Annotated in this window: 46 protein-coding genes and 1 pseudogene; 13 read left to right on the top strand and 34 right to left on the bottom strand. The window is 45.0% G+C overall.

Annotated elements, in window-relative coordinates; translation table 11 throughout:
* Positions 1–667, top strand: a 667-nt coding sequence (locus IQO02_RS22020; RefSeq protein WP_228005995.1) for a uroporphyrinogen decarboxylase, incomplete at its 5' end; no start/stop codon positions are given.
* A gap of 91 nt (positions 668–758) precedes the next feature.
* Here IQO02_RS22020 and IQO02_RS02995 read toward each other — a convergent pair.
* Both IQO02_RS02995 and IQO02_RS02990 read right to left on the bottom strand, forming a co-directional pair.
* On the bottom strand, positions 759–1,352 hold the full coding sequence (locus IQO02_RS02995) for a uracil-DNA glycosylase family protein (protein ID WP_016769206.1): 594 nt from the start codon (positions 1,350–1,352) through the stop codon (positions 759–761).
* Positions 1,352–2,278, bottom strand: a complete 927-nt coding sequence (locus IQO02_RS02990; protein ID WP_016769207.1) for a D-2-hydroxyacid dehydrogenase — start codon at positions 2,276–2,278, stop codon at positions 1,352–1,354. The genes IQO02_RS02995 and IQO02_RS02990 overlap by 1 nt, the downstream gene beginning before the upstream one ends.
* Before the next feature lie 71 nt (positions 2,279–2,349).
* Here IQO02_RS02990 and IQO02_RS02985 point away from each other — a divergent pair, with 71 nt between their 5' ends.
* Positions 2,350–2,937: a YjaG family protein gene (locus IQO02_RS02985; protein ID WP_016769208.1), complete on the top strand. Its 588-nt coding sequence runs from the start codon at positions 2,350–2,352 to the stop codon at positions 2,935–2,937.
* A gap of 79 nt (positions 2,938–3,016) precedes the next feature.
* Here IQO02_RS02985 and IQO02_RS02980 read toward each other — a convergent pair whose 3' ends face one another.
* The gene (locus IQO02_RS02980; protein ID WP_016769209.1) at positions 3,017–4,174 is read right to left on the bottom strand and encodes a CNNM domain-containing protein; all 1,158 of its coding nucleotides are present in this window, start codon (positions 4,172–4,174) and stop codon (positions 3,017–3,019) included.
* A 270-nt stretch (positions 4,175–4,444) separates the two neighbouring features.
* On the opposite strand from IQO02_RS02980, the gene hupA reads away from it, so the two are divergent.
* Together hupA and IQO02_RS02970 are read left to right on the top strand one after the other, a co-directional pair.
* Complete coding sequence (hupA, locus tag IQO02_RS02975) at positions 4,445–4,717, top strand: nucleoid-associated protein HU-alpha (RefSeq protein ID WP_004729753.1); 273 nt, start codon at positions 4,445–4,447, stop codon at positions 4,715–4,717.
* 46 nt (positions 4,718–4,763) lie between these two features.
* A complete protein-coding gene (locus IQO02_RS02970) occupies positions 4,764–5,462 on the top strand; it encodes a DUF1481 domain-containing protein (protein ID WP_010435517.1) in 699 nt (232 codons plus the stop codon).
* Between the two features lie 170 nt (positions 5,463–5,632).
* On the opposite strand, the gene purD is transcribed toward IQO02_RS02970, so the two are convergent.
* Both purD and purH read right to left on the bottom strand, forming a co-directional pair.
* The gene (gene purD, locus IQO02_RS02965) at positions 5,633–6,922 is read right to left on the bottom strand and encodes a phosphoribosylamine--glycine ligase (RefSeq protein WP_016769210.1); all 1,290 of its coding nucleotides are present in this window, start codon (positions 6,920–6,922) and stop codon (positions 5,633–5,635) included.
* 85 nt (positions 6,923–7,007) lie between these two features.
* A complete protein-coding gene (gene purH, locus IQO02_RS02960; protein ID WP_016783685.1) occupies positions 7,008–8,600 on the bottom strand; it encodes a bifunctional phosphoribosylaminoimidazolecarboxamide formyltransferase/IMP cyclohydrolase in 1,593 nt (530 codons plus the stop codon).
* A gap of 324 nt (positions 8,601–8,924) precedes the next feature.
* On the opposite strand from purH, the gene zntR reads away from it, so the two are divergent.
* On the top strand, positions 8,925–9,365 hold the full coding sequence (gene zntR / locus IQO02_RS02955; RefSeq protein ID WP_010435509.1) for a Zn(2+)-responsive transcriptional regulator: 441 nt from the start codon (positions 8,925–8,927) through the stop codon (positions 9,363–9,365).
* Between the two features lie 89 nt (positions 9,366–9,454).
* Here the strand turns inward: zntR and fis are convergent, their stop codons facing one another.
* The 9 genes from fis to IQO02_RS02910 all read right to left on the bottom strand — a co-directional run bounded on the left by fis (position 9,455) and on the right by IQO02_RS02910 (position 19,267).
* Complete coding sequence (gene fis, locus IQO02_RS02950; RefSeq protein ID WP_004729744.1) at positions 9,455–9,751, bottom strand: DNA-binding transcriptional regulator Fis; 297 nt, start codon at positions 9,749–9,751, stop codon at positions 9,455–9,457.
* 23 nt (positions 9,752–9,774) lie between these two features.
* A complete protein-coding gene (gene dusB / locus IQO02_RS02945; RefSeq protein ID WP_010435502.1) occupies positions 9,775–10,743 on the bottom strand; it encodes a tRNA dihydrouridine synthase DusB in 969 nt (322 codons plus the stop codon).
* 140 nt (positions 10,744–10,883) lie between these two features.
* A complete protein-coding gene (gene prmA / locus IQO02_RS02940; RefSeq protein WP_010435498.1) occupies positions 10,884–11,771 on the bottom strand; it encodes a 50S ribosomal protein L11 methyltransferase in 888 nt (295 codons plus the stop codon).
* Between the two features lie 188 nt (positions 11,772–11,959).
* The gene (accC, locus tag IQO02_RS02935; RefSeq protein ID WP_010435495.1) at positions 11,960–13,303 is read right to left on the bottom strand and encodes an acetyl-CoA carboxylase biotin carboxylase subunit; all 1,344 of its coding nucleotides are present in this window, start codon (positions 13,301–13,303) and stop codon (positions 11,960–11,962) included.
* 15 nt (positions 13,304–13,318) lie between these two features.
* Positions 13,319–13,774: an acetyl-CoA carboxylase biotin carboxyl carrier protein gene (gene accB / locus IQO02_RS02930; RefSeq protein ID WP_016769213.1), complete on the bottom strand. Its 456-nt coding sequence runs from the start codon at positions 13,772–13,774 to the stop codon at positions 13,319–13,321.
* 74 nt (positions 13,775–13,848) lie between these two features.
* Positions 13,849–14,298 (bottom strand): type II 3-dehydroquinate dehydratase, encoded by a 450-nt coding sequence (gene aroQ / locus IQO02_RS02925; protein ID WP_010435475.1) that lies wholly within the window; start codon positions 14,296–14,298, stop codon positions 13,849–13,851.
* Positions 14,299–14,621: 323 nt separating this feature from the next.
* Positions 14,622–16,571 carry an acetate--CoA ligase gene (acs, locus tag IQO02_RS02920; protein WP_010435471.1) on the bottom strand — a complete coding sequence of 650 codons (1,950 nt, stop codon included), beginning with the start codon at positions 16,569–16,571 and terminating at the stop codon, positions 14,622–14,624.
* A gap of 218 nt (positions 16,572–16,789) precedes the next feature.
* Positions 16,790–17,422, bottom strand: coding sequence for a 3'-5' exonuclease (locus IQO02_RS02915; protein ID WP_010435468.1), 633 nt, complete (start codon positions 17,420–17,422; stop codon positions 16,790–16,792).
* 12 nt (positions 17,423–17,434) lie between these two features.
* Positions 17,435–19,267 carry a DUF294 nucleotidyltransferase-like domain-containing protein gene (locus IQO02_RS02910; RefSeq protein WP_016792185.1) on the bottom strand — a complete coding sequence of 611 codons (1,833 nt, stop codon included), beginning with the start codon at positions 19,265–19,267 and terminating at the stop codon, positions 17,435–17,437.
* 230 nt (positions 19,268–19,497) lie between these two features.
* Between IQO02_RS02910 and IQO02_RS02905 the strand changes: the two genes are divergently transcribed.
* Together IQO02_RS02905 and IQO02_RS02900 are read left to right on the top strand one after the other, a co-directional pair.
* A complete protein-coding gene (locus tag IQO02_RS02905) occupies positions 19,498–20,694 on the top strand; it encodes a 3-phenylpropionate MFS transporter (RefSeq protein WP_010435462.1) in 1,197 nt (398 codons plus the stop codon).
* 117 nt (positions 20,695–20,811) lie between these two features.
* A complete protein-coding gene (locus IQO02_RS02900; RefSeq protein WP_228005994.1) occupies positions 20,812–24,243 on the top strand; it encodes a PAS domain-containing hybrid sensor histidine kinase/response regulator in 3,432 nt (1,143 codons plus the stop codon).
* Positions 24,244–24,370: 127 nt separating this feature from the next.
* Here IQO02_RS02900 and IQO02_RS02895 read toward each other — a convergent pair whose 3' ends face one another.
* From IQO02_RS02895 to IQO02_RS02880, 4 genes are all read right to left on the bottom strand, one after another.
* Entirely contained in the window at positions 24,371–25,756 is a 1,386-nt protein-coding gene (locus IQO02_RS02895) for a class II fumarate hydratase (RefSeq protein ID WP_016769217.1), read from the bottom strand.
* A 12-nt stretch (positions 25,757–25,768) separates the two neighbouring features.
* Positions 25,769–26,152, bottom strand: coding sequence for a hypothetical protein (locus IQO02_RS02890; RefSeq protein ID WP_010435452.1), 384 nt, complete (start codon positions 26,150–26,152; stop codon positions 25,769–25,771).
* A gap of 208 nt (positions 26,153–26,360) precedes the next feature.
* Positions 26,361–28,064: a sodium:solute symporter family protein gene (locus tag IQO02_RS02885; RefSeq protein WP_016783690.1), complete on the bottom strand. Its 1,704-nt coding sequence runs from the start codon at positions 28,062–28,064 to the stop codon at positions 26,361–26,363.
* Positions 28,065–28,074: 10 nt separating this feature from the next.
* Complete coding sequence (locus tag IQO02_RS02880; protein WP_010435433.1) at positions 28,075–28,341, bottom strand: DUF4212 domain-containing protein; 267 nt, start codon at positions 28,339–28,341, stop codon at positions 28,075–28,077.
* A gap of 413 nt (positions 28,342–28,754) precedes the next feature.
* Here IQO02_RS02880 and IQO02_RS02875 point away from each other — a divergent pair, with 413 nt between their 5' ends.
* Positions 28,755–30,506 carry a potassium/proton antiporter gene (locus tag IQO02_RS02875; RefSeq protein WP_102282645.1) on the top strand — a complete coding sequence of 584 codons (1,752 nt, stop codon included), beginning with the start codon at positions 28,755–28,757 and terminating at the stop codon, positions 30,504–30,506.
* On the opposite strand, the gene IQO02_RS02870 is transcribed toward IQO02_RS02875, so the two are convergent.
* The 11 genes from IQO02_RS02870 to aspA all read right to left on the bottom strand — a co-directional run bounded on the left by IQO02_RS02870 (position 30,503) and on the right by aspA (position 45,270).
* Positions 30,503–31,132 carry a response regulator gene (locus IQO02_RS02870; RefSeq protein WP_102282644.1) on the bottom strand — a complete coding sequence of 210 codons (630 nt, stop codon included), beginning with the start codon at positions 31,130–31,132 and terminating at the stop codon, positions 30,503–30,505. The genes IQO02_RS02875 and IQO02_RS02870 overlap by 4 nt on opposite strands.
* A gap of 252 nt (positions 31,133–31,384) precedes the next feature.
* Complete coding sequence (locus tag IQO02_RS02865) at positions 31,385–33,235, bottom strand: protein-disulfide reductase DsbD (RefSeq protein WP_102282643.1); 1,851 nt, start codon at positions 33,233–33,235, stop codon at positions 31,385–31,387.
* A 174-nt stretch (positions 33,236–33,409) separates the two neighbouring features.
* Positions 33,410–33,898 (bottom strand): arginine repressor, encoded by a 489-nt coding sequence (locus IQO02_RS02860; RefSeq protein WP_010435410.1) that lies wholly within the window; start codon positions 33,896–33,898, stop codon positions 33,410–33,412.
* Between the two features lie 327 nt (positions 33,899–34,225).
* Entirely contained in the window at positions 34,226–34,690 is a 465-nt protein-coding gene (pyrI, locus tag IQO02_RS02855; RefSeq protein ID WP_004729721.1) for an aspartate carbamoyltransferase regulatory subunit, read from the bottom strand.
* 15 nt (positions 34,691–34,705) lie between these two features.
* Complete coding sequence (gene pyrB / locus IQO02_RS02850; RefSeq protein WP_016786410.1) at positions 34,706–35,635, bottom strand: aspartate carbamoyltransferase; 930 nt, start codon at positions 35,633–35,635, stop codon at positions 34,706–34,708.
* 497 nt (positions 35,636–36,132) lie between these two features.
* Positions 36,133–37,143, bottom strand: coding sequence for an ornithine carbamoyltransferase (locus IQO02_RS02845; RefSeq protein ID WP_004729719.1), 1,011 nt, complete (start codon positions 37,141–37,143; stop codon positions 36,133–36,135).
* Positions 37,144–37,321: 178 nt separating this feature from the next.
* Complete coding sequence (gene arcC / locus IQO02_RS02840; protein WP_010435403.1) at positions 37,322–38,233, bottom strand: carbamate kinase; 912 nt, start codon at positions 38,231–38,233, stop codon at positions 37,322–37,324.
* Positions 38,234–38,306: 73 nt separating this feature from the next.
* Positions 38,307–39,530, bottom strand: a complete 1,224-nt coding sequence (gene arcA / locus IQO02_RS02835) for an arginine deiminase (RefSeq protein WP_010435401.1) — start codon at positions 39,528–39,530, stop codon at positions 38,307–38,309.
* A gap of 807 nt (positions 39,531–40,337) precedes the next feature.
* A complete protein-coding gene (locus IQO02_RS02830; RefSeq protein ID WP_016767971.1) occupies positions 40,338–41,786 on the bottom strand; it encodes a YfcC family protein in 1,449 nt (482 codons plus the stop codon).
* Between the two features lie 544 nt (positions 41,787–42,330).
* Positions 42,331–43,638: an anaerobic C4-dicarboxylate transporter gene (locus tag IQO02_RS02825; protein ID WP_016767972.1), complete on the bottom strand. Its 1,308-nt coding sequence runs from the start codon at positions 43,636–43,638 to the stop codon at positions 42,331–42,333.
* Positions 43,639–43,818: 180 nt separating this feature from the next.
* The gene (aspA, locus tag IQO02_RS02820) at positions 43,819–45,270 is read right to left on the bottom strand and encodes an aspartate ammonia-lyase (RefSeq protein ID WP_010435392.1); all 1,452 of its coding nucleotides are present in this window, start codon (positions 45,268–45,270) and stop codon (positions 43,819–43,821) included.
* Between the two features lie 284 nt (positions 45,271–45,554).
* On the opposite strand from aspA, the gene IQO02_RS02815 reads away from it, so the two are divergent.
* On the top strand, positions 45,555–46,079 hold the full coding sequence (locus IQO02_RS02815) for an FxsA family protein (RefSeq protein WP_010435390.1): 525 nt from the start codon (positions 45,555–45,557) through the stop codon (positions 46,077–46,079).
* A 198-nt stretch (positions 46,080–46,277) separates the two neighbouring features.
* On the opposite strand, the gene IQO02_RS02810 is transcribed toward IQO02_RS02815, so the two are convergent.
* The 4 genes from IQO02_RS02810 to IQO02_RS02795 all read right to left on the bottom strand — a co-directional run bounded on the left by IQO02_RS02810 (position 46,278) and on the right by IQO02_RS02795 (position 49,606).
* Positions 46,278–46,757, bottom strand: a complete 480-nt coding sequence (locus IQO02_RS02810) for a tRNA (cytidine(34)-2'-O)-methyltransferase (protein WP_010435387.1) — start codon at positions 46,755–46,757, stop codon at positions 46,278–46,280.
* 83 nt (positions 46,758–46,840) lie between these two features.
* On the bottom strand, positions 46,841–47,458 hold the full coding sequence (locus IQO02_RS02805) for a superoxide dismutase (RefSeq protein ID WP_016767973.1): 618 nt from the start codon (positions 47,456–47,458) through the stop codon (positions 46,841–46,843).
* A 76-nt stretch (positions 47,459–47,534) separates the two neighbouring features.
* Positions 47,535–48,917: an envelope stress sensor histidine kinase CpxA gene (cpxA, locus tag IQO02_RS02800; protein WP_010435382.1), complete on the bottom strand. Its 1,383-nt coding sequence runs from the start codon at positions 48,915–48,917 to the stop codon at positions 47,535–47,537.
* Complete coding sequence (locus tag IQO02_RS02795; protein WP_010435380.1) at positions 48,917–49,606, bottom strand: response regulator; 690 nt, start codon at positions 49,604–49,606, stop codon at positions 48,917–48,919. Before IQO02_RS02795 ends, cpxA begins: the two co-directional genes overlap by 1 nt.
* A 178-nt stretch (positions 49,607–49,784) precedes the next feature.
* Between IQO02_RS02795 and IQO02_RS02790 the strand changes: the two genes are divergently transcribed.
* The 3 genes from IQO02_RS02790 to pfkA all read left to right on the top strand — a co-directional run bounded on the left by IQO02_RS02790 (position 49,785) and on the right by pfkA (position 52,644).
* Positions 49,785–50,294, top strand: coding sequence for a CpxP family protein (locus IQO02_RS02790; RefSeq protein WP_010435378.1), 510 nt, complete (start codon positions 49,785–49,787; stop codon positions 50,292–50,294).
* Positions 50,295–50,457: 163 nt separating this feature from the next.
* Complete coding sequence (gene fieF, locus IQO02_RS02785; protein WP_016767974.1) at positions 50,458–51,366, top strand: CDF family cation-efflux transporter FieF; 909 nt, start codon at positions 50,458–50,460, stop codon at positions 51,364–51,366.
* Positions 51,367–51,681: 315 nt separating this feature from the next.
* Positions 51,682–52,644, top strand: a complete 963-nt coding sequence (gene pfkA, locus IQO02_RS02780) for a 6-phosphofructokinase (protein ID WP_004729705.1) — start codon at positions 51,682–51,684, stop codon at positions 52,642–52,644.
* A gap of 150 nt (positions 52,645–52,794) precedes the next feature.
* Here pfkA and tpiA read toward each other — a convergent pair whose 3' ends face one another.
* Positions 52,795–53,577 carry a triose-phosphate isomerase gene (tpiA, locus tag IQO02_RS02775; RefSeq protein WP_102282642.1) on the bottom strand — a complete coding sequence of 261 codons (783 nt, stop codon included), beginning with the start codon at positions 53,575–53,577 and terminating at the stop codon, positions 52,795–52,797.
* Between the two features lie 250 nt (positions 53,578–53,827).
* Here tpiA and IQO02_RS22015 point away from each other — a divergent pair.
* Positions 53,828–53,898: pseudogene (locus IQO02_RS22015) on the top strand (5-carboxymethyl-2-hydroxymuconate isomerase); the annotation flags it as partial.

Genomic DNA, 53,898 nt, shown 5'->3' with positions numbered 1-53,898 from the left:
TCTGAAAGGCGAAGTGCCATTGATTGGTTTCTCTGGTAGCCCATGGACTCTAGCGACCTACATGGTTGAAGGTGGAAGTTCTAAGGCATTCACTAAGATCAAGAAGATGATGTACGCAGAACCACAAACGCTGCACCTGCTTCTAGACAAGCTGGCTGACAGTGTTATCGAATACCTGAACGCGCAAATTAAAGCGGGTGCTCAATCGGTAATGGTATTTGATACATGGGGTGGTGTGCTGACTCCTCGTGACTACAACCTATTCTCACTGCAATACATGCACAAGATCGTTGATGGCCTAATCCGTGAAAACGAAGGTCGTCGAGTACCGGTTACTCTGTTCACTAAGAACGGGGGCATGTGGCTTGAGTCTATCGCAGCAACAGGTTGTGATGCGGTAGGTCTAGATTGGACAATCAACATCGCAGATGCAAAAGCTCGCATCGGCGACAAAGTGGCACTGCAAGGTAACATGGACCCTTCTATGCTTTACGCTCAACCAGAACGTATTCGTGAAGAAGTGGGCAGCATTCTTGAAGGCTTTGGCGACGCAGGTACAGGCCATGTATTTAACCTAGGTCACGGTATCCATTTAGATGTGCCGCCAGAAAACGCTGGTGTATTCGTTGACGCTGTTCACGAACTGTCTAAGCCTTACCACAAGTAATCCTGTGTAAGACGATTGAAAGCGCTGCTGGGCAACCTACAGCGCTTTTTTATTGCCTGAAGATTTGTTGAAATTCGTTGTGTGCAGTTAATTAGGCGTTTGAAACATGGTAGGCCAAATGCTCTGAAATGTGTTTCCTGATATAAGGAATGACTTCACTTTCGAACCAAGGGTTCTTCTTAAGCCAGATATTATTGCGTGGTGAAGGGTGGGGAAGTGGTAAAAACTCTGGTGCCCAAGCCTGCCAGTTCTTGACTGTCTCTGTCAGTGTTTTAGTTGTCTTTTCCTTTAAATAATAGTTTTGCGCATACTGACCAATCAGCAGTGTCATTTGAATGTTGGGTAGGGATTGCAGCACTTTCTGATGCCACAACTCAGCACATTCTGGTCTTGGAGGGAGGTCGCCACTTTTTCCTTTCCCCGGGTAACAAAACCCCATAGGCACAATCGCCACTTTTTGCTCGTCATAAAAGGTATCGCTGTCTATCCCTAACCATTCTCTCAATCGTTCACCACTGGCATCGTTCCAAGGGATGGATGACTCATGCACCTTGATGCCCGGCGCTTGACCTATGATCAGCAAGCGCGCGTTTGGGTGTGCTTGAATCACAGGATTAGCCCCATGTGATAGATGAGGCTCACAAGCGGTGCATTGTCGTATCTCGGTGAGCAGTGATGAGAACATCAGTAACCTTTGTCGAAGTCGATAGTGTGGTTCAGTTTAAAGCCATCTCGCCACTGTTGGTAATTCTCGGCGAAGATTTCTACTACTTGCCTTGGCTCACTCAGTGCTGCAATGTGTGGAGTGATGGTCACTTGCGGCAGTTTCCAGAAAGGGTGATCTTTGGGTAGAGGCTCATTTTCAAACACATCTAGAAATGCGTGCTCCACCCACTTATTTTTAATCGCTAACAGTAATGCTTTGTTATCTAGGCTTTCCCCCCTGCCAACATTAAACAGCAATACATTAGAGCAATAGCCTAGGGTAGTTTCATCCAACAGTTGATAGGTTTCAGCAGTTGATGGCAAGGTGTTGACCACAATATCCGCTTGTTTAAGGGCGGCTTCTATCTCATTGATGTGGAAAGTTTGTTTAAAGGTCTCTTGCTTTGATGGGATACCCGTACGGTTGACTCCAATGGTATAAATACCAAACGCAGCGGCAGTTTTCGCTAAATGACTTCCAATTGAACCTGTCCCTAAAATCACCATAGTTTTGCCAGCTAGGCTAGTATAAAGCTGTGGATGCCAATTCTTCTCGGCCTGTTGTTGGTGGTAATGAGGGAAGTGTCTGAAGTGACTGATCGTGTAACCCAACACGTATTCAGCGATCGCCGGGCCGAAAATACCTTTCACATTGGTGAGTGTATAGTCTTGGCGAAGATCTGGTTGGGTGAGCTTGTTAATTCCAGCATAGGTGCTTTGAACCCAGTCGAGTTGTTTAAACTCATCAAGGCGTTCAGCTATGAGTGGAGGCGATGCCAAGACAACCTCGGCTAACTTGGGGTTTTGAGTGATTTCTAGGTCGGGTAAATCCTGGTTTAGAATTAGTTGCGTATAGGTATCGTCATGCTCAGTAAGAATATAGAGCTTATTCGTAAAATTGTTCATCGGCTTACCTTTTCCCCCTAGGGTTTATCAAGTACACTTTCGCTGTCTTTTTCTGCAATTATTGAGTGACTATGCTTCAGAATCCACTGCAGGTTCGTCTTGAAAAGTTAGAACCTTGGCAACAAATTACTTTTATGGCGTGTCTATGTGAGCGTATGTATCCTAACTATGCCATGTTTTGTGAGAATACAGAATTTGCGGAAGCTCGAATCTATCGTGACGTGTTGGATAGCATCTGGGAAATCTTAACGGTTAAAACTGCAAAGGTGAATTTTGAGCGTCAACTTGAGAAAGTTGAAGAGCTATTCCCTAGCGGTGATGATTTTGATTTTTATGGTGTTTACCCAGCCATGGATGCATGCCAAGGCTTAGCAACATTAATTCATGGTCTACTTGATCGTGAGCATATGTTGGAAGCTGTAATTAAAGTGAGTCAACAATCGGTGAAGACGGTTGCTGAGCTTGAGTTTGCTCAAGGCGCTGACGAAGTGACGAACGAAAACCAGAAAGAAAATGAAGCGGTGTGTGAAGAGTGGGATGTTCAGTGGGCGATTTTCCGACCATTACGTGAAACGGCAGAGCGTGACCTAGAATTGATTAAAGACTTACGCCACGAACTGCGTGAAGACCCTGTGAGTAACATTGGTGTTGCGTTGTAATTCGCTTTTGCGTCAAAGTATGAATAAAACAAAGGCTCCCTAGGGAGCCTTTGTTTTATCTGATGGTATGAGGCGTGGATTAAGAATCTTTTTTACCTTCGTTCTGCGCTTTGTCCTTTGATGAGCCGTTATCTGATTTTGAATCTGATGAGTTGTCGTCTACTAGAGTTTCCTCTGGCTCGTCCTCTTCATCGCGGTTTTCGATAACACCGTGTGTCTCTTTCCACGTTTCCCAGCGTTGGAACGCCAGTTCTTGCATATCGGTGGTTTTGTCCGCTTCATCGACGATCTCTTCACCAACTAAGTGTTCAAAGATATCTTCTAGGGTAATGATGCCTTGAATCGTACCGTATTCATCAACCACTAAAGATAGTTGAAGGCGGTTTGCCATCATCTGGTCAAAGGCTTTAGCCAAACCCATATTGTTCAGCAACACGTGGATAGGGCGCATAACTTCACCCAGAGCTTTTTCGCCACAACCTGCTTGCTGCAATCTAAATAGCTCTAAGCGGTGTACAAAACCAATGATGTTGTCACTCTGCTCGCTGTAAATCAACGGACGTGAGAATGGCGTGTCTTTATGTTGTTCTAGGAACGTATTCACACTCATTTCCGCATCAACACGGAATACCACTGGACGTGGTGTCATTACTTGAGTCACGGGTACATCTTGAATACCCAGTAGGTTGCTCAGAATTTTTGACTCACCTTCTGCAAACTCGCCGCTCTCTTTTGCCAAAATCGCCATTGCAGATAACTCATCACGCATTTTTGGTGCTTGGTGGCCACGAGCAAGACGTTTGGTGATCTGTTCTGAGAACCATACAAACGGTGTTAGGAAGAATACCATCCAGCGCAGCACGCTTGCCGAAGCAGGAGCAAGTTGACGCCAGTAGGTTGCACCAATGGTTTTTGGAACAATCTCAGACAACACCAAAATACCTAGCGTTAGCACGGCTGAGAAGACACCTAACCATTGGCTACCAAAAACAACAGCCGCTTGTGCACCTGCTGTCGCAGCACCGATAGTATGCGCGATGGTGTTGAGCGTTAAAATTGACGCAAGCGGGCGGTCAATATCTGTTTTCAGTTTGTCTAATGACTCTGCTGCAGGGTGCCCATTTTGTTTTAGTTGAGCAATATAGCTCGGACTAATACTCAAAAGTACAGCTTCCAAAACAGAACAAATAAAAGAAACTCCAATGGCAATGGAGACGTAAATAGTTAGCAGCAGCATGTTTGCCCTTAAATTAAATTGTACGCTTTAGCAGCGATTCAGCGTGGATTATAGAGATAAAGTAGTGGTTAGGTCATCATTAATTTTGCTCTCAGCCCCTTTTAAACAAGGGCTTGCCATCGAAATTCAGTAACAAATTGTGAGTTATTACTCATATTATGGCTAAAACTCCGGCATTAGAGCTAAAGATCGACGACAAACCTTTGCCAGATGGGGCATTTATGTTTTAGAGTGAATTGAATTCAAAAATACAAAGAAGGGAAACCTAAAATGAACAAGACTCAATTAATCGACTTTATTGCTGAAAAAGCGGACCTTTCTAAAGCACAAGCTAAAGCTGCTCTAGAAGCGACTCTTGGTGGTGTTACAGATGCTCTTAAAGACGGCGATCAAGTTCAGCTAATTGGTTTTGGTACTTTTAAAGTAAACCACCGTGCAGCTCGCACTGGTCGTAACCCAAAAACTGGTGATGAGATCCAAATCGCTGCGGCAAATGTTCCAGCATTTGTTGCAGGTAAAGCGCTGAAAGATTCAGTGAAATAATCTAAACTGTACCGAGGTAGTCGTATTCCACCTCGGTACAGGTTTTATGAAAAAAGCATTTCTTCTCGTTTCACTGTTATCTACATTTCTCATTGGCTGTTCTTCAACCAGTCCTCGCACCAACCTAGAGCAATTTGAAACCCACACCGGCGGCCAAGTTATGGGCGATGCGACGAGTTTCTACTGGGTCACTAACAAGCTAACGCAACCTCATACCTCTGCTGACTATGTCACTATGGGCGATTACGGCTGGTACAAAACTGACTATGCTTGGTCAGAAGATGTGCTTCGTGAATTTGTCCGTGAAGGCGAGCTACGCGATGACTCACTCTCATTAGTTCCGTATCGTGTGCATGTGCGTTTCAATCAATCTGGTGAAGCGGTATACCAGCAATATCGCCTTGATGGAAAAGTCCTACCGCTACAGTCGGTTCAACTGGACAGATTTAAACAGGAAGCGACATCTGCTCTCGACGTTACTGAGAAGCAAAATGATGCAGGGTTAGAGCTTTTACAGGGTTACTGGAATGGTAAAGTGTTTCAGACTTGTTCTGGTCAGCAATTTACTGACATTGAGTTCAACCAAACATTGCCTAATTTTGTGATTAACCGTTTGTCGTCTGTAGAAAGCTATGGTGCTTTTGTCGGCAAGGGATCTCTTAGAAAATTATCAGTCGCTGAATTCTTGATGTTGGCAGATGATAACCATCAGTGCATCGCAAGACCATCTTTGCTGAAAGAGTAAAGAATATTGAAAAGATATAAGAGTATTTGGCCTACTATAGGCCAAGTGCTGATTAGTCAGTACAAGTACCACTAATCGGTAAAAAAGGCGCCTGTTGAGGCGCCTTTTCTTTTATTCAATTGCAGTTATTCATTTGCTGATATTCGAATCTAGCCGAATGATGATGTTGATTACTGCTCTTGTTCGCGCGCAATCGCACGATAACCGATGTCATTGCGGTGAAACATACCATTCCAGCTAACTTGCTTAGTCAACGCGTAAGCGCGTTCCTGAGCCTCAGAAACCGTGTTACCGAGTGCAGTCGCACAAAGTACACGACCACCGTTTGTCACCACATCGCCAGCTTCGTTATTTGTCGTACCTGCATGGAAAACCTTTTGGCCTTCAACTTCGCTTGTTGGTAGTGAAATAACGTCACCTTTTGCGTAGTCAGCAGGGTAACCGCCAGCTGCAAGAACGACACCAATAGACGCGCGTGGATCCCACTTAGACTCTGCTTCGTCGAGTTTCTCGTCGATAGCCATTAGGCAAAGCTCAACAAGATCCGATTCCATACGCATCATGATAGGTTGCGTCTCTGGGTCGCCGAAGCGGCAGTTGTATTCGATAACCTTAGGTGTGCCGTCAGCATCGATCATTAGTCCAGCGTAAAGGAAACCAGTGTAAGGTGCACCTTCTGCGTCCATACCACGTACCGTAGGGTAGATAACTTCCTCAAGGATACGGTTGTGGATTTCAGGCGTTACCACTGGGGCTGGAGAGTAAGCACCCATGCCACCTGTGTTAGGGCCTGTGTCTTTGTCGCCAACACGTTTGTGATCTTGGCTGGTGGCCATAGGAAGGACGCTAGAACCGTCAACCATTACGATGAAGCTTGCTTCTTCGCCTTCAAGAAACTCTTCGATAACCACGCGGCTGCCCGCTTCGCCAAATGCGTTGCCTGCTAGCATGTCTTTGATTGCGTCTTCTGCTTCTTCAAGGGTCATCGCAACGATAACGCCTTTACCTGCTGCAAGGCCGTCCGCTTTTACTACGATTGGAGCGCCTTGCTCACGTACGTAAGCGAGAGCTGGCTCAATCTCAGTGAAGTTTGCGTAGTAACCTGTTGGGATGTCATGACGAGCTAGGAAATCTTTAGTGAATGCTTTAGATCCTTCAAGCTGTGCTGCCGCTTGAGTTGGACCAAAGATAGGAAGACCTACTTCGCGGAATGCGTCAACGACCCCAATAACTAATGGCGCTTCAGGGCCAACGATGGTCAGTTCGATTTTTTTCTCTTGAGCAAACGAGACTAAACCAGCGATGTCTTCAACGCCGATGTTTACGTTCTCAAGTTTCGGCTCAAGTGCAGTACCTGCGTTACCAGGAGCGATGAATACCGTTTCGACATTTGGGTTTTGTGCCGCTTTCCAACCCAAAGCATGTTCTCTACCGCCAGCACCGATGATTAATACGTTCATGTTTCAATCCTTAAGTCTTTAATTCTTAAAAGCCCCTCAAAATTGAGAGGCTCGATAGCTACTAATCGTTTAGATAAACTAAATATTAGTGGCGGAAGTGACGCATGCCCGTAAAGATCATCGCCATGCCGTGTTCGTCTGCTGCTGCGATAACTTCGTCATCACGCATAGAGCCGCCTGGTTGGATAACACACTTGATGCCAGCTTCTGCTGCCGCGTCGATACCGTCACGGAATGGGAAGAACGCGTCCGATGCCATTACACAACCTTCAACCTGTAGACCTTCGTCTGCCGCTTTGATGCCTGCGATTTTCGCAGAGTAAACGCGGCTCATTTGGCCAGCGCCGACACCAATTGTCATGTCGCCTTTCGAGTAAACGATAGCGTTAGATTTAACGTATTTCGCTACTTTCCAGCAGAATAGGGCATCTTTTAGCTCTTCAGCTGTAGGTTGGCGCTTAGAAACCACTTTAAGGTCATCTTCAGACACCATGCCTTGGTCGCGGTCTTGAACTAGCAAACCACCGTTAACGCGTTTAACGTCAAAGCCGGTTGTCTTCGTTGTCCACTCACCACACTCAAGTAGGCGAAGGTTTTTCTTAGCCGCTACGATTTCTACTGCTTCAGCAGAAACTGATGGTGCAATGATAACTTCAACGAATTGACGCTCTGTGATAGCCGTTGCTGTTGCAGCATCTAGTTCACGGTTGAAAGCGATGATGCCGCCAAATGCAGACGTTGGGTCTGTTTTGAATGCACGGTCGTAAGCTTCTAGGATGTCTTCACCTAGTGCTACACCACATGGGTTAGCGTGCTTAACAATCACACATGCTGGCTGGTCGAACTCTTTCACACACTCAAGTGCTGCGTCAGTATCAGCGATGTTGTTGTAAGAAAGGGCTTTGCCTTGAATTTGGCGAGCAGTAGACACTGACGCTTCTTCAGGGTTTGCTTCAACGTAGAATGCGGCTGCTTGGTGGCTGTTCTCACCGTAGCGCATGTCTTGTTTTTTCTCGAACTGTTGGTTGAACGTGCGAGGGAATTTAGACTCTTCGTCGCCTTCTTTGTTCTCGCCGTAGCTAGGAACCATAGTGCCGAAGTAGTTTGCGATCATACCGTCGTAAGAAGCCGTGTGTTCGAATGCTGCGATAGCTAGGTCGAAGCGAGTCTCTAGCGTTAGAGATTTCTCGTTCGCGTCCATTTCAGCGACAACGCGCTCGTAGTCGTGTGTGTTTACAACGATAGTCACGTCTTTGTGGTTTTTCGCTGCGGAGCGAACCATTGTTGGACCACCGATGTCGATGTTCTCAACTGCATCAGCAAGGGTACAACCTTCTTTAGCAACGGTTTCTGCGAATGGGTATAGGTTTACAACAACCATATCGATAGGGTTGATACCGTGAGTTTCCATCACGTCATCATCTTGGCCACGACGGCCTAGAACACCACCATGAACTTTTGGGTGCAGAGTCTTAACACGGCCATCCATCATTTCTGGGAAACCAGTGTAGTCAGATACTTCTGTAACAGAGATGCCTTTTTCAGCAAGCAGGCGAGCAGTGCCACCGGTAGATAGGATATCTACACCACGGTTAGCAAGAGCTTGTGCAAATTCAACGATACCAGTTTTGTCTGATACGCTGATTAGAGCGCGGCGAATTGGACGAGCGTTATTCATGCTTCCATCTTCCTCAAATTCATGGGGTTAAAATAAAGATATTTGCCAAAAAAGAACTTGTTTCTACCTTCTTAACATGGGTTATCTTAGATACCGGTAAGAGATAAAATATTGGCCAGTTTTGGTAAAGACCTTTTGGGGTCGTCTTATGATTAAGCTATAAGATAACCAACTCCAAATTTGATGGCGCAGATTCTAACTAATTTATTACAAAAAAGCTCGCGCAATCGTTTGGCATCTCAAAATTAATTATGAAAAGTGTCATTTCAACCTGAAAAGTAACGATAAGGTTAATTATGGAATGGACGAAGGAATAGGAAAAACATGTTTCAGATCGGTGAATTAGCGAAACGATGCGGTGTGACAGCCGATACCTTACGGTTTTATGAAAAAAATAACCTGATCGCACCTGCCAGTCGCAGTGAATCAGGTTATCGACTATATGATGAAAATAATCAGAAACAGGTGACCTTTATTCTAAAATCTAAAGAGTTAGGGTTGAGTTTGGATGAGATCAAAGAATTACTCGAGATTCGCTTGGAAGCGACGCAGCACAGTTGTGCCGAAGTTAAATCGATTACAACAGCCAAGTTGGAGATGATTGATGAGAAAATTACAGAGCTCACTAAGATTCGCACTGCTCTGAGGAAGATTAACGATGCGTGCTGTGGCCACATAGACGACAACGCAAGCCATTGTTCTATTTTAGCCGCCTTGGACTCTGCAAACATTGATAAAGGACGCTGTTGTCGCTCTGGAGACTAACCTGCGGCTAATTGAAGAACCATAAGCCAAAAAAAAGCCAAACTCAAAAAATGAGCTTGGCTTTCATTCAAAAAATTACGAAAGAACGATTAGTTCATGCCGTATTTTTTAAGTTTCTTGCGAAGAGTACCGCGGTTAATACCCATCATGGTTGCTGCGCGAGTTTGATTACCGCGAGTGTATTGCATGATAGTGTCTAGTAGTGGCTGTTCAACTTCAGCTAATACTAATTCGTATAACTCGCTGACTTCTTGACCGTTTAATTGAGCAAGGTAATTTTTCAATGATGCTTTAACTGAGTCACGTAGTGGCTTCTGCGTGATTTGGTCTTGTGATGTAACTGTAGTTACTGTCAATGCTTCTGAAGTCAGATTTTGTTCGAACATATTCGGTCTAGCTCTTCTCGTAATTATGGTGCAACGTTATCAAAAAAACCTTCTAGCGCCTCAAGCTGCAGATCACCTGCTTCGAATGCGTTGAAGGTACGGCGAAACTCACTCGCTTGTTCATGTTCTTTTAGGTACCAACCCACATGCTTACGAGCGATGCGAGGGCCTAAAAACTCTCCATAAAATTCATGTAGAGCATGCACATGACCAAGCATGATGTCTTTCACTTCCGAAATCGGGAGTGGGTCCATCGTGGTACCGTTTTCCAAATAGTGTAGGATTTCGTTAAAAATCCAAGGACGTCCTTGGGCAGGTCGACCTATCATTAAAGCATCAGCGCCAGTGTACTCCAGCACAAACTTCGCTTTTTCCGGACTATCGATATCACCGTTAGCGATGACCGGAATAGATACTGCTTGTTTCGCTGCTTTAATGTGTTTGTATTCTGCCTCACCTTTGTACATACAAGCGCGTGTTCTTCCATGGAGGGCAAGAGCTTGTATGCCGCAGTCTTCGGCTATTTTAGCAATTTGGACACAGTTTCTATTGTCTGTATCCCAGCCTGTTCGCGTTTTCAACGTTACTGGAACGTCGACAGCATTTACCACAGCTTTCAGAATTTCTTCAATGAGTTCTGGATGCTGAAGTAGGGCTGAGCCCGCAAGCTTCTTATTCACTTTTTTGGCTGGACATCCCATGTTGATATCGATGATTTGCGCACCGTTATCCACATTAAATTGAGCAGCCTCGGCCATAAGCTGTGGATCTGCACCAGCGATTTGTACTGAACGAATGCCCGATTCGCCTTCATGTACCATACGCTGCTGAGACTTTGACGTTTTCCAAACTTTCGGATTGGAGGACATCATTTCACTGACTGCCATCCCCGCACCGTAGCGAAGACACAACTCACGGAATGGTCTATCCGTTACGCCAGCCATAGGAGCGACGATTAGATTGTTCTTAAGTTGATAATTTCCGATTTTCAAAAATGTCATCACAGTTCTGTACCAGCAAGGGCGCGCATTTTACGCATTTTTTCGCTGCGTGAAAAGACTAATATTTGAGCATTTACAATTTGTTTTTGTAATTCGCTTAAATTTCAGTCAATTAGCGCCCAAAGTCTTGTCTAGCCTTGCTTGCGACCTGAGATGCGACACCATTCTTGTTGTTCAATGATCGGATCAATGTGAAGTTCATCACGATAATAAGTCGCTACATCTTCCGCTTGTGTATCTAAAACACCCGACATCGCTAGTACACCATTTGGCTTAACTAGGCCTTTGATGATGCTTGAAAGGTCACGTAATGGACCTGCAAGAATGTTGGCAACCACAACGTCAGCTAGCAAACCTTCAGGTTGATCTTGTGGTAAGAATACGTCTAATTGGTCTGCCACGCCGTTGCGCTGTGCGTTGTCTTTTGAAGCCAGCAGAGCTTGAGGATCAATGTCGATCCCGATAACTCTTGCTGCGCCAAGTTTGATTGCAGCGATCGCAAGGATGCCAGAGCCACAACCGAAGTCGATTACGGTTTTTCCCGTTAGATCTAGGCCTTCAAGCCACTCAAGACACAATGCGGTGGTTGGGTGAGTACCCGTACCAAACGCTAGACCAGGGTCCAGCATGACGTTTACTGCGTCTGGTTCTGGGATATCACGCCAGCTAGGGCAAATCCAAAGACGCTCACCAAACTTCATTGGGTGGAAGTTATCCATCCATTCACGTTCCCAGTCTTTGTCTTCGATTTGCTCTACTTTATGAGCAAAGTCAGTAGGGAACATGTTGCTAGCTTTAATCTGTGCTAGGACGACACCTGTATCAGTCTCAGCGTCATAAAGCGCGAGAATGTCAGTATCACCCCAAAGGCGAGTTTCACCCGGCAGAGGCTCAAATACAGGGGTATCTTGTGCATCAAGGAAAGTTACGGAAAGAGCACCAGTCTCTTCCATTAACATGTCGCCGATCTGTTCGGCATTTTCATTGGTAGCATTAAGCTTGATTTGAATCCAAGGCATGGCTGCATCTTCTATATGAGAAAAATTGGATGGCGAGTCTAGCAGAAAATATGAGCAAATTCACCAAAACCCCATGGAATATAAAAGGGATTATCGATTGATTTTTTCGAGTGCTCTAAAAACAAAAAATGCCCACCGAAGTGAGCATTTTACCTGTTCTTAAAAGAACGAATGATAGAGGCTAGCTTCTATTGGAGACCAAGCTTCTTCTCAAGGTAGTGGATATTTGCACCACCGTGTTGGAAGTTTTCGTCGTTCATAATAGCCAATTGAAGCTCAGTATTAACGTTAATGCCTTCAATAATCATCTCACCCAATGCGTTCTTCATACGAGCGATAGCAACATCACGGTTCTCACCGTAAGTGATCAGCTTACCAATCATTGAATCGTAGTGTGGTGGTACTGTGTAACCCGTATAGATATGAGATTCCCAACGTACACCCATGCCGCCTGGAGCGTGGAAGCGTTGAATCTTACCTGGTGAAGGTAGGAAACGAACAGGATCTTCCGCGTTGATGCGACATTCGATTGAGTGACCACGCAGCTTAATATCATCCTGTGTAAATGATAGAGGCTGACCTGCAGCAATACGCAGTTGCTCTTTCACTAGGTCTATACCTGTTACCATTTCAGTAATCGTGTGCTCAACCTGGATACGAGTGTTCATTTCGATGAAGTAGAACTCACCGTTCTCGTATAGGAATTCAAATGTACCTGCGCCGCGGTAACCAATCTCAAGACATGCACGAGTACAGCGTTCGCCGATGTATTTACGCATCTCTTCAGTGATACCTGGGGCTGGTGCTTCTTCCACAACTTTCTGGTGACGACGCTGCATAGAACAGTCACGTTCACCTAGGTGGATAGCATTGCCTTGGCCATCTGCAAGTACTTGTACTTCAATGTGACGTGGGTTTTCTAGGAATTTCTCCATGTAAACCATATCGTTGTTGAAACAAGCTTTTGCTTCTGCACGAGTCATTGCGATAGCTTCTGTTAGTTCTGCTTCAGAACGAACAACACGCATACCACGACCGCCGCCACCGCCAGATGCTTTGATGATAACTGGGAAACCAATGCGCTTAGCGTGCGCTTTGTTTTTTGCATCGTCATCATCAAGAGGGCCATCAGAACCGGGTACACAAGGTACGCCAGCTTTCTTCATTGACGTGATAGCTGACACTTTGTCACCCATCATGCGAATGGTTTCAGCTTTAGGGCCAACGAAGATAAAACCACTGCGTTCTACCTGTTCTGCAAAGTCTGCATTTTCAGATAGGAAGCCGTAGCCTGGGTGGACAGCGACTGCACCCGTTACTTCAGCTGCGCTGATGATACGAGGAATGTTCAGGTAGCTATCGATACCACGAGCTGGACCGATACAAATGGTTTCGTCTGCAAGTAGTACATGCTTAAGATCACGGTCAGCAGTTGAGTGAACCGCTACCGTTTTAATACCAAGTTCTTTACATGCACGCAGAATACGTAGTGCAATTTCACCACGGTTCGCGATTACTAATTTATCTAACATAATGAGTGCTCTCTATTATTCGATAATTACTAGAGCTTGGTCGAATTCTACTGGCTGACCGTCTTCAACAAGGATTGCGGTTACCACACCAGATTTATCAGCTTCGATTTGGTTCATCATTTTCATTGCTTCAACGATACATAGCGTTTCGCCAGCAGTTACAGATTGACCAACCTTAACGAATGGTTTTGCATCTGGGCTTGGAGCGCCGTAGAAAGTACCAACCATTGGAGAAAGAACTTGGTGACCAGTTGGAACTGCAGGAGCCGCTGCTTCTGCTGCTACAGGAGCCGCCGCAGGAGCTGCTGCCGCTGCTACAGGAGCTGGAGCTGCTGCATATTGAATCGGTGCAACAGGTGCAGTACTGTTACGACTGATTCGTACTGACTCTTCACCTTCAGAGATTTCTAGCTCAGAAATACCAGACTCTTCAACCAATTCGATTAGCTTTTTGATTTTGCGAATATCCATTGTTTCTTTCTCTTTATCTGTTAATTGAACTTACTCTATGACTGAGTAGGTTAGTAATAGTTCGTTGTTTATGTTTACTTTGAGTTGAGCTTGCTGAGCGCAGCGGTCAAAGCAAATTGATAACCTTGAGCACCTAAGCCACAAATCACACCTTCTGCTTTATCAGATAGGTATGAGTGGTGACGGAATGGTTCACGTGCGTGAACATTCGATAGATGAACCTCAATAAATGGGATAGCTACACCAAGTAGTGCATCACGCAGTGCCACACTGGTATGTGTAAAGGCTGCTGGGTTGATAATAATGAAATCAACATTTTGATAAGCACTATGGATAGCCTCAATCAGCTCATACTCACGATTTGACTGTAAGTGAGATAGCTCAACATCGTGTGCTTTCGCTTGCTCTGTCAATGAGCTAATAATCTGGTCAAGTGTTTGAGAACCGTAGTGTGCAGGCTCTCTAAGGCCTAACAGGTTAAGGTTTGGGCCATTTAAAACTAGAATGCGAAACTTTGTAGACATCGTGGGGCTATCTTCCTTTATCGTGTTTACGAACGTGAATGTTGCCATTTTATTGAAAATTTGGGGTTAATTTCCAGTGAGAAAAACCCAAAATTAAAAATTAGAACCAGATTATAGCTAATTCAGCGCAAATCGCAGCAATTTACTGGTCTAATCTCCTATTGATACAACATGGAATTGTTACCAACTTAACAAAAAACCGTTGTATCCTTAATTTTGTGGGAGATATTTGAGATCAAGATCAGCCATAAAAAAACCGCCACATAGGTGACGGTTTAGGATGAGCCTGTTTTAAACGGTAATTAGCTCGTGTTGCTGGTTGATTATGCCAGTTCGGCTTTCTCTGCGATGAGCTTATCGACCACACTTGGATCTGCTAGTGTCGAAGTATCACCTAAGTTCCCCGTGTCGCCAGTGGCAATCTTACGCAAGATACGGCGCATAATTTTGCCTGAACGCGTTTTCGGTAACGAGTCGGTCCAGTGCAGGACATCGGGTGTTGCGATTGGGCCAATTTCTTTTCGTACCCAGTCTTTCACTTCTTTATGAAGCTCTGCGGTTGGGAACTCGCCATCATTCAGTGTGATGTAAGCATAAATTGCTTGGCCTTTAATATCATGAGGGATACCCACAATCGCAGCCTCAGCGATCTTATCGAACGCCACTAGAGCCGATTCAATCTCAGCGGTACCCATACGGTGACCTGATACGTTAAGTACATCATCGACACGACCAGTAATCCAGTAGTAGCCGTCTTCATCACGACGAGCACCGTCACTGGTGAAGTACATCCCTTTAAAAGTAGAGAAGTAAGTCTGTTCAAAACGGTCATGATCGCCATGAACGGTACGCATTTGACCTGGCCAAGAGTCCAGAATAACTAGGTTGCCGTCGGTTGCACCCTCAATGATATTACCCATGTTGTCAACCAACGCCGGTTGCACACCGAAGAATGGACGAGTTGCAGAGCCTGGTTTTAAGTCTGTTGCGCCCGGCAGTGGTGCAATCAAGATACCGCCCGTTTCTGTTTGCCACCATGTATCAACAATTGGCGATTGCTCATTACCGATTGTTTTGTAGTACCACTCCCACGCTTCAGGGTTAATAGGTTCACCCACTGACCCCATGATTCGTAAACTGTCACGAGAGGTGCCTTCAACGGCTTCATTACCTTTAGCCATTAATGCACGAATCGCGGTTGGCGCAGTATAAAGAATATTGACTTGGTGCTTATCAACCACTTCGCTCATACGACTGGTATTAGGGTAATTAGGCACACCTTCGAATAGGATTGTTTTTGCACCATTGGCTAGTGGTCCGTAAACAAGGTATGTGTGACCGGTAATCCAACCCACATCGGCAGTACACCAGAAAGTCTCGCCTTCTTGATAGTCGAATACGTATTTGAAGGTCATTGCTGCATAAACAAGGTAGCCACCTGTAGTGTGCATAACGCCTTTAGGTTTACCTGTTGAGCCTGACGTATAAAGAATGAATAGTGGATCTTCTGCGTTCATCTCTTCTGGTGGGCAATCTGTAGATACATTAGCAATAGCATCGTGCCACCACACATCGCGGTGTTCGTGCCATGCAACATCACCGCCAGTGCGTTTGAATACAACAACCTTCTCGATGTTTTTCACTTCAGGGTTAGTCAGTGCTTCGTCGACATTCTTCTTCAGTGGAACCGCACGGCCGCCACGCACGCCTTCATCGGCAGTGATAACGACTTTAGAGTTGGAATCGATAATACGACCGGACAGTGCTTCTGGTGAGAAACCGCCAAATACCACTGTGTGAACCGCACCGATACGGGTACATGCCAGCATGGCAACTGCAGCTTCTGGAACCATTGGCATGTATAAACAAACCACATCCCCTTTGCGTACGCCTTGCTCTTTTAAAGCATTAGAAAACAGGCACACTTCTTTGTGCAGTTCGTTGAAGGTTAGGGTTTTATCATCAGTAGGGTCATCGCCTTCCCAGATGATAGCAACCTCATCACCTCGTTCAGCAAGGTGACGGTCGATACAGTTAGCCGAAACGTTAAGCGTGCCATCTTCAAACCATCGAATATCAATGTGGCCAGGGTCGAAAGAGGTATTTTTTACCTGTGTGAAAGGCTTGATCCAATCAACGATTTTTCCGTGTTCACCCCAAAAGCCTTCAGGGTCAGAAACAGATTGCTGGTACATGGCTAGGTAAGTGTCATTATCCGCGTGTGTGGTTGATTTAATATTTTCTTTTACCGGATAAACGTGGGCTTCACTCATTGCATCTCTCCTTGTGCCTACATTCTAAATGAACTGGCAACTTCCTTTGTGTTCAGTTTTTAAGTCTATTACAGGACTGTCGTTGTGTTATCACTCTCGGCTAGGACGACGATTTCCACAATTAGACTTTAGGATGAGACGCCGCTTTTCACTTACAAAATAGCAAGTTAAGTTCATTTTTGAGATGTTGCTCTCTATGTGGAAAGCTTGCAGTTGAATTACGAATAAGAAGAGTTGAAGCGGGGCAAGTCGCCGTGCTTAAGGCGGACAAAGATCAGTGCTGCGGAGATAGCGTCTTGTAATGCATCATGTTTATTGACCGGGATAGGTAAATCGAGCTGGCGACAAATCGCATCCATGCTGAGGTCGAAATAAGCGTTGGGTAGCTGTCTTTCGAGTTTGTCTTGATAGAGTTGGCTCACTTCGACTAATCGGTTAGGCAGTGGAAATCCAAGCTGTTTTAAACAGGCACGATCGAGGATTTTCTTATCATAACGAATGTGATAGCCGACTAAAGGACGATTTCCGATGAAGTTTAGTAGCTCAATCAGGGCTTGTTTTTCTTCTAGACCGTGCTTTAAATCTTGGTGACGAATACGGTGAATCTTGATGGAATTGCAATCGAGCGATTGTGGCGCTCGAAGCCTAACTTCAAAAGGCTCACTGGTAATAATTCGATTGCCAATGATTTTTGTGGCGGCAATGGTGACTAATTCGGCCTGATTGGGGTCGAGGCTGGTGGTTTCACAATCTAAAGATACGTATTCATTATGGGCAGGCGCAACAAACAGAGGCTGATAAGGGGACCCTTTGAGTTTGTGGTGCCAGAAATAACGAACCAATCTATTCATCGCTCAATTGCCTCAATCTCTTATCTGATAATGATAGCCGAGCCATTGCTTGAACTTTTTGACCACATGCAGGCTATGGCGAAGCAGATCTCTATCTGCTCGCTCCATCAATTTAACGTTAATTTTATTGCTGCTGTGCTGTTGGGATAGTCGCTGAGATAACCGCCACTTAAAGAACTGCTTGAGTGCCTCGTTAAGGTTGTCAGCGGTGCTTTGTTCTAATACATTTTTATTGACGAGCTGTTCAATACGCTCAAAGGTGTTGTTTACGGTGACTCCATGCTCAAGGCTGAGTGCCCGAATACCATGGACTAGAGGAAAAATACCGCCTCGTTTGATATCGAGCCCTGACTTGGACTGTTTAACATTGCCAAACAAAGTGAGGGGAACCGAAAAGCTAAGGGCAGGGCGACAAAACTCAGTGAGGATTAACTCCTGTCCCAACATCAAATTACTCAGGTGCTGCTTGACCGGTTTTAAAAGTTCTCTGTTACCCGCAACGGCGTGTGCATCCGCCATGATAGCAATATCCATGACGGTTTCTGGCGTGGCTTTTCTTACCCAACTCGTGAGGGTTTGTTTCCATTCTTGCTGAGAGTGCACCCATTTAGGGTTGTTGACCATTACGTTGCCTGGGCACAGTGGGTAACCTAATTGTTGCAGAGTGTGGGTGAGCTCGTTCATGGCACTTTGGCATTGATGCCACTCCAAGCCATCTTGAATGATGAGCGCATTATCTTGATCGGTTTTGAGAATCTGCTCTCCACGGCCTTCTGACCCCAGAACAATTAGACAGCAGTGATTATGCAGCGCGGGTGGAATCGTGAGTTCAAAGGCTTTCTCAATTATCTGCTCGTTGACCGCTGAAATGAGCTCCATGATAAAGCGCGTGCGAATGCCATTACCGAGCAGGCTTTCGACCAATTGACGTTGTTTGTTGGAGGCCATTGCCAATTCTTCAACGCTGGTAGCTCGCGCAATACGTAAAGTGAGAACGTGTGAATGAGTGGAAAACGCACTAAGAATCTGAGTCATGTCCACCATACCAACTGCATTTAAACCATCACAAACCATCAACCTTTTTACGCGATTTCTGGTCATGGTAATCATGGCATTAAACAGGAAGTCACCTTGATTGACATTCATCACTGGAAAGGTCGCTATGTCACCAACAGGCGTATCCAGAGGGCGGTTATCTAACATTACAGCATGTAATAAATTGGTTCTTGTGACAATTCCATACGGTAAGGTACATGATGATCTAAAAGCTTTTTGATCATAATGTTCTAAATGAACCAAGGCCGAGTCCAGCCCTTGTTCTTTAAGGGTTTGAGTGACTTGGTTGATAGGTTGGTTTGGTTCAAGTATCAGTGGAGGGTGATAGATCGACTCGTCTACTTTGGTCAGTATGAACTCGGCAAGATTCTGTTGCTGTTGAGCGGCTTCAATTAGCGCTTTTCTTGTCGAAAGGTTGTTATCAAAGTATGCGGCAAACTGGCCATTGGCGTGGTACAGCTCAAGAAAGACATCGGTTGGTAGTAGGTAGCTTAAAGTATCTTCTAGCGCGATATATTGGTGTTTGGTATGCGCGTCGAATTGGCTGCGGACATCAAAAATATCGTCATTGGCATAGTGAGCATAGATCTCGCCATCACTGCTTGCCCGCTCTTCGACTGCGCCTTTAATCAGAATATGCAGGTGACGACTTGGTCGGTCAGCTTCCAAAATCACCTCGTGCGCTCGGTAGTAAACCACATCCAATGACGAACGCAGTGTTAACTGCTCCGTATCGGACAGGCTATCGAAAGGTGGGTGCTGCATATTAAATTTATCAGGCATAAGCATCGAAACAATTGGGAGTCTTTACTTAGTCTGGCAAATTACCAGCGAAGCTCCAGACGACTTTAGTCTAAATGCGAGAATGGGTATCGATGAGAGTGAGATATCTCATTGAAATGCGATATTCAAACTAATTGAATATGGGAATACTATCCCAGTAATAATTCCCTTTTTCATCGTATGCGAGATAGGCATAATTAGTGCTGCCTTTTTCCGCACATTTTTATAGGTTATTTATGTTTAGCCCTTCCCCTTATGGCTGGATCTCTCAGTATTTTCTTGGTTTCTTTTTTGCGTATGGCGTGTACTTGCCATTTTGGGCATTGTGGTTTGAAGACCAGGGCGTGTCTGCTGGTGATATTGGCGTATTAATTGGTATCGGTTTTGCGACGCGTTGTGTTGCCAACCTAGTGATTACTCCACGAATCCATAAAGTGGAACATCTAATGCCAGCTCTGCGTTGTTTGAGCTTTGCAGCCTTATTGTTTGTCGGTTTCCATTTCTTTACTGGTGGTAGCTTCTTATTGATGTTGCTAGCCACAGTATTGTTCAATCTATGTTGTGGGCCGATCATTCCTCTTTCTGATGCGATGGCGAACCATTACAGCCGCTTGAAAATGCTCGACTACGGCCGTACTCGTTTGTGGGGGTCGATTGCTTTTATTGCAGGTTCAACCGTGGTTGGTTTCCTAGTGGCCAAATTTGGCACTGATATGATTCTGTATACGGCTCTTGCGGGTGTGCTGCTGTCATTAGTTTTAGCGATGAGAAATCCTAACGTGATGCCAGTGACGTTATCGGAACAACAAGCGGAACGACCTAAATTAGCTGAACTGTTGCGTGAATCATCTGTGGTTAAGTTTTTGGCTTTGATGGCACTGCTACAAGGTAGCCACGCCGCTTATTACAGCTTTAGTGCTATTTATTGGAAAGAAGCAGGGCATTCGGAAGCGGTTATTGGTTATTTGTGGAGTTTAGGTGTTGTCGCAGAAGTTGCGGTGTTTGCTTTAAGTAAGCGACTTTTCTCTGGTCTTACTCTTCGCACTCTGTTTGTGATTGCTGCATTCGGTGTGATGGCTCGTTGGGGTATTACAGCATCAACGACAGCGATTTTTGCACTGGTTATGGTGCAACTGCTGCACGGTGTGACGTTTGCGATGGCACACATCGCAGCGATTCAATACATCCAGTCTGAAGAACCGAATAAGATGGTCGCACTACAGGCTCTGTATAACGCGATTCCATTAGGTGCTTTTATCGCACTAATGACCACCTTTAGTGGTTGGGGCTACGAGCTTTGGGGCGCCAATATTTTCTGGGGTATGGCTGCTATGGGTGCACTTGCTCTATTCATTAAGTTGGATGAGAGAAGTTCAGTGGTTGAGATTAATCAATTAGATTCGGAACAGTCAGAATCTCAAAGCAAATGCTGATAATTAGAGTCTGAAGCACAGAATTTAAGCGATGCGATTGAGTTAATGACCCATCCTTAGTTAAATAAAACCTCTCCCTTATGGAGAGGTTTTTTTATGGATGAAAAAGGGTTTTTAATGCAAGGATGGATAGTAATTCCAGTCTCTTTAGCCTACTTGGGTGTGTTATTTCTGATCGCTTGGTATGGAGACAGGCAGGTTCGTTGGCTATCGCGTTGGCGCCCGTGGATCTATAGCCTCTCAATTGCGGTGTATTGTACTTCGTGGACATTCTATGGAACGGTCGGGCAGGCCAGCAATAACCCTTGGTCCTTTTTACCCATTTATCTCGCGCCTATTTTGGTATTTACACTTGGGTGGCGGATCTTAGCGCGGCTGATACTCATTGCGAAACGTGAACATATCACCTCAATTGCTGACTTTATTGCGGCTCGTTATGGCAAATCTCAAGGGCTAGCGGTTGCCGTGACCATCATTGCTGTGGTCGGTATTCTTCCTTATATCGCATTACAACTTCGCGGTATTACCATGGGGTTAGATATTGTTGCCCCAAATCTGGCGGCTGATTTCGGCTATCAAGATTATCACGTGTCTTGGTTTGTGGTTGGTGCTTTGGCTATTTTTACGATGCTGTTTGGTACTCGGCACATCGATAACACAGAGCATCACCGTGGCATGATGATGGCGGTGGCATTTGAATCCATTGTTAAGCTCGCGGCTTTTTTAATTGTCGGTCTGTTTATTATTTATCTGGCGATGAGTAGCGATAAAATCGACCTACTTGATGTTGCAGCCTCCACCTATAAATCACCTAACATTCCGACCTTAATCATTCATACCGTTTTAACCATGCTGGCGATTGTTTGCTTACCTCGTCAGTTCCATACCATGGTTGTTGAGAACGAGCGCCCACAGGATTTACATACCGCTCGTTGGTTATTCCCGGTTTACCTAATCTTGATGGGGCTGTTTGTTCTGCCCATTGCTTGGGCGGGTCAGGGGTTACTCACCAACATGCCTGCCGATACTTATGTCATCAGTGTACCAATGGCTGAAGGAGCGAATCACATTGCCTTGTTAGCCTTTCTTGGCGGTACTTCAGCGGCCAGTGGTATGGTGATTGTTTCGACTATTGCACTAGCGATTATGGTGTCGAACGACTTAGTGATGCCATTGCTGCTGCGCCGGATGCGTTTGACTCAAAGAACCCATAAGCATTTTTCTGGCCTGTTATTGGTGATTCGTCGTGGGTTAATTCTACTGCTTTTACTTGGCGCTTGGGTGTTCTATCAGGCGCTAGATACGATCCATTCTTTGTCGGCGATCGGTTTTCTCTCCTTTGCTGCTATCGCGCAATTTGCACCGGCATTATTAGGTGGTTTGTATTGGCGTCCAGGTAATCGCAAAGGTGTCTATGTCGGTTTGTTAGTCGGGTCAGTCGTTTGGCTTATTACCTTGATGAGCCAAACCAGCATGTTGGCAGGTGATAGCGAAAGCAACCTATTGTTATGGATAATCACGCCACCCGAATTGCTCAGTAGCTGGGATATCAGTAGCTCAAACTGGGGTATTGTATTGAGTATTACGCTCAATACTTTGTGTTATACCGTGGTGTCAATGACGACCAGACCAAGCCTAAGTGAGCGCTTACAATCAGCGGCATTTGTTGGCACTCCGCTGCCTGAAAATGAAAATATAAGCCTCTATCAGAGTCGTGTCACGGTAGCTGAATTGGAGATGTTGGCGTCTCGTTTTGTCGGTCGTAAACGGGCAAAAAGTGCCTTACACAGTTACTGGCAACAACATGGTCAACCGCTACTTCCGAATCAACAAGCGCCTGCAAGTTTGATTCGACATGCAGAACGCGTGCTTGCGGGTGTGTTTGGAGCATCTTCAGCTAAGTTAGTACTTACTTCTGCTTTACAAGGCAGAAATATGCAGCTTGAAGAAGTGGCGACCATCGTTGATGAAGCCTCTGAGCTATATGATTTTAGTCGTGGCTTACTGCAAGGTGCAATCGAGCATATTGGCCAAGGTATTGCGGTGGTAGATAAACAGATGAGGCTGGTGGCATGGAATCAGCGCTATTTAGAATTGTTTGAATTTCCTGCGGGGTTGATTCAAGTCGGTCGACCAATCGCTGATGTCATTCGTCATAATGCTGAACAAGGTTTGTGTGGTCCAGGCGACCCAGAGGATCACGTTCGACGTCGTGTTTATCACCTTGAGCAAGGCACTCGACATACATCTTCTCGTATTCGTCCTGATGGTCGAGTCATTGAAGTTCAAGGTAACCCGATGCCAAGTGGTGGCTTCGTCATGAGTTTTACTGACATCACGGTATTTAGACAAGCCGAGCAAGCGCTGAAAGATGCCAATGAAAGTTTAGAATCAAGAGTCCATGAACGAACCCAAGAGCTCGAAAAACTTAACCATCGCTTAGTAAAAGCAACGCAAATATCTGATCAAGAATCACAATCTAAGAGTCGTTTTTTAGCAGCGGTTAGCCATGATTTAATGCAACCACTGAATGCTGCTCGTTTGTTTGCTTCTTCACTCTCTGAAGTGGCAAAGGAACAAGAGGTGAAGCAGCTTTCATCCCATATCGAAAGTGCACTTGGTGCTGCTGAGGACTTGATTGGTGATTTATTAGATATCTCTCGATTGGAGTCGGGAAAGTTAGAAACCAATGTTCATGCGATTGCCGTGCATGATGTTCTTATCCATTTGAATGCTGAATTTAGTGCTTTGGCGACACAACAAAAAATCCAGTTCAAGATGATCCCTTCATCTCTGTTTATTCATTCTGACCCCAAATTGTTAAGGCGTGTTATTCAGAACTTTTTGACCAATGCTTTTCGTTACAACCCGGAAGGGAAAGTAGTACTGGGTGCGAGACGAGTTAACGGCCAGGTGCGAATTGATGTGTGGGATAACGGAACGGGTATCGACGAAGATAAGCAGCAAGAGATCTTTGAAGAGTTTACTCGTGGTAGCCAAGTTCGTGCCGATCAAGGCTTGGGGTTAGGGCTCGCGATTTCTAAAGGCATCGCTCATGTTTTAGGTCACCAAATATCAATGCGATCATGGCCAGGGCAAGGCAGTGTTTTTTCTATCACCTTGGCTAGAGCCGAACAGGTTGCTCCAATTGTACAAGTTTCAGCGCCAATGGCGACCAGCGACATCGAACACCTGAAAATATTGTGTGTCGATAATGAGCGCGAGATTTTGGTCGGGATGAAGAACTTGATTGGTCGCTGGGGCTGTGAGGTTAAGACGGCCGTCGACTTAGTCGAAAGCTTGAAGTGTCTCGATGATGATTGGCATCCGGATGTAATTTTCTCTGATTATCGCCTCGATAATGGCCGAACGGGGCTGGAAGTTTTGCAACAGTGTCGTTTACGTCTTGGCGACTCTTTTGAAGGTGTCATCATCAGTGCTGATAGAACCGATGACATGTTGGCTGCGATAAAGGCTAACAGCTTCAGCTTTATTGCTAAGCCAGTGAAACCGCTAAAACTCAGAGCAGTCTTAAATCGGGTGAGTTAATTAGGAATAATAAGCTCTAATTCCTAATTAATGAACGAATGTAAAAAGGCCTCGGATGAGGCCTTTTTTGTTTCAGTAAGGATCGTTAATACCTATTTATTCGCTAATTTAATAATTTGCTAACGAGCTAGCCCGCAATGCCGCCCTGCGTCAGTGTGCTTGGATCAAGCAGCTTGCTGAGTTCTTCTCGGCTTAGGTCTGTTTCTCGCTCTGCAACATCGAGGATCGGTAAACCTTCTTTATAGGCCTTCTTGGCAATATCTGCCGCTTTTAGGTAACCAATCACAGGGTTTAGCGCTGTGACTAAAATCGGATTCTTTGACAGTGCCAAATCGAGATTGTCTTGGCGTACAGCGAAGGAAACGATGGCTTTGTCTGCCAAGGCGACAGAACTATTTGCCAACAATTCAATACTTTCTAACACGTTATGAGCAATCACCGGCAACATCACATTCAGTTGGAAGCTACCAGATTGCCCAGCCAGCGTAATGGTGGTGTCATTTCCTATCACTTGCGCTGCAGCCATTGCTGCGGCTTCTGGAATCACTGGGTTTACTTTTCCAGGCATGATAGACGACCCTGGCTGTAGCGCCTGTAATTCAATCTCACCTAAGCCCGCCAACGGCCCGGAGTTCATCCAGCGAAGATCGTTTGAGATCTTCATGATCGCAACTGCTGCAGTTTTAAGCTGGCCAGACAATGCGACGATCGCATCTTGGCTGCTGAGGTTAAAAAAGAAGTTTTCACTCGAGGTAAAACTGATCTTTGTCGATTGAGAAAGGTTACTCGCAAATTTATCGGCAAAGCGCGGGTCAGCATTGATCCCTGTTCCTACCGCTGTGCCACCTTGAGCAAGTGCCTTGGTTGCTGGCAAACTGCTTTCAATGGCTTGCTTGGCATGCTCAATCTGAAACTTCCAACCACCTAGCTCTTGAGCAAAGGTAATTGGCATCGCATCCATTAGGTGAGTGCGGCCTGTCTTCACTACCTCAGCAAGCTCCTGTTGCTTGATAGTGAGAGCTTCAGCAAGGTGAGTTAGTGCTGGCAACAACTTGTTTTCTGCCATCAAAGCAACGCTCACTTGAATGGCGGTTGGTACCACATCGTTGCTGCTTTGGCCCATGTTGACGTGGTCATTCGGGTTCACGTCACCTTGTAAACTTCTTGAAGCGAGCGTTGCAATCACTTCATTGGCATTCATATTGGAGCTAGTGCCAGAGCCGGTTTGGTAGACATCGATTGGGAATTGATCGAGGTATTTACCATCAATGATCTCTTGGCTTGCTTCGGAAATCGCGTTGGCAATATCACCTTCCAATAAACCTAACTGAGCGTTGGTGTCAGCGGCGGCCTGCTTAATGAATGCTAGTGCTTGAATGAAGCTAGTTGGCATTTTGTGTGAACTAAAAGCAAAGTTATCTGCTGCACGCTGAGTTTGTGCTTGGTATAGCGCATCGGCAGGGACTTTCACTTCTCCCATGCTGTCTTTCTCAATTCGATATTGTAGGGTCATCTTCTATCCTTGTTAGCCAAGTGGGGCTTGGACTTGTTGTAGTGTTTGGCTGAGATTCAAAAAACGCGCTTGGCCTTGAGGTAGCTGGCAGTAGTGGCGTTTCAGATAAAATAGCGGTGAGTGAATAGAGTCTAGGCAGATATGACGAAAGGCGAAACTGCGCTCAGGAGACTCAATCGCTTCAATTAAATGGAAGAAAACTTGGCGCAGGTAAAGCTCGCACAACAAGATGTTTTCTTGGGCGGCGTGTTTTTCATAGTAAGCAGAAAGCGTGAGTGCACACTCTATATACTCTCTAATCACAAAAGGCTCATGGCCTTGTACTTGTTCTAATGAAGCAAAGCGATCCTGTGCTTTGTAAAATCTCGAATAGAGACTTTGCTGTTCTTTCATCATAATCTGCATCTCTCTATTGGATGTTAATGATAATTATTATCAAATGAGATTTTAAAAACAACCCTTTGTTTATCTTTCTATAAAATGAAAAGAAAAAGCCGATACATGAATGCATCGGCTTTCTTGGAGTCAGTACCTAATCCCTACAATGTAAGCACTGATTCATTTTCTAAGTACTTCTTATCCTAGTCACTAAGTCGCGAGCTTCTTAGTGGTCGTGAGCTTCACCAGCACCTTTAGGATAACGGATAGACTCAACCATCTCTTGTACATCTTCAGGAACTTCAGCGGTCACTTTGTTCACTGCAATTGATACTACAAAGTTTAGACACATACCTAGCGTACCGATGCCTTCTGGGCTGATACCAAACCACCAGTTTTCCGGTGTGCTTGCTGCTGGGTTAATGAACTTGAAGTAGATGATGTAGCTTGCTGTGAAGGCAATACCTGACAACATACCTGCAATAGCGCCTTCCTTGTTCATCTTCTTGTAGAAGATACCTAGGATGATGGCAGGGAAGAAGGATGCTGCGGCTAGGCCGAAGGCAAACGCGACTACCTGTGCTACGAAGCCTGGTGGATTAATACCTAAGTAACCCGCGCCGACAATGGCGACCATAGCGGCTAAACGAGCGGCTAATAGCTCCTGCTTGTCGGTCATGTTTGGTCTGAAGCCTTTCTTCAATAAGTCATGTGAAATCGACGTTGAGATGACCAATAGTAGACCCGCGGCTGTTGATAGTGCGGCTGCTAGGCCACCAGCTGCAAGTAGTGCGACAACCCAGTTTGGTAGTTTTGCTAGCTCTGGAGAAGCCAGTACGATGATGTCACGGTTAATCTTCATTTCGTTACGTTCATCGCCCGAGTAGAACATTTTGCCATCGCCGTTCTTATCTTCCCAACCTACAAGGCCAGTGCTTTCCCAGTTTTTGTACCAGCTTGGTGCGTCTGCTGCTGCGACACCTTGCATGTCTGGGCCGTTAATGGTTTCGATCATGTTTACACGAGCGAATGCTGCAACGCCAGGTGCTGTTGTGTATAGCAATGAGATGAACAGTAGTGCCCAACCCGCTGAAATACGAGCATCACGTACTCTTGGCACAGTGAAGAAACGAATGATTACGTGTGGAAGACCTGCTGTACCTACCATTAGAGCCGCACAGATGAAGAATACATCTACCATGCTCTTGTTACCTTCGGTATAGGCGGTAAACCCGAGCTCTTCGGTTAGACCATCCAGTTTATCAAGTAGGTAAACGTCGGTGCCAGAGAGAGTTGAACCCATACCAACCTGTGGAAGCGGGTTACCTGTCATCATGATCGAAGTAAAAATAGCTGGAACAAGGAAGGCGAAAATGAGGACACAGAATTGAGCTACCTGCGTATAAGTGATGCCTTTCATGCCACCAAGTACTGCGTAGAAGAACACAATACCCATACCGATGATGATGCCGAGGTTAATGTCGACTTCTAGGAAACGTGAGAATACAACACCAACCCCACGCATTTGACCAGCAACGTATGTGAATGATACGAAGATTGCACAGAATACCGCTACCATACGTGCCGTTTTCGAGTAGTAACGTTCGCCGATGAAATCAGGAACCGTAAACTGACCGAATTTACGTAGATAAGGTGCTAAACATAGTGCAAGCAGTACGTAACCACCTGTCCAACCCATTAGGTAAACTGCACCGTCGTAACCAACAAATGAGATGATACCTGCCATTGAGATGAATGATGCTGCCGACATCCAGTCAGCCGCTGTCGCCATACCATTGGCTACTGGGTGTACACCGCCGCCGGCTACGTAGAACTCACTGGTTGACCCTGCACGAGCCCAGATTGCGATGCCGATATATACTGCAAAAGTAATACCGACGAGAATAAACGTCCAAGTTTGAATATCCATGTTCTAGCCTCTAGTCTTCCTGTACGTTGTATTTTTTGTCGAGCGCATTCATGCGAACAACGTAAATAAATATCAGCGCCACGAAGGTGTATATCGAACCTTGCTGAGCGAACCAAAAGCCTAGCTTGAACCCGCCAAACTGAACGGTATTGAGGGCATCCACAAATAAGATGCCAGCGCCGTAAGACACTGCAAACCAAACCGCGAGCAGTGTTCCCATAATTCCCAAGTTTTCCTTCCAGTAGGCTTGAGCATGTTCCGTAGATTCGAACGCCATTGCCTTCTCCTTTATTCCGTTTTCGTAGAAACCGTTTTTGTAAAATAGCCGTGTTAACGTAATGTTACGATTTAGAATGTAGCAAGGATAAGTCAAGGGATCTGTGCAACTTTAGTCTGGACGGTATTGAGACTAAAGTGCTGAAATATGGGGGCTAGAGGGCATAACCATAGAAAAGTGTGATGTTGCAATGTTGTTAAATTAGCCAAAGGTCTAACAAAATAGAGCGAATTAGAGTGCGAGTCATAAAATTTAACAACTAAATCACCGATAAATGGTATTTAGTCCTGCATATGACACGAAGCGAAACATAAGTTTGTTATAGTATCTAAGGCACTTTCACCGACCGTGCTCTGCTAAACGGCAGAAGATCAACAGGCTTAAAGCTCGGGTTTATTATTTGGGGGAACGAATTGGACGCAATAACTATCAACCACTTATTCTTAACTGGTGCTGTACTCATCGCCATCAGTGTACTCTTCTCGCAAGTGTCCTCTCGATTGGGCGTACCTATTCTTTTGATCTTCCTTTTCGTTGGCATGTTAGCCGGTGAAGATGGTCCCGGTGGCATCAATTTTGATGATTACTCTCTGACATACTTAGTGAGTAACTTGGCTCTTGCCGTGATCTTGCTAGATGGCGGTATGCGAACTAAGGTGGCGAGTTTCAAGGTTGCTTTTTGGCCATCGCTCTCCCTAGCAACGATAGGCGTGGCATGTACTGCAACCTTAACGGGCTTAATGGCCGCATGGCTGTTTGAGCTGTCACTGATGCAGGGGATTTTGGTTGGGGCCATTGTAGGCTCAACCGATGCTGCGGCGGTATTCTCTTTGCTTAAAGGGCAAAGTCTCAATGAGCGTGTAGGCTCAACCCTAGAGATTGAATCGGGTACCAACGATCCAATGGCCGTCTTCCTTACGGTAACCCTAATCGCGCTGTTAGGTAACCCCGAAGCTGAAATGGGAATGAATTTCCTACTGAAAAGTTTCGCAATGCAGTTTGGTATCGGCACCCTTGTAGGTATCGGTGGCGGCTGGGTTTTATGGAGCCTAATCAATCGAGTTAAGTTGGCTGATGGTCTCTACTCTATTTTGGTGCTGAGTGGTGGCGTAGCGCTGTTTGCGTTCTCCAACATGCTTGGCGGCAGCGGTATTTTATCTATTTACTTAGTGGGCTTGTTCATCGGAAATCGTCCGACTCGCTCTCGACACTCTATTCTCAATGTTCTTGATGGCATGACGTGGCTTAGCCAAATCGTGATGTTCTTAGTGTTAGGTTTGTTGGTGACACCATCGACACTAATGGACATTGCTATACCGGCGCTTGCGCTTGCTTTCGGTATGATTTTGTTTGCTCGTCCAATCTCTGTTTGGCTCGGTTTATTGCCGTTTCGACGTTTTACCACCAAAGAGCGCTGGTTTGTTTCTTGGGTGGGTTTACGCGGTGCAGTGCCGATCATCTTGGCGGTTTTCCCGATGATGGCAGGCCTGCAAAATGCTCAGTTGTATTTCAATATTGCCTTCTTCGTGGTTATGGTTTCGCTGATTGTTCAGGGCGGCAGCTTAATGAAAGTCGCTAGACTCGCGAAAGTGACCTTACCGCCAACGCCGACACCGATTTCTCGTACCGGCATTGAGATCTACCCTACCAGTGAGTGGGAGATGTTTGTCTATAAGTTGAAAGAGGACAAGTGGTGTATTGGCGAACCGCTTAAACGCTTGTCTATGCCTGAAGGGACGCGAATTACCGCGTTATTTAGAAAAGATGCTTTGCTCCACCCATCGGGCAGTACCGTGTTAGAGGCGAATGATACCTTATGTGTACTTGGGCAAGATAAAGACCTAGATAGCTTAAGCGAACTGTTCAGTGAGGCTCCTTTGGCTGAAGATACCGCTCGATTCTTTGGCGACTTCTTCTTAGATATTGGGCTATCGGTCGCTGCCGTCAGTGATTGTTATGGTATAGAGTTGGGTTCCGAGCAGGAGCGAGAAATGACGCTAAAACAATTGGTTGCTCAAGAGCTTGGTGCACACCCTGTATTGGGCGATAACTTCAAGTGGAATGGCATTAATTGGGTGGTGGCAGAGATAAATGATTATAAAGTCGTCAAGTTGGGTTTATGTTTGCCCAAGACGACTTTAGGAAAGGATATTGACGAAGTTTAATTGTGGACTTCTTGTAGCAAGATAACTGCTTGAGTTCGGTTTTTCACATCCAATTTACGGAAGATGGCTGTCATATGTGCTTTGATGGTCGCTTCCGAAACATTTAGTTCATACGCGATTTGCTTGTTAAGTAAGCCGTCAGAAAGCATCCCCAATACTTTGTATTGCTGAGGTGTCAGTGTGGAAATCTTTTCTGCAAGGTCGGTGCAGGCAGCATTATTGGTGATCAGTCCTTCAGGGAAGAACGGGTCGCCATTGAGCACTTGATTGAGTGCACTCACTAATTCGCGCATATCACTCGATTTTGGAATAAAGCCAAAAGCACCATGACTCTTCACTTGGCTGACGACGCTCGCTTCTTCACTGGCTGAAATCACGACTATAGGTAAGTCGGGGGATTCTGCGCGCAGTTGAATCAAGCCTGACATCCCATTCGCACCGGGCATTTTAAGGTCGAGAAGCAACAGATCGGGTTCATCTTCTTTTTTTAGTAGAGTCAGTAAGGCATCGAGAGAATCAGCCTCAAGCAGGTTCGCACCACTGATCGCCATATGAACTGACTGAAATAGGGCGTTGCGAAAAAGAGGGTGGTCATCAGCAATGATGATGGTATAGGTCGAGTCCATGACGTTCATACTTTTAACAATTTAGTTAATATTTATTATCATCCTGATTGAGTATGTGGACAATATTTATGCATTAAAAGTCTGAACCATATCGACTTTTATTGCCAGAACAGGAATCCGTTGCTTTCATTAACAAAAAAGCCGAGCAACCATCCCACTTAGGGAGAAGTTTACTCGGCTTTCAGGTTTACTTTATATAACTGAATAGCTTAGAAGTGGTCAGTTATTGCTTTCGTTACTGCTTTAGCAAGGTTATAGCTGGTGGTCTTGCATGTGTTTTAAGAATACATCTGCAGGCATAAAGCCAGTGACACGAGCATTTGGAACATGGTTACCCTCGCCATCCCAGAACTCTATAGTTGGCAAACCGAGCACTTGTAATTGTTTAAGCAGTTCAATGTCTTGAGGCATGTTTCTCGTCACGTCAGCCTGAAGCAGGACGAAATCAGAAAGCTTGTTCTCAACATCAGCTTGGTGGAAGGTGTACTTCTCAAACTCTTTACATGCCACACACCAATCGGCGTAGAAATCGAGCATCACTGGCTTTCCGAGTTTCTTGGCTTCGATGAGCTGGATTTCTAACTCTTCAGCCGTGTTGATGCGTGCAAATTGGATTTGTTGTTCAACCACAACGCTCTTTTCTGCGAACCAGTAATTCAATGCTGGTTGCGCTGAAGCGAACAGGCCGAGCATCGCGATGATGCCCACTGCGCTCTGTTTCCAGTCGCCGAATGGCAGTGCATTCTTGCTGTGGTAAAGCCAACCAAAGGCGATGAAGCCAAGGCCAGACCAAAGCACGGTTGCCCACAACTCAGGGATAATACGCTCTAGTAGGAAGATAGGTGCAGCCAGCAAGATAAAGCCAAATACTACCTTCACCTTGTCCATCCAGCTACCCGCTTTCGGCAGCAGCTTATTACCAAACACCGCAACCAAGATCAGTGGGATACCCATACCCATCGCTAAGGCATACAGAGCAATCGCACCCGTTAATAGGTCACCACTTTGAGCGACATACAGCAGCGCACCTGACAATGGAGCCGTGGTACAAGGTGAACACACCAAGCCAGAGATAGCACCCATCGCGAACACGCCCAAGGTATTACCACCTTGTTGCTTGTTACTTTGGTTGTTGAGCCAGGTTTGGATGCTGCTTGGCAGTTGCAGGTTATAAACGCCAAACATCGACATCGCTAAAGCCACGAACAGAACGCTTAGCGCGATTAGCACATAGGGGTGTTGCATGGCAGCTTGGAACTGCATACCCGCAGAGGCAACCACTAGACCTAATAAGGTGTAGGTTAACGCCATACCTTGCACATAGATGAAGGACAGCATCAGCGCACGGCCTTGGCTGAGCTTGCCACCACCTAATACGATACTCGTTAGAATTGGGTACATCGGCAGAACACACGGTGTAAAGGCTAAGCCAACACCAAGTGCTAAGAATAATAATGGCGTCCACCAACTGTCACCGAGCTTATCGGCTAGGCTCGCTTCTTTTGAAACGGGTGCGCTTGATTGTGGAGTGGTGTTATTGGCAACGTCTGCTTTTGGAGAAGCCTGTTGCATTGAAGCATCGGCCTCATTGTTAACAGCCGATGACTCTTGCGACACGGCATTGGCTTGAGAGTCGCTTGAACCTGAAGCCGTAAATGGCTCAATGTCGATGATTCGAGTTTCGGGTGGATAGCAGAAACCCGCATCCGCACAGCCTTGATACTTAACGACCAGCTTTGAGCCATCTTGGTAACTCTGTAGAGGAACTTGCACGAATAACGGCTGAGTATAAATGCTCACCTCACCGAAGAATTCATCTTGGTGTGGTTGGCCATCTTCCATTTCAACATTGCCGATAGCGAGATTCTGGCCAGTGAACGATAGGCTGTGTTGATAGAGGTAGTAGCCCTCTTTTACTTGCCAGTCTAGAAGGACCTTACCGTCTTGCTGGTAGTAATTGAAAGGGAAAGCCTGGTCTACAGGGACAAAACCGTTGTTATTGCCTCCGAAGCTTGGCTCGGCGTTGTTGTTTCCAAAAAGCGCCCACGCAGGCTGGGTGTACAGGGAAACACAAACAAAAAGTAATGTGGCAAGTCGTCGCATACTATTTAGTCATCAAAATGGAGTTGAAGGTATCTTAACTCAATCAGACCGTAATAGTTTGTGATTAGTTTCATCGACCAGCAAATATCCGCTAGGGCGGGTGAGCCACTTTTTTAGGCTGTCGAGAGAGGGTTAGCTGCGCAACTGCAGTAACAGCCCTTGCCAATAAGACATTTAGGCAACACCTAAGCGTGCTCTTACTACTTGTTCACAAGCATCAATGTTCATCGTGTCTTTCGGGATAATTAGCACGGTGTCATTGCCGCCAACCGTACCGATAATCTCGGTATGTGGGTCGATATCGACTAATCTTGCGACCAACTGTGCGCAGCCAGGGTTTGTTTTTACGATCACCATCGCTTGGTTGTGAGTAATTAATTCGATTTGTGATGAGATTGAGGCATCGACACGCACAGGCGCGCTTTCAACCGTGATGCAGTAAACCTTTTTACCACAGGCATTCTGAATTTTGACAACGCCAAGCTGTGACAAAATGCGAGAGACGGTCGATTGGCTGATACCTGTATAGCCAATGTCGACCAGTTTCTCGCGCAGTTGGTTCTGGGTCGAGAAGCTTTGTTGTTGTAGTAAGCGTTTGCACGCGGCAGTCAGTGTTTTATCTTCAGCTGAATACAAGCAACCGTGCTCAGTGATTTCGTTCATGAACAACTCCTTAAGGTCAAACTGTGGATATCGCTTGTCCATAGCGCTGAGCGCACTCCCAAAGCCGTAGAGTACGATGATTAATTAGGCTTACCGATGAATCCCGAAGTAGAGAAGGAAGGGTATGCGAGATGTATGATCATCTATACATTGAGTCTACCACTAAAGAATAGTTATCTTTTTGAAGGTGATCACCAAACAAAATTCTGGTTAATTGCTTTTTTTGTGGGGTTTTATTCTTTGACTAAATGGATATTTATTCCGTGTTGGGAATAAATATCCATAAACTTTAAATGGTTTTTGTTGCGGAGGTAGTAGCGCTAAGGGTTAGCGAATTTCACTCATGATCTCGCGAGAGAATACTTTTTCACAATAGTGACATTTTAGCTGTACGTTTTCGTGTTTTAGCTGCACTTTAAAGCTACTTTCGACAGGTTCACCGTGTGAAATACAGTTGCTATTTGGGCAGGCGAACACACTGTTGATTTGTTCTGGCAGAACAAGTGTGAGCTTGTTGACCACTTTGTACTCTTCAATCTGATTCACAGTCGCTTGTGGAGCGTACAGAGCCAATTGATTGGCTTGTTCCTTGGTCAGAAAGATGTTCTCAATCTTGATTAGGTCTTTGTTGCCGAGCGCTGATGATGGCAGGTTTAACCCCATGGTGATGCGTTGCTCTGTTTTATGCAGCTTGAACAGTTTGAGAATTTTAATCCCAAGATGAGCAGGGATGTGGTCAATCACGCTGCCGTTACGGATCGCTTCTACTTGTAGCTGAGTTTGTTTAACCATGACTGTATCTCCTGCTTATAAAGTGTCGTTTAGAACTAGGGCTAATAAAGCTTCACGTGCATACACACCGTTTTCAGCTTGTTCGAAGTAGTAAGCGTGTGGCGTTTTATCAACGTCAGTGGTGATTTCGTCGACGCGTGGCAGTGGGTGAAGTACCTTCATGTTTTGACGAGCGTCTTTCAATGTATCGGCGGTTAGGATGTAAGCTGACTTCATGTGTGCGTATTCCGATGCATCAAAGCGCTCTTTCTGTACGCGAGTCATGTACAGGACATCCAGTTCAGGCACCACCTCTTCAATGCTGCTGTGGGTGCTGTATTGGATACCCATCTCTTCTAATTCTTCACAGATATAATCTGGCATCGCTAACACTTCTGGCGCGATAAAGAAGAAACGCACGTTATTGAATTTTGATAGTGCTTGCGTCAATGAGTGCACAGTTCGGCCATATTTTAGGTCGCCGACGAACGCCACATTGAGGTTATCAAGCGTACTTTGTGTTTCGTAAATCGAGAACAGATCCAACAAGGTTTGAGTTGGGTGCTGGTTGGCACCGTCGCCGCCATTCACCACCGGAACACCGTTTGAAAATTCTGAGGCCAAACGTGCTGCGCCTTCTTGTGGGTGACGCATCACAAAGGCATCGACATAAGATGAAATAACCTGCACCGAATCGGCAAGCGTTTCACCTTTCTTCGCTAGTGAGGTGTTGCCGCCATTATCAAAACCGATGACGGTGCCGCCAAGGCGCTGAACCGCGGTTTCGAATGAGAGGCGAGTTCGAGTTGAAGGCTCAAAGAAGCAGCTCGCAACGACTTTATTTTTCAGCAACTCAGGGTTTGGCTCTGCCTTGAGCCTTGCTGCGGTGTCGACGATAAGCTCCAGTTCATTACGAGTGAGCTCAGGTATGGAGATGATGTGCTTGTTAAATAACGAATGCGCCATAACGGGTCTTCCTTCTATGCATACAGTCAAATTGCGGACAAAAAAAAGCCCCCTAAAAATAGGAGGCTTCGAAACGATCAATAGAGCAAAATAAAAATGACACCACCGCCACTCTTTGGCGTGTAGTTTGACAATAATGTGCGACAGAATTGCGGTTCATTTTTTGCTCTCTTAAGACAAATTGCGGAGGATTATACTCAGATAAAAACGCCATGCAATACTTTCTGTAAAGTATTCATTTAATGGATTTTTATGCGAAATGATGTCCGTTTTTAACTTCTATTTAAGCCTTTGTTGAAACAGAAAAACTTGTGTTTTTTGGGGTGATAACTTCTTCAGTCGAATGAAAAAAAATGCGGGCTTTATCCAAGGGTTAAATCCCAAGTATGCCACCCGCATTTCCCTGCTATTACACTTAACTTGTTAATGTCTTGCGAACAAGTGAGTGCTTAACTATTTAGATTATTAGTTATCTAGATTCTTAGTTGTTCAGCTTATTAACTGCCTAATGTCGCAACCATTACTGCTTTGATGGTGTGCATGCGGTTTTCAGCTTCATCGAACACGATAGAGTATTCAGACTCAACCACTTCATCTGTTACTTCAACGCCGTCTTTTAGTTGTGGGTATTCAGCAGCAAGCTGTTTGCCTACTGTTGTGTCTTCGCCGTGGAAAGCGGGTAGGCAGTGCATGAACTTTACATGTGGGTTGCCGGTCGCTTTGATCATGTCCATGTTGACTTGGTAAGGCATCATTAGGTTAATACGCTCAGCCCATGCTTCTTTTGCTTCACCCATGGATACCCAAACGTCGGTGTATAGGAAGTCACAACCTTGCACGCCTTCTTGAACATCTTCAGTCAGTGTGATTTTGCCGCCAGTGTGCTCTGCAATTTCACGACATTGAGCCAATAGCTCTTCTTGTGGCCAGAATTGTTTTGGAGCAACAAGGCGAATGTCCATGCCCATTTTCGCCGCGCCAACCATCAGAGAGTTGCCCATGTTGTTGCGAGCATCACCTAGGTAAGCAAAGCTGATTTCATGCAGTTGTTTACCACGGCCGTATTCCGTCATGGTTAGGAAGTCAGCCAGGATTTGTGTTGGGTGGAATTCGTCAGTCAGACCATTCCATACAGGAACGCCAGCGTAAGCGCCTAGTTCTTCAACGATTTCTTGACCGAAGCCGCGGTATTCGATGCCATCGTACATACGACCTAGAACGCGAGCGGTGTCTTTCATTGATTCTTTGTGGCCAATTTGAGAGCCAGATGGGCCTAAGTAAGAAACTCGAGCACCTTGGTCGAATGCAGCAACTTCAAATGCACAGCGAGTACGAGTTGAGGTTTTCTCAAAGATAAGCGCAATGTTTTTGCCAGTCAGTGTTGGCTGTTCGTAACCGTTGTACTTCGCTTTTTTTAGCTCCATAGAAAGATCTAACAAGTGTTGAATTTCGCGTGGAGTGAAATCTAGTAGTTTTAGGAAGTTACGATTGCGTAGGTTAAAAGCCATGATGTATTCCTTCTTAGATTTAGGCGCTTTCCTGTTACAGGGAAAGAAAATTCAAGAAAGCGCGATTCAATTTTTAGTTAAATTTGTTCGGTTCGGTTTGTTTCGTTTAATCTGTTTTCGCAAGCTTTAAAAGCTCTCAAGGTTTAAGGTTCTCAAGATGATAAAGCTCGCTAGTACGTTAACCTTTGGTGATATTGGTGCCCGCTTGGCCTTGCAGAATTTGCAAGCCATCTTCGAGTGCACCGATACCTACAACTTTGCCGCCTTGCTGAATGAATTCGCACGATGCTTCAATTTTTGGCCCCATAGAGCCTGCGTCAAATGTGAATTTCGCCAATTCGCTTGGTGTGGTGCTGCGCAGTGCGTGTTGAGTTGGTTTGCCCCAGTCAAGGTATACAGCGTCAGCATCAGTCAGAATAAGCAGTGCATCTGCATCCAATTGTTTTGCTAAGAAAGCCGCTGACATGTCTTTGTCGATAACCGCTTCAACACCCACTAATTTGCCATTTTCTTTTTTCACTGGGATGCCACCACCGCCAGTACAAATCACGAGATGACCTGCATCGATAAGTTGGGTGATCGCGTCGTGTTCAACAATCCCGGTAGGGCGTGGGCTTGGTACTACGCGACGGAAATGTTGGCCGTCGGGTTTTACGATCCAGTGGAATTTCTCTGCCAATTCACGCGCTTCTGCTTCTTTGTAGATCGGGCCAATCGGTTTGGTTGGATCCGCAAATGCAGGATCGTTTGGATCGACTGTCATTTGCGTCAACATGCATGAGATGTTGCGGTTGGGAAGATAGTTCTTGAACTCTTGCATCAGCATGTAGCCGATCATGCCTTGAGTCTCACTGCCCAATACATCCAGCGGGTACGGATTTACTTTCTTGTACTCCAAGCCTTGCAGAGCAAGTAAACCAACTTGTGGGCCATTACCGTGCACTAACACCACGTTGTACACTTTTGCGATTTCAGAGATAGTTTTAACCGCGGTTTCAATATTACGGCGTTGAACATCGGCTTCTAACGGCTCACCGCGACGAAGTAGGGCATTACCGCCGAGTGCAACAACAACAGTTTGCTTAGTCATAATTGTGTTCTCTCATTTTGGCCAAGCTGAGGTGATTTAAGATTCATTCAACCTGGCCGTTTCGTCTTAGTGATTAAATACCATCACGCTCAATTGGGCAGCTCATGCAGCGTGCGCCACCGCGACCGCGACCAAGTTCGTCTCCTGGAATCGGAAGAACCGTGATGCCTGCTTTGTCGTATTTTTCGTTGGTGTATGTGTTGCCTTCGTAGCCAATAACGACGCCAGGTTTAACCGTTAGAACGTTGTTTGCATCGTTCCACTGTTCACGTTCTGCATGGAAGTTGTCGCCACCCGTTGTGATTAGGTTTAGCTTGTCTACGCCAAGTGCTTTTTCGATAGCCGTTACGAAGTAGCCTTCTTCTTTCACTTTCACAGCGCCTGACTCATCACCAGTTAGGTTCCAGCACTGCACATCCTTACTCACCACTTCAGGGTAAACAGAGAACGTATCTTCGTTCATGTGCGTCATAACGGTGTCTAAGTGCATGCAAGAGCGGTGTTTTGGTAGCTGCATTGCGATAACTTGTTTCGCTTGACCGTGTTTGAATAGGTTCGATGCTAAGTGCTCAACACCTTGTGCTGTTGTACGCTCAGACATACCGATAAGCACCGTGCCACGACCGATAACAAGAACGTCACCACCTTCAATTGTTGAGTTGTCGTAGTTGATGTTTTCTTCATCGCCAAAGTATTTAATGAAGTCTTGACCTGCAAATGTTGGATGCCAGCGATAAATAGCACGAACGTGGTTGGTTTCACGTTGACGAGCGGGTTTCGCCATTGGGTTGATAGATACGCCACCGTATACCCAGCAAGATGTGTCGCGAGTAAATAGGTGGTTTGGTAAAGGCTCGATTATGAAGTCGGTTGGTGCGTGCATGCCTTGCATCATTGAAGATGATTTCATTGGCATCTCAGCGTAAGACAAACCGCCCGTTAAGATTTTTGCTAACTCTAGGGTTGGTAAATCGCCCAAGTAGCAGCGCACATCATTGGCGAATGTTTTACCCAAACGGTAATCAGATACTTGGCAGTTTAGTAGCCAATCTTTCGCTTCTGGCACGGCTAGCGTGTCTGCTAGCAGGTCTGTAAGAAGAAGAACCTCTACACCTTGATCACGTAGCGTTTGAGTAAATGCGTCATGCTCTTTACCCGCACGCTCAACAGCCAATACGTCATCAAACAGCAAATCGTGACAGTTAGAGGGTGTTAGGTGAGTCAGTGCGCGTCTTGGGCGGTGAACTAGAACGCGGCGTAATTGACCTATTTCAGAACCTACATAGAACTTACTCATGATCGTCTCTCTCTTATATATTTGAATTACTTTTATCGCTAAGAGTAATTATTTATTTTCAGTTGAGAAGAATGAATTATTTATTCATGTCTCTTGTCTGGAATTAATATTACGCCTGCTAGTCAGGTATTCTTAGAGATCTATCACAAATCGTTTTTTATCCCGCAGCCCTTTAAAATCAAGGGTTTTAACAAACTTTATGCACTTTCAACTATTGCCAACCTTTTCTAAATAGTTAACTCCTTGGGAATATTATGCATGCTTTTTTAACTCAACTTACTAGAATCTAATTTATGAGGGATTATATGCAGAATAGTTTTATTGATAAGAATGTACTTAGATTGGAAGTATGCAGTGTTTCTATTTATATATTTAATTTTGGATGTGAAATTAATTAAATTTTAACAAAATAAATTAGAATAAAGCTGTTGTGGTCACATTTTAAAATCGTCTGTTTAAGTGTGTTTTTTGATAAAAAAGAGCGTTAATCCTCGTCTGTTTATTAGACTGTAAATTACTTTAAATATAATTAGCTCTAATAAGTGACTAACTATCTGGATAAATATCATGGCTGCTAATTGAGTGTTATTTCATCAAGCTAATTTGATGTCTATAAGTAGGGTGTTTCTTTAGTGATGAGTACTTTTGGTTACGCTGAGCCTTAGTAGGAGCAGGAGGTGTCTTGAATGTCGCGTGTATGGCTTTGAGGACCTATTTTAGCAGCAGAGGGTCACATTGGGAGAGGGATTAATAAAAAAGCCGCTATGGGAAGCGGCTTTGGATGAGAACAGAGTGAAGCGTTTTGAGTTAGATCAGAGCACCAATACTCAGTACCACAATACAAAATACCATTAAGATGCCGACTAATGGCATCACCCATTTAACCCAGCGTACATATGGAACGCGAGCAATCGCTAAGCCACCCATCACAACCGCAGAGGTTGGGGTGATTAGGTTTACCAAGCCTGATGCGGATTGGTAAGCGGTAATCACTAGGTCTCGACCTACACCTGCAAAGTCAGCCAGTGGTGCCATGATTGGCATGGTGAGTACCGCTAAGCCAGAGGTCGATGGCACTAAGAATGACAATAGAATTTCTAAGAAGAACATCACGTTAATAAAGATAACTGAAGAAAGCCCGGTAACCATTTGTTCTGCAGAGAATAGAATTGTATCGGTGATCATACCGCGGTCCATTACGACCACGATACCACGTGCAATACCTATGATAAGCGCAACACCCAGTAGATCACGGGCACCGTCAATGAAGCTCGTGGTAAACTCTTCTTCGCTCATGCGAGCCACAATACCAACGATAATAGTTGCAGCTAGGAACATCGCTGAGATTTCAGCCATCCACCATCCAGCAACGGATACGCCGTAAATCATCACAGCGAACGAGCCACCAAAAATAGTCAGAATCAGTTTACGAGTCATGGTGAATTCAAGTTTTTCGCCGCTCGCATTACCTAAGAAGTGCGCTTTGTTCTCTTCGTATTTGTCGAACACAATGGATTTCGAAGGATCTGCTTGAACCATTCTGGCGTAGCGCATGACGTAAGCGACACAAATAACCCAACCAATAATTAACATGGCAATACGCAGCACGATACCGTCAGTAAATGGGATACCAGAGGCGTTGGCAGCGATCACGGTTGCGAATGGGTTAATGGTGGAACCTAGCACCCCAATCCCTGCGCCAAGCAGTACGGTCGCAGCGGCGACAAGCGGGTCAAAACGCGCCGCCATCATTACAGGCACTAGCAATGTATAGAATGGCAGTGATTCTTCCGCCATGCCGTAAACGGTACCGCCAGCAGCAAACAATGCCATCAGTATCGGTATCATCAACTCTTCTCGCCCTTCTAGGCGGGCGGTGACGCGTTCGATACCGGCATCAATGGCGCCAGTTTTGGTTACTAGCCCTAAGAAGCCACCAATGATTAAGATGAACAGTGAAACGTCGATTGCTGCAGCTTCATAGCTATTGTGGTCGTAGAAGCCGTCAATAGGCGCGAGTAGTACGTCAATCACACCTTGAGGATTACCTTCTACTGCTTGATAGGTGCCGGTTACCGGTACTTCTCGACCTAACTCTTCATTCATTGCTCGGTCGTATTGGCCTGCTGGAACAACCCAGGTAAGCAGGGCTACGAATGCAATTAGAATAAATAGAATGGTGTAGGCAGAAGGGAATTTAAAGTTGGCAAAGAAGCCACCCTTTTTTGTTTCGCTTGGTATCGTCTGAGTCGTCATAGCTATCTCCTTACACCATCTTAAATAGAATTGATGTGAATTAGCGAATAATGATTTATAGATTGTAAACACAGTGACATTTATAAAGTATTCAAAGATATAAAATTATTGCCATTATTAAGCAGTTAACTATATAAAACTTTCGAATTTAAACTAAAAATGTTTATATATTTACATGTCCGAATGAATATAGATTCAATTTAACTACGGTTATTTTATGCCTTAAGTAAGCATTTAAGTTTGGTGCTGTTCACAAAAATAGTGGCCAATAAGATGGCTTGAAAATGGCATAAAAACAGCAAGGTTTTTTGGTTAGTTAGCTTGGATTAATATTCGATGTGGATTAGGTGGAAGCGAGGGGGGATTGATTTGGTAAGTGTTGTTATTAGTTGGGTTGAATAATCTTGGAATTTTATTCAAATTTTATTTTTGGGCGGATTTTAAAGTTTATAATAGTTATTTGATGTGTATCAAATAACACATTGAGTAGAAAACAAAAAAGGAAGCCGAAGCTTCCTTTTAAAGTTTTAATCATCAGCGAATGTTAGATAAACAGACCGCCGAATGCGAAGCCGAGTGCTACCGCAGTACTGATTGTTGCCACACCAGGAATGAAGAATGGGTGGTTAAATACATACTTACCAATACGCGTTGAACCTGTGTCATCCATCTCAACTGCTGCCAGTAGCGTTGGGTAAGTTGGAAGTACGAACAACGCACTTACTGCAGCAAAAGAAGCGACAGCTGTTAATGGTGCCACGCCAATCGCCAGAGCGGCAGGCATCAGTGCAACCGTTGTTGCACCTTGAGAATAAAGCAGCATAGAAGCGAAGAACAGAACAAGCGCTAGCATCCACGGGTAGTCAGCCAGTAGAGCGCCTGCTACGTCTTTGATCTCAGCAACGTGTGCGTTTACAAACGTTGAACCTAACCAGGCCACACCCAGTACACATACACATGCTGTCATACCTGAGCGGAATGTTGGTGCAGAAGAAATCTTCGCAGCATCAATTTTAGTGAACATAACAATTGCCGCTGCTGCTGCCAGCATCACAGACATGATCGCTTCGTTACGGCCTAGAGCTGGGTTTTCAATTAGGCCGACAGAGCTAGAGATAGCCGCTGCGTAGCAAACCACAAAACCAATCGCTGCTAGAAAGATGTAAGTCGCTCTCTTTGCCGTTGGTAGAATTTCGCGTTTCTCTTCAGTTGCTAGCTTGATTAGACCTTTCTCAAGACGCTCTTGGTAAACTGGATCGTCTTTCAGTTCGCTACCCATGTAGTTAGCAACAACCGCACCAACCATACAAGCGATGAAGGTTGTTGGGATACAAACCATGAGTAGCGTTAGGTAATCAACACCAAATGGTGCAAGCATCGCAGCGAAAGCCACAACTGCTGCCGAAATTGGCGAAGCTGTGATAGCAATTTGAGATGCCACAACTGCAATAGAAAGAGGACGAGAAGGACGAACACCTTGGCCCTTCGCTACTTCAGCGATAACAGGCAGTGTAGAGAATGCTGTGTGACCTGTACCTGCCATTAATGTCATTACAAAAGTAACGATAGGCGCATAGAAGGTAATGCGTTCAGGATGTTTACGTAAAAAGTTTTCTGCAATTTGTACTAACCAATCCATACCACCGGCAACTTGCATCGCAGCAATTGCAGTGATTACCGACATGATGATCAAGATGACATCGATCGGAATGAAAGATTGGCTTGTTGGAACGCCAAGAATAAGTGAAAGGGCAATAACACCAGCACCACCGGCAAAACCGATACCGATACCGCCAATTCTAGCCCCCAAAAAGATAAAGAGTAGGACGACAAATAGTTCTACTGCAATCATAAGTAACACCTCATTTTAGATTTTATTATGTGAACATTCACCGATGGAATGTTCACATAATAGTTCTATTGTTTAGATTCTATTGAGCAAAAGTGCAACCAACATAAGCCCACAAAATAAACGTGGTTAACCGTATTGGAGCCTAAAAAAGGGCTCCGTTTGGAGCCCTATTTGCTAGATTTACTCGTAGCGTTTTGCTTTATACTGAGGATGCATCAAATTTTCAACAGAGAAAATGTCATCAAGTTCTTCTTCGGTTAATAAACCACGCTCTAGAACCACGTCACGAACGCTCTTACCTGTCTCAGCACAGATCTTACCAACGATGTCACCTTCGTGGTGGCCAATGTATGGGTTTAGGTAAGTCACGATACCGATAGAGTTAAATACGTGAGATTCACACACTTCTTTGTTGACCGTAATGCCGTCTACACACTTGTCGCGTAGGTTCACACATGCATTAGTTAGAATGTCCAGAGACTCAAACATGCTTTGTGCAATAACGGGTTCCATTACGTTCAGTTGAAGTTGACCGCCTTCTGCAGCGAAAGAAACCGTGTTGTCGTTACCTAGAACTTTAAAGCAAACTTGGTTCACTACTTCAGGTACAACTGGGTTTACTTTAGCAGGCATGATTGAAGAACCCGCTTGCAGTTCCGGTAGGTTTAGCTCGTTGAAACCAGTGCGTGGACCTGAAGAAAGCAGACGCAAATCGTTACAAATTTTAGACAGCTTAACCGCTAAGCGTTTAAGTGCGCCGTGCGTCATTACGTAGGCACCACAGTCAGATGTTGCTTCGATTAGGTCTTCCGCAGGAACACATTCTAGGCCAGTTACTTCAGCTAGGTGTTTAACTGCTAGACCTTGGTAACCCGGTGCTGCGTTCAGACCAGTACCGATAGCTGTTGCGCCTAGGTTAACTTCAAGCAGTAGTTTTGAAGTGTATTCTAGGTTTTTGATTTCTTCATTGATGGTTACCGCCCAAGCGTGGAACTCTTGGCCAACCGTCATTGGAACTGCATCCTGAAGTTGAGTACGACCCATTTTCAGGATGGTGTTGAATTCTTGGCTCTTAAGTTCGAATGCACCTTTTAGGTATTCAATCGCATCGATCAGTTTCAGTACGCTGTTGTAAACAGAGATACGGAAGCCCGTTGGGTAGGCGCAGTTTGTCGATTGGCTGCGGTTTACATGGTCATTTGGGTTGATGAACTCGTATTGACCTTTTTCTTTGCCCATAAGTTCAAGTGCCACGTTCGCAACCACTTCGTTTGCGTTCATGTTTACAGAAGTACCTGCACCACCTTGGAATACATCCGATGGGAATTGATCCATACACTTGCCAGTATCTAGAATTAGGTCACAAGCTTGAATGATGTATTTAGCCACTTCGCTTGGAATTACACCTAACTCTTTGTTTGCTAAAGCCGCAGCTTTTTTAGTCATCACCATACCGCGAACGAATTCAGGTACATCTGAGATCGTTACATTTGAGATGTTGAAGTTTTCAACTGCGCGTAGGGTGTGGATGCCGTAGTAAGCATCAGCTGGAACATGACGTTGACCTAAAAGATCTTCTTCGAGACGAGTAGCTTGAGGAGCATCAACTTGAGCTTCTGATAGAGTAGCCATAACAGGATCCTTAGAGAATTATTCTGATTATATAGTTAGTTATTAGCCTATTCTGTGTGCAAATACTCCGTTCGCTAGAATATTGGGCTGATAAATCCGTCCTGACTTATGTGGCACATGATACTGTACTTAGCGCATAAAAATAGTAAGTTGATCACCTTTTTCGTTTTTGTTTCGTCAATATTTAGCAAACTTATTCCGGGTCAATAAACACGCTTATTTACAGGATAAATTTGAGATTGGTAGGGCTTTCAGCGTAAACTGGATGTAACAAAGGAGTGCGTGTGTTTCCTATCTTATTATTACTATTTATCTTCGTACCGATCATTGAGATTGGACTATTTATTCAAGTTGGTGGCTTCTTAGGGTTGTGGCCAACGATTGCGTTGGTTCTGATCACTGCATTTGTCGGTGCATCACTTGTTCGTAGCCAAGGCATTCAAACATTAATGTCTGTTCAAGGCCGATTACAACAAGGCGAAATGCCAGCTCAACAGATTCTTGAAGGCGTGATGCTTGCGGTTGCAGGCGTATTGCTGCTGACTCCGGGCTTTATGACGGATGCACTTGGTATGTTGGTATTGCTGCCTGCACCAAGAGCGATGATTGCTAAGAAAATGATGGAAAAAATGGTGGTTACCAATATGTCTGGTGGTTTCCAAGCAGGTGGACAAGGTGGTTTTGGGCAGAGCCCATTTGGACAAGACCCATTCAATCGAGATCCATCTGATCAATCAAAAGACGGCAACACCTTTGAGGGTGAGTTTGAAAAGAAAGACGACGACAACGATCGTAACCGACTAAACTAATCCGTTTTCTCTCTTCTTTATATAGAGGGAAAAACAGAAAAGGCTCTTACCTTTATCTTTCACATGAAAGCGATAATGGTAAGAGCCTTTTTTATTGCGTGTCGCTTGTTGTTACTTACTGTTTATTATTGATAACAGATAACAGATAACAGATAACAGATAACAGATAACAGATAACAAATAAGTTTGAGCGCTCAGTTATACCGCGCCTTCGAAACCCATTTGACGCCATGCTTCAAAAGCAATGATTGCCACAGCATTAGATAGGTTTAGGCTGCGCGCATCTGGCATCATTGGAATACGAATGCGTTGTTCCATTGGCATGCTTTCGATGAGCTCAGCAGGTAGGCCGCGTGTCTCAGGGCCAAACATCAATACATCACCTTGTTGGAATTTAGCATCAACGTGGTGGCCTGTGGTTTTTGTGGTACATGCGAAGATACGGAAGTCACCTTCACGTTCATTCTCTAAGTACTCAAGAAAGGCTTCTAGATTCTTGTGGCGTTTTACTCGCGCTAGGTCGTGGTAGTCCAAACCGGCACGGCGTACTTTCTTCTCTTCAAAGTCAAAACCAAGCGGTTCAATTAGGTGTAGGTTCGCGCCACAGTTAGCAGATAGGCGGATGATGTTACCCGTATTGGGTGCAATTTCTGGTTCGTATAGAGCGATATCAAACATGTTGGTTCACAAGAATAATCAAAGATAGCCAGAGTATACGGTGGCAAGCAGAGTGAGTACAGTTCGCCACCGTCACCATTTGCTTAAGCTTGGTTCGCTAGTGCTTGTGCGTAGTTTTCAGATACCGCATTCCAATTCACCACGTTCCACCATGCATTGATGTAATCAGGGCGACGGTTTTGGTAGCTGATGTAGTAGGCGTGCTCCCAAACGTCGAGCGCAAGAACCGGTTCTCCGTTACTGGCAATGGTATCCATCCATGGGTTGTCTTGATTCGAGGTCGAGACGATGTTCAGCTGTCCTTTTTCCACCACCAACCAAGCAAAGCCTGAACCAAAGGTATTGATTGCCGCTTGAGCAAACTGGTCTTGGAAGGTTTTGAAATCTCCGAATGTACTTTTGATCGCTTCACCTAGTTCGCCCGTAGGTTCACCCCCACCGTCTTGCGACATGCAGTTCCAATACAAGATGTGATTGTAGTAACCGCCACCATTGTTACGAACGGCTGGACTGTGCTGAGAGATGTTAGCGAAAATCTCGGTGAGAGACTGGTGCTCAAGCTCGCTACCAGAAACCGCAGTAATAAACTTATCGTAATAGGTTCGATGGTGTTTGCTGTAATGCACTTCCATTGTTTTTGCATCAATGTAAGGTTCTAGGGCATCGTAAGCGTAGGGTAGATCTGGGAAAGAGTGTGACATGGTAAATCCTCCTTAATTAGAGGATTTACCATAATGATAATAACTATCATTATCAACTACGATCTTTGTAGGGGTATTACGCTGGTAGGATTGGCAGAGTGATCTCTAGTTGTAATCCACCTAGTTTACTGCGGCTTGCTGTGATCGAACCACTGTGTTGACGAATCGCACTTTCTGTAATGGTTAACCCCAATCCTGTTCCGCCTGAGTTTCGATCTCTTGCCGTTGAAACACGATAGAAAGGTCGGAAAATTGAATCTAATTCGTCATCAGGAACGCCTTCACCGTTGTCATTCACGCAAATCGTCAGTTGGTCTTGTTGAACACTAAATTGAACATCAACTTGGTCTCTACCATAGTAAATGGCATTGCGAGTAATATTGTCGAGCGCGCTCATCAATAACTTCGGATTACCCGAGATAGAACGATTAGGAATTTTTGAAAACCTCATCTGCTTGCCCATTTGCTCTGCTTCAAACTCTGCGTCTTTTAGGATCTCTTCCCACAGGCTCGATAAGGGTTGCACTTCACGTGTGATGTGACTATCGACCTGCATACGAGACAAAGTTAAAAGTTCACTGATCATCTGTTCTAAACGCTGCGCTTCAGTATCGATACGCTCTAGCTCTTGGCTGTCGCCTTGCTTACGAATGGCGAGTGCATTCGCCATGCGTAATCGAGTGAGTGGAGAACGTAATTCATGAGATATATCAGACAATAAACGTTGCTGCCCTGAAATCATCTGGTTTACTGCTTCGACCATCTGGTTAAAGCTCTCACCGGCTTGTCTGAATTCTGATGTGCCTTTTTCCAGTTGAGGGTCAACCTCAAATTGACCTTTAGCAACGCGTTGTGCAGCAAGTTCTAGCCTTCGTGCTGGTTGACTTAGCGCCCAAGCTAACCAAAGCAGCAGCGGGGTACTCGCCAGCATCACAGCAAGTAATAACTGTAATGGTTTATCAAACAGTCGCAGTAAAAATGGTGGTGGCTGATCCCATTTAACTCCGATGTACATCATCAGGTCTTCACCGGCGAGTGAAACTGGGATTGGGCCTGCCACCATGTAATGCCCATACAGCTTTTGTTTTGGCACTTCAGGGTTATCAATCGTAGTCACGAAATTGCGAATTGCTTTCACTTTGTAATCTGAATGCTTTTTAGTCGTTAGTACTGAGCCTTCAAGGTCAGTCAAATACATCCGAGGGCGTGTGTCTTTTCTGCTGCGGGTTGGGCCTTCCAGTTGGAAGACAATCTTGCCTAAGTTGTCTTCTTTGGCGAATCGCTTCTCTGTACTTTTCGCAATGCGTTCTAATTTCTTGAGGTGCTCGACCGGTACATCGCGAGCAACTCGAGGATCTAAGTGTGGCAGTGATAGCACCGACAAAAGCACCAGTAACATGGTGAACCAAAAGATAGCAAAGATACGTCCATATAAGCTGGTGATTTTAGGTATACGCATTAATCCTCCTCTACTAACAAGTAGCCACGACCTCGTAAGGTTTTAATGCGAGATTTCCCGTCGCTGCGTTCTGGAATCTTCTTGCGCAGGTTAGATATGTGCATATCAATCGCACGGTCAAACGCCGCTAGCCTTTTACCTAACACGTCTAAACTCAATGCTTCTTTGGTGATCACTTGTCCAGGGTTCTGGATTAGGTGACTCAAGAGAGCGAACTCGGTAGTGGTGAGATCGATAATCTGACCATTGCAATAAGCTTCTTGTTTGCCAGGGAATACTTCAATGTCTTGGTATTGAATCCTATCACTGGCCGCTTTAGGCACTGTGTTGGTTTGCGTACGACGCAAGATGGCACGAATACGAGCGAGCAGCTCTCGATCACTGAAGGGCTTTGGCAAGTAATCATCCGCACCAAGTTCAAGGCCAATAACACGATCTATTTCTTCGCCTTTCGCTGTCAGCATTAGTACCGGCGTTTCCCAATTTTCTCTCAGCTTTTTTAGCGTTTCCATGCCATTAAGGCGCGGCATCATCACATCCAAAAGGACCAGATCAATCTCATCATTGATCGCTTCAAGCCCGGCATAGCCATCATTGGCTTCGGAGATAGTGAAGCCCTCAAAGCTCAAAATGTCTTTAAGTAAGCTGGTTAACTCTGTGTCGTCATCAATAAGAAGAATGTTCGCCATTGGGAAGCCTTAATCATTTAGTTAGGTTAATAATACTGCTAATTATTCGTCAACTTTCACTCTTTACGATTCTTTACGCTTTCTAAACGTCACTTTACGAGGGAAAGACTAATCTATATTCAAGCGCTGAGAAACAGACGCAACACATGACTTATTATACCGAATTGAGGCAACAATTATGAAAATGACTAAGAAACTTGTACTAGCAGCTGCGGCACTTCCACTTATTTTTGGTACAGCAAGCGCGTATGCTTACGGTGGTGGTGATAAAGGTGACCACAAAGGTATGCACGACAAGTGTGGCGGTTTCGATAAAAAAGTAATGCGCCAACTAGACCTAACCGACGCTCAAAAAGAACAGTTAAAAGAGATGCGTGAAGCAGACCGTGCTGAGATGAAAGCAAAGCGCGGTGCAAACAAAACGGCAAAAATGGCGCAAATGAAAGCGCATCACGAAAAGGTTCAAGCTCTAGTATTGGCCGACAACTTCGATGAAGCCGCTGCAAACGATCTAGCAAGCCAAATGGTTGCTAAGCAAACTGAACGTCGTGTCGCAATGCTGAAGAAACAACACGACATGATGAGCGTTCTGACAGCAGAGCAAAAAACTCAATTGAAAGAGATCCAACAAGAGCGTATGAGTAAGTGCGCTGACAAAATGGAAAAACGCATGAACAAAGACAAATAGTCTTTCATCTAATCTGGTGTTTAATCCCCAGAATAATGTGAAAAAGCGGCCGTGTGCCGCTTTTTTTGATCCCTTAAAATGAATCTCTTACATCATGTCTGTCATATTCAATTGATTGTTTGCAGGTTATACTTTGTGCTATCAGTCATTTTATAGCCAAATTATGAAACAAGAATACGCACGTTTAGTTACGCTCGCCGCTTGGGCAGCCACTACCATCGCCACAATTTTATTGATCGTGAAGGTCGCAGCATGGTGGGTGACCGGCTCTGTGAGTCTGTTGGCTTCCGTGGTTGATTCCTTGTTGGATATTGCGGCGTCAGTCGTGAACCTAATCGTCGTTCGATACTCTCTCCAGCCTGCCGATAAAGAACATACTTTTGGTCATGGCAAAGCTGAATCTCTTGCAGCACTAGCACAAGCGATGTTTATTTCCGGCTCCGCTTGTTTCCTTATACTTAATGGTATTGAACGCTTCTTTAGGCCTCACGAACTGAACTCTCCTGAAATTGGTATCTACGTCAGCTTATTCGCGATGGTGATGACTTTTGGTTTGGTTCGATTCCAAAAACATGTCGTGAAAAAAACCGGTAGCCAGGCTATTGCGGCGGACTCACTGCATTATCAATCGGATCTCTATATGAATGCGGCCATTATGCTGGCATTGGCGTTGAGCTGGTTTGGTATTGGGCAAGCGGACTCGGTATTCGCGATTGGTATCGGTATCTACATTCTTTACAGCGCTTATCAAATGGCAAATGAAGCGATTCAGTCATTGCTTGATAGAAAGCTACCGGATGAAGAGCTTAAACAGATTAAAGAGACGTCGTTGAGTATCGAAGGTGTATTGGGTGTGCATCAATTACGAACGCGTCGTTCGGGCCCAATTCGCTTTATTCAATTGCATTTGGAGCTTGAAGATAATATCCCACTTATTGAAGCGCATCGCATTTCTGACGAAGTAGAAGACAAGCTTATCTCTGTTTTTCCTGATGCTGATGTATTAATTCATCAAGATCCGTATTCGGTGGTATTTGGCCCAGAGAAACAGCAGAAGTTTCATTCTTGGTAATGAGTGATAAAGCTGAGAGCAAATGGTAAGTGGCCGGCTTTTGAACTAGAGTGAGTAAAAATTACTAACTCAAAGGTGATTCAAAAATCACCTTAGTAACAATTAATGTTGATTCTGATGTGAATCAACAAAGTTACTGAGTAAAACTGTAATACTCTTACAGAAGTAGAAATGTTACATAATTTTACGCGATTTGAGTGCTATTCCTGTTGAGGAAATGTAACATAACGCACAAATATAGATTTAAAATCTTGTTGATATACAATCAGCAAGAATAAGAATTGAATAATAGATTCCCAAAAATCGAGGGTGAGCATGATTAAGAAGATCGGTGTTTTGACCAGTGGTGGTGACGCTCCAGGCATGAACGCAGCAGTTCGCGGTGTTGTTCGTACAGCGCTATCAGTTGGCATTGAAGTTTACGGTATTTACGATGGCTACCAAGGCCTTGTTGAAGACCGTATCGAAAAGCTTGACCGTTCAAGCGTATCTGACGTGATCAACCGTGGTGGTACTTTCTTAGGTTCTGCACGTTTCCCTGAGTTTAAAGATGTTGCTGTTCGTGAGAAAGGCATTGAGAACCTTAAAAAGCACGGTATCGAAGCACTTGTTGTTATCGGTGGTGACGGCTCTTACATGGGCGCTAAGAAACTGACTGAGATGGGTTACCCATGTATCGGTCTTCCAGGTACTATCGACAACGATATCGCAGGTACTGATTACACAATCGGTTACCTAACAGCGCTTAACACTGTTATCGACTCAATTGACCGTCTACGTGACACGTCTTCTTCTCACCAACGTATTTCTATTGTTGAAATCATGGGCCGTCACTGTGGTGACCTTACGCTTATGTCAGCAATTGCAGGTGGTTGTGAATACATCATCACTCCTGAGACTGGCTTAGATAAAGATCAGCTGATCAGCAATATCCAAGATGGTATTGCGAAAGGTAAGAAGCACGCAATCATCGCTCTAACAGAGCTTATGATGGACGCGAACGAACTTGCGAAAGAGATCGAAGCTTCAACAGGTCGAGAAACTCGTGCAACGGTTCTTGGTCACATCCAACGTGGTGGTCGCCCGACTGCATTTGACCGTGTACTGGCTTCTCGCATGGGTAACTACGCAGTTCACCTTCTTCAAGAAGGCCACGGTGGTCGTTGTGTTGGTATTGAGAAAGAAGCGCTTGTTCACCACGACATCATCGACTGTATCGAGAACATGCAGAACCCAGACCGTTCTGAGCTATTCCGCGTTGCAGAAGAGTTGTTCTAAGCAACGCTTAGCGTTCGCTTAAAATATTAAAAACCGCTGATTTATCAGCGGTTTTTTTTGTGCCTGTTGTTTGAGGCTTTAGAACTGACAGGTAATAAAAAAGGCCAACCTAAGTTGACCTTTCATTCAATCTAAACGGTGACGTTTAAATTAAGCTTTTGCTTCAGCTGCTGCTTCAGCTGCTGCTTTAGCGATAGCTGCGAAGCTTTTCGCGTCTAGCGCTGCGCCGCCAACTAGAGCACCGTCGATGTCTGGTTGTGCGAAGTAAGCTGCTGCGTTTTCTGGTTTAACAGAACCGCCGTATTGGATAACAACTTTCTTAGCAACGTCTTCAGATTTCTCTGCGATGTGTGCACGGATTTGAGCGTGGATGCGTTGTGCATCTTCAGCTGTCGCTGCTTTACCAGTACCGATAGCCCAGATTGGTTCGTAAGCGATGATAGCGCCTTCAAGAGCTTCAACACCTTGAGTGTTGATAACAGCGTCAAGTTGACGAGCACATACTGCAACAGTTTCGCCTGCTTCGTTTTGTGCTTCAGATTCACCGATACAAAGAACTGGAGTTAGGCCGTTCTCTTTTAGGAATGCGAATTTCTTAGCAACGAATTCATCTGATTCGTTGTGGTATTCACGACGCTCAGAGTGACCGATGATGATGTGAGATGCGCCGAACTCTTTAAGCATTGCTGGAGACATGTCGCCAGTGAATGCACCGCTGTTGTTTAGGTCAGAGTTTTGAGCACCTAGGATGATTGCGCTGCCCGCTTCAGTAAGCGTACGTTCTGCAAGATCAACGAAAAGTGCTGGTGGAGCAACTGCTACGTCTACGCCTGTTACGCCTTCAAGTTCAGCGTTAAGACCGTTTAGTAGATCAACAACCATTTCTTTGCTGCCGTTTAGTTTCCAGTTACCCATAACTACAGGATGACGCATAGGAATATCTCCAAAGTATTTAAATAAATCGAATGTAAAAAAGTAAACTTTATTACGAAATAATATAACAGATTAATATCAACAGATCATGACTGTGGTCATGACTTTCTTGGATCTTACTCAATGGTCAGAGTAGATTCTGAGCAAATATCAGTGATCCGGCAGACAGAATAATAGCTAACTTCTCGGATTTTTCATCGTTAGTTGCTATTAAGGGACAAACGATTGCGTTAACAATAAGGAAGTAACAATGCCGAACCTAGTTCTAGAGTACTCAAATTCAGTGGATGAGCGTGTGAATATCCAAGGTTTACTAGAAGA

Source organism: Vibrio sp. OPT24, assembly GCF_015163545.1.
GTDB classification, from domain to species: domain Bacteria; phylum Pseudomonadota; class Gammaproteobacteria; order Enterobacterales; family Vibrionaceae; genus Vibrio; species Vibrio cyclitrophicus.
Note: the sequence above shows the minus strand (reverse complement) of the source record. Positions and strands in the feature narration are given on the sequence as shown.

Coding starts and splice junctions, on each gene's coding strand:
- IQO02_RS02995 (WP_016769206.1), bottom strand. CDS start 1,352: ATGTTCTCATCACTGCTCACCGAGATACGACAATGCACCGCTTGTGAG.
- IQO02_RS02990 (WP_016769207.1), bottom strand. CDS start 2,278: ATGAACAATTTTACGAATAAGCTCTATATTCTTACTGAGCATGACGAT.
- IQO02_RS02985 (WP_016769208.1), top strand. CDS start 2,350: ATGCTTCAGAATCCACTGCAGGTTCGTCTTGAAAAGTTAGAACCTTGG.
- IQO02_RS02980 (WP_016769209.1), bottom strand. CDS start 4,174: ATGCTGCTGCTAACTATTTACGTCTCCATTGCCATTGGAGTTTCTTTT.
- hupA (WP_004729753.1), top strand. CDS start 4,445: ATGAACAAGACTCAATTAATCGACTTTATTGCTGAAAAAGCGGACCTT.
- IQO02_RS02970 (WP_010435517.1), top strand. CDS start 4,764: ATGAAAAAAGCATTTCTTCTCGTTTCACTGTTATCTACATTTCTCATT.
- purD (WP_016769210.1), bottom strand. CDS start 6,922: ATGAACGTATTAATCATCGGTGCTGGCGGTAGAGAACATGCTTTGGGT.
- purH (WP_016783685.1), bottom strand. CDS start 8,600: ATGAATAACGCTCGTCCAATTCGCCGCGCTCTAATCAGCGTATCAGAC.
- zntR (WP_010435509.1), top strand. CDS start 8,925: ATGTTTCAGATCGGTGAATTAGCGAAACGATGCGGTGTGACAGCCGAT.
- fis (WP_004729744.1), bottom strand. CDS start 9,751: ATGTTCGAACAAAATCTGACTTCAGAAGCATTGACAGTAACTACAGTT.
- prmA (WP_010435498.1), bottom strand. CDS start 11,771: ATGCCTTGGATTCAAATCAAGCTTAATGCTACCAATGAAAATGCCGAA.
- accC (WP_010435495.1), bottom strand. CDS start 13,303: ATGTTAGATAAATTAGTAATCGCGAACCGTGGTGAAATTGCACTACGT.
- accB (WP_016769213.1), bottom strand. CDS start 13,774: ATGGATATTCGCAAAATCAAAAAGCTAATCGAATTGGTTGAAGAGTCT.
- aroQ (WP_010435475.1), bottom strand. CDS start 14,298: ATGTCTACAAAGTTTCGCATTCTAGTTTTAAATGGCCCAAACCTTAAC.
- acs (WP_010435471.1), bottom strand. CDS start 16,571: ATGAGTGAAGCCCACGTTTATCCGGTAAAAGAAAATATTAAATCAACC.
- IQO02_RS02915 (WP_010435468.1), bottom strand. CDS start 17,422: ATGAATAGATTGGTTCGTTATTTCTGGCACCACAAACTCAAAGGGTCC.
- IQO02_RS02910 (WP_016792185.1), bottom strand. CDS start 19,267: ATGCTTATGCCTGATAAATTTAATATGCAGCACCCACCTTTCGATAGC.
- IQO02_RS02905 (WP_010435462.1), top strand. CDS start 19,498: ATGTTTAGCCCTTCCCCTTATGGCTGGATCTCTCAGTATTTTCTTGGT.
- IQO02_RS02900 (WP_228005994.1), top strand. CDS start 20,812: ATGCAAGGATGGATAGTAATTCCAGTCTCTTTAGCCTACTTGGGTGTG.
- IQO02_RS02895 (WP_016769217.1), bottom strand. CDS start 25,756: ATGACCCTACAATATCGAATTGAGAAAGACAGCATGGGAGAAGTGAAA.
- IQO02_RS02890 (WP_010435452.1), bottom strand. CDS start 26,152: ATGATGAAAGAACAGCAAAGTCTCTATTCGAGATTTTACAAAGCACAG.
- IQO02_RS02885 (WP_016783690.1), bottom strand. CDS start 28,064: ATGGATATTCAAACTTGGACGTTTATTCTCGTCGGTATTACTTTTGCA.
- IQO02_RS02880 (WP_010435433.1), bottom strand. CDS start 28,341: ATGGCGTTCGAATCTACGGAACATGCTCAAGCCTACTGGAAGGAAAAC.
- IQO02_RS02870 (WP_102282644.1), bottom strand. CDS start 31,132: ATGGACTCGACCTATACCATCATCATTGCTGATGACCACCCTCTTTTT.
- IQO02_RS02865 (WP_102282643.1), bottom strand. CDS start 33,235: ATGCGACGACTTGCCACATTACTTTTTGTTTGTGTTTCCCTGTACACC.
- IQO02_RS02860 (WP_010435410.1), bottom strand. CDS start 33,898: ATGAACGAAATCACTGAGCACGGTTGCTTGTATTCAGCTGAAGATAAA.
- pyrI (WP_004729721.1), bottom strand. CDS start 34,690: ATGGTTAAACAAACTCAGCTACAAGTAGAAGCGATCCGTAACGGCAGC.
- pyrB (WP_016786410.1), bottom strand. CDS start 35,635: ATGGCGCATTCGTTATTTAACAAGCACATCATCTCCATACCTGAGCTC.
- IQO02_RS02845 (WP_004729719.1), bottom strand. CDS start 37,143: ATGGCTTTTAACCTACGCAATCGTAACTTCCTAAAACTACTAGATTTC.
- arcC (WP_010435403.1), bottom strand. CDS start 38,233: ATGACTAAGCAAACTGTTGTTGTTGCACTCGGCGGTAATGCCCTACTT.
- arcA (WP_010435401.1), bottom strand. CDS start 39,530: ATGAGTAAGTTCTATGTAGGTTCTGAAATAGGTCAATTACGCCGCGTT.
- IQO02_RS02830 (WP_016767971.1), bottom strand. CDS start 41,786: ATGACGACTCAGACGATACCAAGCGAAACAAAAAAGGGTGGCTTCTTT.
- IQO02_RS02825 (WP_016767972.1), bottom strand. CDS start 43,638: ATGATTGCAGTAGAACTATTTGTCGTCCTACTCTTTATCTTTTTGGGG.
- aspA (WP_010435392.1), bottom strand. CDS start 45,270: ATGGCTACTCTATCAGAAGCTCAAGTTGATGCTCCTCAAGCTACTCGT.
- IQO02_RS02810 (WP_010435387.1), bottom strand. CDS start 46,757: ATGTTTGATATCGCTCTATACGAACCAGAAATTGCACCCAATACGGGT.
- IQO02_RS02805 (WP_016767973.1), bottom strand. CDS start 47,458: ATGTCACACTCTTTCCCAGATCTACCCTACGCTTACGATGCCCTAGAA.
- cpxA (WP_010435382.1), bottom strand. CDS start 48,917: ATGCGTATACCTAAAATCACCAGCTTATATGGACGTATCTTTGCTATC.
- IQO02_RS02795 (WP_010435380.1), bottom strand. CDS start 49,606: ATGGCGAACATTCTTCTTATTGATGACGACACAGAGTTAACCAGCTTA.
- IQO02_RS02790 (WP_010435378.1), top strand. CDS start 49,785: ATGAAAATGACTAAGAAACTTGTACTAGCAGCTGCGGCACTTCCACTT.
- fieF (WP_016767974.1), top strand. CDS start 50,458: ATGAAACAAGAATACGCACGTTTAGTTACGCTCGCCGCTTGGGCAGCC.
- pfkA (WP_004729705.1), top strand. CDS start 51,682: ATGATTAAGAAGATCGGTGTTTTGACCAGTGGTGGTGACGCTCCAGGC.
- tpiA (WP_102282642.1), bottom strand. CDS start 53,577: ATGCGTCATCCTGTAGTTATGGGTAACTGGAAACTAAACGGCAGCAAA.